The organism is Streptomyces pseudovenezuelae, from assembly GCF_029892565.1.
GTDB lineage: Bacteria > Actinomycetota > Actinomycetes > Streptomycetales > Streptomycetaceae > Streptomyces > Streptomyces pseudovenezuelae_A.
The window spans coordinates 738,568-795,255 of the sequence record NZ_JARXVH010000003.1 but is presented as its reverse complement, the minus strand read 5'-3'; the positions used below and the strand labels follow the sequence as shown (position 1 = coordinate 795,255).

General features: G+C 69.6%; 50 protein-coding genes, 10 tRNA genes and 1 other RNA gene (2 of these 61 cut by a window edge). 31 read left to right on the top strand and 30 right to left on the bottom strand.

Features of this window, described 5'->3' with window-relative positions; all coding sequences use genetic code 11:
* The 3 genes from M2283_RS12695 to M2283_RS12685 form a co-directional block, all read right to left on the bottom strand.
* Positions 1-38, bottom strand: a tRNA-Met gene (locus M2283_RS12695); it reaches 36 nt to the left of the window's first position.
* Positions 39-90: 52 nt separating this feature from the next.
* The gene (locus M2283_RS12690; protein ID WP_280876282.1) at positions 91-1,212 is read right to left on the bottom strand and encodes an alginate lyase family protein; all 1,122 of its coding nucleotides are present in this window, start codon (positions 1,210-1,212) and stop codon (positions 91-93) included.
* Positions 1,213-1,424: 212 nt separating this feature from the next.
* Complete coding sequence (locus tag M2283_RS12685) at positions 1,425-2,555, bottom strand: dihydrofolate reductase family protein (protein WP_280876223.1); 1,131 nt, start codon at positions 2,553-2,555, stop codon at positions 1,425-1,427.
* Positions 2,556-2,636: 81 nt separating this feature from the next.
* On the opposite strand from M2283_RS12685, the gene M2283_RS12680 reads away from it, so the two are divergent.
* Positions 2,637-3,161: a MarR family winged helix-turn-helix transcriptional regulator gene (locus tag M2283_RS12680; protein ID WP_280876222.1), complete on the top strand. Its 525-nt coding sequence runs from the start codon at positions 2,637-2,639 to the stop codon at positions 3,159-3,161.
* A 115-nt stretch (positions 3,162-3,276) separates the two neighbouring features.
* Positions 3,277-3,918 (top strand): GTP cyclohydrolase II, encoded by a 642-nt coding sequence (locus M2283_RS12675; RefSeq protein WP_280876221.1) that lies wholly within the window; start codon positions 3,277-3,279, stop codon positions 3,916-3,918.
* Positions 3,919-3,946: 28 nt separating this feature from the next.
* Here M2283_RS12675 and M2283_RS12670 read toward each other — a convergent pair whose 3' ends face one another.
* Positions 3,947-5,101 (bottom strand): sensor histidine kinase, encoded by a 1,155-nt coding sequence (locus M2283_RS12670; protein WP_280876220.1) that lies wholly within the window; start codon positions 5,099-5,101, stop codon positions 3,947-3,949.
* 219 nt (positions 5,102-5,320) lie between these two features.
* Between M2283_RS12670 and M2283_RS12665 the strand changes: the two genes are divergently transcribed.
* Positions 5,321-6,538 (top strand): acyltransferase family protein, encoded by a 1,218-nt coding sequence (locus M2283_RS12665; protein WP_280876219.1) that lies wholly within the window; start codon positions 5,321-5,323, stop codon positions 6,536-6,538.
* Here M2283_RS12665 and M2283_RS12660 read toward each other — a convergent pair.
* The gene (locus M2283_RS12660) at positions 6,535-6,684 is read right to left on the bottom strand and encodes a hypothetical protein (RefSeq protein ID WP_280876218.1); all 150 of its coding nucleotides are present in this window, start codon (positions 6,682-6,684) and stop codon (positions 6,535-6,537) included. The two genes, M2283_RS12665 and M2283_RS12660, sit on opposite strands and share 4 nt — an antisense overlap.
* On the opposite strand from M2283_RS12660, the gene M2283_RS12655 reads away from it, so the two are divergent.
* Positions 6,668-6,940 carry a hypothetical protein gene (locus M2283_RS12655; RefSeq protein ID WP_280876217.1) on the top strand — a complete coding sequence of 91 codons (273 nt, stop codon included), beginning with the start codon at positions 6,668-6,670 and terminating at the stop codon, positions 6,938-6,940. The two genes, M2283_RS12660 and M2283_RS12655, sit on opposite strands and share 17 nt — an antisense overlap.
* A 128-nt stretch (positions 6,941-7,068) precedes the next feature.
* On the opposite strand, the gene M2283_RS12650 is transcribed toward M2283_RS12655, so the two are convergent.
* From M2283_RS12650 to M2283_RS12625, 6 genes are all read right to left on the bottom strand, one after another.
* Positions 7,069-7,141 (bottom strand) — tRNA-Lys (locus M2283_RS12650).
* Between the two features lie 161 nt (positions 7,142-7,302).
* The gene (locus M2283_RS12645; RefSeq protein WP_280876216.1) at positions 7,303-8,865 is read right to left on the bottom strand and encodes an amino acid permease; all 1,563 of its coding nucleotides are present in this window, start codon (positions 8,863-8,865) and stop codon (positions 7,303-7,305) included.
* Positions 8,866-8,928: 63 nt separating this feature from the next.
* Positions 8,929-11,028 (bottom strand): FG-GAP repeat domain-containing protein, encoded by a 2,100-nt coding sequence (locus M2283_RS12640; protein WP_280876215.1) that lies wholly within the window; start codon positions 11,026-11,028, stop codon positions 8,929-8,931.
* Positions 11,029-11,192: 164 nt separating this feature from the next.
* Entirely contained in the window at positions 11,193-13,331 is a 2,139-nt protein-coding gene (locus M2283_RS12635) for a DEAD/DEAH box helicase (RefSeq protein ID WP_280876214.1), read from the bottom strand.
* Between the two features lie 236 nt (positions 13,332-13,567).
* Entirely contained in the window at positions 13,568-14,092 is a 525-nt protein-coding gene (locus tag M2283_RS12630; RefSeq protein WP_280876213.1) for a hypothetical protein, read from the bottom strand.
* 76 nt (positions 14,093-14,168) lie between these two features.
* Positions 14,169-14,519: a metallopeptidase family protein gene (locus M2283_RS12625; protein WP_280876212.1), complete on the bottom strand. Its 351-nt coding sequence runs from the start codon at positions 14,517-14,519 to the stop codon at positions 14,169-14,171.
* 85 nt (positions 14,520-14,604) lie between these two features.
* Here M2283_RS12625 and M2283_RS12620 point away from each other — a divergent pair, with 85 nt between their 5' ends.
* The 8 genes from M2283_RS12620 (at position 14,605) to M2283_RS12585 (ending at position 22,011) form a co-directional block, all read left to right on the top strand.
* Complete coding sequence (locus M2283_RS12620; protein ID WP_280876211.1) at positions 14,605-16,209, top strand: metallophosphoesterase family protein; 1,605 nt, start codon at positions 14,605-14,607, stop codon at positions 16,207-16,209.
* Positions 16,210-16,290: 81 nt separating this feature from the next.
* Positions 16,291-16,363: transfer RNA gene (locus M2283_RS12615), tRNA-Glu, on the top strand.
* Positions 16,364-16,765: 402 nt separating this feature from the next.
* Positions 16,766-16,840: transfer RNA gene (locus M2283_RS12610), tRNA-Asp, on the top strand.
* Between the two features lie 27 nt (positions 16,841-16,867).
* Positions 16,868-16,941: transfer RNA gene (locus M2283_RS12605), tRNA-Phe, on the top strand.
* A 146-nt stretch (positions 16,942-17,087) separates the two neighbouring features.
* Positions 17,088-17,441 (top strand): hypothetical protein, encoded by a 354-nt coding sequence (locus tag M2283_RS12600; protein ID WP_280876210.1) that lies wholly within the window; start codon positions 17,088-17,090, stop codon positions 17,439-17,441.
* A gap of 75 nt (positions 17,442-17,516) precedes the next feature.
* Positions 17,517-21,461: an ATP-dependent RNA helicase HrpA gene (gene hrpA, locus M2283_RS12595; RefSeq protein WP_280876209.1), complete on the top strand. Its 3,945-nt coding sequence runs from the start codon at positions 17,517-17,519 to the stop codon at positions 21,459-21,461.
* Positions 21,462-21,555: 94 nt separating this feature from the next.
* Positions 21,556-21,630, top strand: a tRNA-Asp gene (locus M2283_RS12590).
* Positions 21,631-21,810: 180 nt separating this feature from the next.
* The gene (locus M2283_RS12585; RefSeq protein ID WP_280876208.1) at positions 21,811-22,011 is read left to right on the top strand and encodes a DUF6274 family protein; all 201 of its coding nucleotides are present in this window, start codon (positions 21,811-21,813) and stop codon (positions 22,009-22,011) included.
* Positions 22,012-22,467: 456 nt separating this feature from the next.
* Here the strand turns inward: M2283_RS12585 and bldC are convergent, their stop codons facing one another.
* Positions 22,468-22,674 (bottom strand): developmental transcriptional regulator BldC, encoded by a 207-nt coding sequence (bldC, locus tag M2283_RS12580; protein ID WP_003949541.1) that lies wholly within the window; start codon positions 22,672-22,674, stop codon positions 22,468-22,470.
* A gap of 533 nt (positions 22,675-23,207) precedes the next feature.
* Entirely contained in the window at positions 23,208-24,050 is an 843-nt protein-coding gene (locus tag M2283_RS12575; RefSeq protein ID WP_280876207.1) for a hypothetical protein, read from the bottom strand.
* 220 nt (positions 24,051-24,270) lie between these two features.
* Here M2283_RS12575 and M2283_RS12570 point away from each other — a divergent pair, with 220 nt between their 5' ends.
* Entirely contained in the window at positions 24,271-25,374 is a 1,104-nt protein-coding gene (locus tag M2283_RS12570) for a Leu/Phe/Val dehydrogenase (protein WP_280876206.1), read from the top strand.
* 281 nt (positions 25,375-25,655) lie between these two features.
* Positions 25,656-25,907: a DUF3073 domain-containing protein gene (locus M2283_RS12565; RefSeq protein ID WP_280876205.1), complete on the top strand. Its 252-nt coding sequence runs from the start codon at positions 25,656-25,658 to the stop codon at positions 25,905-25,907.
* 72 nt (positions 25,908-25,979) lie between these two features.
* Here the strand turns inward: M2283_RS12565 and purM are convergent, their stop codons facing one another.
* The 5 genes from purM to M2283_RS12540 form a co-directional block, all read right to left on the bottom strand.
* Positions 25,980-27,062: a phosphoribosylformylglycinamidine cyclo-ligase gene (gene purM / locus M2283_RS12560; RefSeq protein WP_280876204.1), complete on the bottom strand. Its 1,083-nt coding sequence runs from the start codon at positions 27,060-27,062 to the stop codon at positions 25,980-25,982.
* Between the two features lie 44 nt (positions 27,063-27,106).
* Positions 27,107-28,633, bottom strand: a complete 1,527-nt coding sequence (gene purF, locus M2283_RS12555; protein WP_280876203.1) for an amidophosphoribosyltransferase — start codon at positions 28,631-28,633, stop codon at positions 27,107-27,109.
* Between the two features lie 61 nt (positions 28,634-28,694).
* A complete protein-coding gene (locus M2283_RS12550; protein ID WP_280876202.1) occupies positions 28,695-29,141 on the bottom strand; it encodes an META domain-containing protein in 447 nt (148 codons plus the stop codon).
* A 56-nt stretch (positions 29,142-29,197) separates the two neighbouring features.
* The gene (locus M2283_RS12545) at positions 29,198-29,995 is read right to left on the bottom strand and encodes a maleylpyruvate isomerase family mycothiol-dependent enzyme (protein ID WP_280876201.1); all 798 of its coding nucleotides are present in this window, start codon (positions 29,993-29,995) and stop codon (positions 29,198-29,200) included.
* Positions 29,996-30,028: 33 nt separating this feature from the next.
* Complete coding sequence (locus M2283_RS12540) at positions 30,029-30,670, bottom strand: TetR/AcrR family transcriptional regulator (RefSeq protein ID WP_280876200.1); 642 nt, start codon at positions 30,668-30,670, stop codon at positions 30,029-30,031.
* A gap of 78 nt (positions 30,671-30,748) precedes the next feature.
* Between M2283_RS12540 and M2283_RS12535 the strand changes: the two genes are divergently transcribed.
* On the top strand, positions 30,749-32,242 hold the full coding sequence (locus M2283_RS12535; RefSeq protein ID WP_280876199.1) for an MFS transporter: 1,494 nt from the start codon (positions 30,749-30,751) through the stop codon (positions 32,240-32,242).
* On the opposite strand, the gene M2283_RS12530 is transcribed toward M2283_RS12535, so the two are convergent.
* Positions 32,227-32,430, bottom strand: coding sequence for a DUF397 domain-containing protein (locus M2283_RS12530; RefSeq protein ID WP_280876198.1), 204 nt, complete (start codon positions 32,428-32,430; stop codon positions 32,227-32,229). The genes M2283_RS12535 and M2283_RS12530 overlap by 16 nt on opposite strands.
* A complete protein-coding gene (locus M2283_RS12525) occupies positions 32,427-33,347 on the bottom strand; it encodes a helix-turn-helix domain-containing protein (protein WP_280876197.1) in 921 nt (306 codons plus the stop codon). The genes M2283_RS12530 and M2283_RS12525 overlap by 4 nt, the downstream gene beginning before the upstream one ends.
* 188 nt (positions 33,348-33,535) lie before the next feature.
* Between M2283_RS12525 and M2283_RS12520 the strand changes: the two genes are divergently transcribed.
* On the top strand, positions 33,536-33,805 hold the full coding sequence (locus M2283_RS12520) for a hypothetical protein (protein WP_280876196.1): 270 nt from the start codon (positions 33,536-33,538) through the stop codon (positions 33,803-33,805).
* Complete coding sequence (locus tag M2283_RS12515; protein WP_280876195.1) at positions 33,802-34,065, top strand: hypothetical protein; 264 nt, start codon at positions 33,802-33,804, stop codon at positions 34,063-34,065. The genes M2283_RS12520 and M2283_RS12515 overlap by 4 nt, the downstream gene beginning before the upstream one ends.
* On the opposite strand, the gene M2283_RS12510 is transcribed toward M2283_RS12515, so the two are convergent.
* The gene (locus tag M2283_RS12510; protein ID WP_280876194.1) at positions 34,046-34,621 is read right to left on the bottom strand and encodes an O-methyltransferase; all 576 of its coding nucleotides are present in this window, start codon (positions 34,619-34,621) and stop codon (positions 34,046-34,048) included. The genes M2283_RS12515 and M2283_RS12510 overlap by 20 nt on opposite strands.
* 204 nt (positions 34,622-34,825) lie before the next feature.
* Between M2283_RS12510 and M2283_RS12505 the strand changes: the two genes are divergently transcribed.
* Positions 34,826-35,959, top strand: coding sequence for an FAD-dependent oxidoreductase (locus M2283_RS12505; RefSeq protein WP_280876193.1), 1,134 nt, complete (start codon positions 34,826-34,828; stop codon positions 35,957-35,959).
* An 85-nt stretch (positions 35,960-36,044) separates the two neighbouring features.
* Here M2283_RS12505 and purL read toward each other — a convergent pair whose 3' ends face one another.
* From purL to purS, 3 genes are read right to left on the bottom strand one after another with little or no spacing between them, the layout of a single operon-like run.
* Positions 36,045-38,303, bottom strand: a complete 2,259-nt coding sequence (gene purL, locus M2283_RS12500; RefSeq protein ID WP_280876192.1) for a phosphoribosylformylglycinamidine synthase subunit PurL — start codon at positions 38,301-38,303, stop codon at positions 36,045-36,047.
* Positions 38,300-38,980 (bottom strand): phosphoribosylformylglycinamidine synthase subunit PurQ, encoded by a 681-nt coding sequence (gene purQ / locus M2283_RS12495; protein WP_280876191.1) that lies wholly within the window; start codon positions 38,978-38,980, stop codon positions 38,300-38,302. The genes purL and purQ overlap by 4 nt, the downstream gene beginning before the upstream one ends.
* A complete protein-coding gene (gene purS, locus M2283_RS12490) occupies positions 38,977-39,240 on the bottom strand; it encodes a phosphoribosylformylglycinamidine synthase subunit PurS (RefSeq protein WP_123999135.1) in 264 nt (87 codons plus the stop codon). The genes purQ and purS overlap by 4 nt, the downstream gene beginning before the upstream one ends.
* 291 nt (positions 39,241-39,531) lie before the next feature.
* Between purS and M2283_RS12485 the strand changes: the two genes are divergently transcribed.
* From M2283_RS12485 to M2283_RS12450, 8 genes are all read left to right on the top strand, one after another.
* Complete coding sequence (locus M2283_RS12485) at positions 39,532-39,849, top strand: histone-like nucleoid-structuring protein Lsr2 (RefSeq protein WP_123999134.1); 318 nt, start codon at positions 39,532-39,534, stop codon at positions 39,847-39,849.
* Positions 39,850-39,976: 127 nt separating this feature from the next.
* Positions 39,977-40,048, top strand: a tRNA-Gly gene (locus M2283_RS12480).
* A gap of 80 nt (positions 40,049-40,128) precedes the next feature.
* A tRNA-Gly gene (locus tag M2283_RS12475) sits at positions 40,129-40,201 on the top strand.
* 134 nt (positions 40,202-40,335) lie between these two features.
* The gene (locus M2283_RS12470) at positions 40,336-41,283 is read left to right on the top strand and encodes an ABC transporter ATP-binding protein (RefSeq protein WP_280876190.1); all 948 of its coding nucleotides are present in this window, start codon (positions 40,336-40,338) and stop codon (positions 41,281-41,283) included.
* On the top strand, positions 41,280-42,059 hold the full coding sequence (locus M2283_RS12465) for an ABC transporter permease (RefSeq protein WP_280876189.1): 780 nt from the start codon (positions 41,280-41,282) through the stop codon (positions 42,057-42,059). The genes M2283_RS12470 and M2283_RS12465 overlap by 4 nt, the downstream gene beginning before the upstream one ends.
* Before the next feature lie 64 nt (positions 42,060-42,123).
* Positions 42,124-43,338 carry a sensor histidine kinase gene (locus M2283_RS12460; protein WP_280876281.1) on the top strand — a complete coding sequence of 405 codons (1,215 nt, stop codon included), beginning with the start codon at positions 42,124-42,126 and terminating at the stop codon, positions 43,336-43,338.
* On the top strand, positions 43,335-43,979 hold the full coding sequence (locus tag M2283_RS12455; protein ID WP_280876188.1) for a response regulator transcription factor: 645 nt from the start codon (positions 43,335-43,337) through the stop codon (positions 43,977-43,979). Before M2283_RS12460 ends, M2283_RS12455 begins: the two co-directional genes overlap by 4 nt.
* Positions 43,980-44,002: 23 nt before the next feature.
* A tRNA-Gly gene (locus M2283_RS12450) sits at positions 44,003-44,075 on the top strand.
* Between the two features lie 80 nt (positions 44,076-44,155).
* Here the strand turns inward: M2283_RS12450 and M2283_RS12445 are convergent.
* The 6 genes from M2283_RS12445 to ffs all read right to left on the bottom strand — a co-directional run bounded on the left by M2283_RS12445 (position 44,156) and on the right by ffs (position 53,388).
* Positions 44,156-45,055 carry a phosphoribosylaminoimidazolesuccinocarboxamide synthase gene (locus M2283_RS12445; protein ID WP_280876187.1) on the bottom strand — a complete coding sequence of 300 codons (900 nt, stop codon included), beginning with the start codon at positions 45,053-45,055 and terminating at the stop codon, positions 44,156-44,158.
* A 120-nt stretch (positions 45,056-45,175) separates the two neighbouring features.
* The gene (locus tag M2283_RS12440) at positions 45,176-46,714 is read right to left on the bottom strand and encodes a N,N-dimethylformamidase beta subunit family domain-containing protein (protein ID WP_280876186.1); all 1,539 of its coding nucleotides are present in this window, start codon (positions 46,712-46,714) and stop codon (positions 45,176-45,178) included.
* Between the two features lie 240 nt (positions 46,715-46,954).
* Entirely contained in the window at positions 46,955-48,760 is a 1,806-nt protein-coding gene (locus M2283_RS12435; protein WP_280876280.1) for a hypothetical protein, read from the bottom strand.
* A gap of 578 nt (positions 48,761-49,338) precedes the next feature.
* The gene (gene purD / locus M2283_RS12430; RefSeq protein WP_280876185.1) at positions 49,339-50,595 is read right to left on the bottom strand and encodes a phosphoribosylamine--glycine ligase; all 1,257 of its coding nucleotides are present in this window, start codon (positions 50,593-50,595) and stop codon (positions 49,339-49,341) included.
* Between the two features lie 182 nt (positions 50,596-50,777).
* Positions 50,778-53,210: a DNA polymerase III subunit gamma and tau gene (locus tag M2283_RS12425; protein WP_280876184.1), complete on the bottom strand. Its 2,433-nt coding sequence runs from the start codon at positions 53,208-53,210 to the stop codon at positions 50,778-50,780.
* A gap of 79 nt (positions 53,211-53,289) precedes the next feature.
* Positions 53,290-53,388: signal recognition particle sRNA small type (gene ffs / locus M2283_RS12420), an RNA gene on the bottom strand.
* Positions 53,389-53,460: 72 nt separating this feature from the next.
* Here ffs and M2283_RS12415 point away from each other — a divergent pair.
* The 5 genes from M2283_RS12415 to M2283_RS12395 form a co-directional block, all read left to right on the top strand.
* A tRNA-Ser gene (locus M2283_RS12415) sits at positions 53,461-53,548 on the top strand.
* 260 nt (positions 53,549-53,808) lie between these two features.
* Positions 53,809-55,647 (top strand): DUF262 domain-containing protein, encoded by a 1,839-nt coding sequence (locus M2283_RS12410; protein ID WP_280876183.1) that lies wholly within the window; start codon positions 53,809-53,811, stop codon positions 55,645-55,647.
* Positions 55,648-55,817: 170 nt separating this feature from the next.
* Positions 55,818-55,961 carry a hypothetical protein gene (locus M2283_RS12405; RefSeq protein WP_280876182.1) on the top strand — a complete coding sequence of 48 codons (144 nt, stop codon included), beginning with the start codon at positions 55,818-55,820 and terminating at the stop codon, positions 55,959-55,961.
* 389 nt (positions 55,962-56,350) lie between these two features.
* Complete coding sequence (locus M2283_RS12400) at positions 56,351-56,566, top strand: type II toxin-antitoxin system VapB family antitoxin (RefSeq protein WP_280876181.1); 216 nt, start codon at positions 56,351-56,353, stop codon at positions 56,564-56,566.
* On the top strand, positions 56,563-56,688 hold the start of the coding sequence (locus M2283_RS12395) for a PIN domain nuclease (RefSeq protein WP_280876180.1). Its footprint extends 297 nt past the window's final position; the window shows 126 of its 423 coding nt (coding positions 1-126); the start codon lies at positions 56,563-56,565; its stop codon lies beyond the right edge, outside the window. Before M2283_RS12400 ends, M2283_RS12395 begins: the two co-directional genes overlap by 4 nt.

The following is a 56,688-nucleotide window of genomic DNA, read 5'->3' as shown; positions in this document are numbered from 1 at the left end:
TATGAGCCCAGCGAGCTACCGAGCTGCTCCACCCCGCGCCGTTGTGTTCACTACTGTACGCCATTCGCGGGGCAGGAGTTACCAGGCTGGTCAGGCCGCCGGGTTTCCGGCGTGGGTCAGGGTCTCCCAGGAGACGAAGAGATCGTCGGTCCCGGCCGGGCGGGTCTCCTCGGCCAGCTTGTGGGCGGCCGGGACGGAGACGTGGAGCCGGTCCTCCAGGTGGTTGAGGGCGACCTCCAGGTCGGGGCCCATGTTCCGGTCGACCTTGCCGCCGCACAGCCAGGCGGGCGGGTTCTCGCCCAGCTGGTAGCGGGCGTGGAAGGCGAGGGCCGCCTTCAGCCGGTCCTTGACCTCGCCGTACAGGTCGACGCCCTGGTGCCAGGCCGTCTCGGCGATGTGCGCGGTGGCGGCGAGCGAGTAGCCGACGTGCTTGAAGTTGCGGCAGGTCTCCTGCGCGACGCCGTCCTTGTACGTCCCCTGCTTGAACCAGTACGTCGTCAGCTTCTGCGGCGTGTTCATGGTCGAGCCGGCCGGAGTGAGCGGCACCTTGCCGTCCTTCTCCAGGTAGAAGTAGGCGGGCACGCGGTCGCGGAACCGGGCGAGGGCGGCGTCGAAGGCCTTGTGGTCGTTGGTGAAGACGGCGATGCCGATCGCCGCGTCGGTCATCGCGAGGTCCCAGTTGCCGTTGTAGTCGGGAAGCTTCTCGGTGACGAGCGGCTGATACGCCGTACGCAGCATCTTCTCGAACCGCGCGACCCGGTCCGCCGGCCACCCCGCGCCCGGCGCGTACCGCACGATCTCCGCCGCCCGCGCCCACGTCGACCCGGCCCACGCGGTCTGCAGCCCCGCGTCCTCCTCGGAGTGCCGCTTGATCCTCGCCGACCAGGCGTCCATGATCTCCCGCGCCTTCAGCGCGTGCTGTTGCTTGCCGGTCACGCTGTACAGCAGCGCCTGCGTGTACGCGGCGATCGCGTCCTGCCGCTCCTCGACACACCCGTGCGCGACCTTGCCGCCCCAGGGACAGTCGACGTTCTCGTACGGCTCCGGCCGGTACTTGTACGACCCGTACTTGCTGTCCCGCATGTCCAGGAACGCCTCCAGCCACGGCTGCTTCCCGGCGGTCACGTTCTTTCGTACGGTGTCCAGCTGCGCCTTGCTGACGAGTACGCCGGGGTGCGTGAACGTGGCGTCCGGGGGCAGGGCGCGGGCCATGGTGCGCGTACCGGTGTCGGCGGTGCCGCACGAGGCGACGGTGACGGCGAGCAGGGGCGCGATCACCAGCGCCGCGACTCTTCTTCGAACTGACCTCACTGCCACCAGTACCTCCGCGTATGTCCGTCCGGGTCACTCGCAGAGTGACCCTTCGGGGAGGTGGGCGCAGGATCTGTTGGGCCGATCGGACCGAAAGGGCGCCGGCGCAGAGGTCAGCCGAGGAGGTGGCCGTTGGGTGCCTTCGCCCGCTCCTCGTACTCCGGGAGCACGACCACCTCGACACCCTCCGCCGCCAGCAACCCGTTCCCGTCCGCCCCCTCCACGAACGTGTCCGGCTCCCTCCAAGCCGTCACCACACGCCGTACGCCCGCGTCGAGGATGAGCCGGGCGCAGGGCTTGGGGCGGGAGGCGCGGTGGGCGCAGGGTTCGAGGCTGCTGTAGATCGTGGCGGAGGCGAGGCGGGGGTCGGCGGGGGCGAGCTTGGCCAGGGCCGCTTCCTCCGCGTGGACCACCGGGTCGTCGGCCTCGCGGGAGTGGCCGCGGGACAGTTCCGTGCCGTCGGCGGCGACCACGACCGCGCCGACGCTGAAGGCGGTGCGGGAGGGCGGGCAGTGGGTGGCCAGTTCGCAGGCGAGGCGGAGCCAGTGGTGGTCGGCGGCTGCGGGGAGGGGGCCGGTGCCGGGGGCGGTGGGCTCGTAGCGCATGAGGACCACGTCCTCGATCTGCCGGGTTTCGAGGAGGCGGAGGCGGCCGGGCGGATAGGGGCCCGGGCCGAAGAGGCGGGGCGCGGTCGGGGTGCCCACGAACAAGGGGGACAGGACCAGGTGGATTTCGTCCGCGAGGCCCTGCTGGAGGAGCTGGGTGTGGATCGTGCCGCCGCCCTCGACCATGAGGCGGTCGATGCCCCGTACCTCGTGGAGGTGGGTCAGGAGTCGGCGCCAGTCCAGGTCGGGGCCCAGTGGGACGACGTCGGTGGCGAGGCCGAGGGTGTGGGCGTGGTCGGCGCCCTTGTCGGTCGTGTAGAGGAGCTTCTCGGCGCCCGTGTGCCAGAAGTTGGCGGCCGGGTCGAGTTCGCCGGTGCCGCTGACCGTGACCTTGAGGGGGTACTCCGGACGGCCCGAGGCCACGCGGGCGGCGCGGCGCCCGGGCGAGTTCACCAGCAGGCGGGGGTTGTCGGCGCGGATCGTGCCGGCGCCGACCAGGATCGCGTCGACGGACGCCCGTACCTCGTCGACCCGGTCGAAGTCGGCCGGGGACGAGAGCAGGAGGCGCTCGGGGCCGGTGTCGTCGAGGTAGCCGTCGAGGGAGACGGCGGCGGACAGCAGGACGAACGGGTGGGGCATCGACGCGCTCTCTCTACGAGGCGGGGCTCGGTACACGAGGCGGGGCTTGGTTCAAGTTTGAAACAAACCTACACTGGTCCCATGACGACTCGCTGGCTCACTCCCGAGGAGCAGCGCGCATGGCGCGCGTACATCGCCGCGACGCACCTCCTGGAGGACGCGATCGACCGGCAGCTCCAGCAGGACGCCGGCATGCCTCACCTGTACTACTCCATCCTGGCCAACCTCTCCGACGTACCGGACCACCGGCTGCGGATGACCGACCTCGCCGAGAAGTCGAAGATCACCCGGAGCCGGCTGACGTACGCGGTGACCCGGCTGGAGAAGGACGGTCTGGTACGGCGCGAGGGGTGCCCGTCCGACAAGCGGGGCAGCACCGCGGTGCTCACCGACGCCGGTATGGCGACCCTGGAGCGGACCGCTCCCGGGCACGTCGAGACGGTCCGGGCCGCCGTCTTCGACCATCTCACCCCGGAACAGGTGGGTCAGCTGGAGGAGATCAGCACGGGCATCATGCGGGCGCTGGAGGGTGACGGGACCGAGGCAGCCACGCGGGAGGACGTCCCATGGCGCCGCCGCTCGTCCTCGTCCTCGCCCTGTACGTGACCCGTCCCACAAATCTGTTGCTTCAAATTTCAAGCATGAGGTAGGGTCCGTGACCATGGATCTGCTTCAGTTTTGAAACAGATCGGCATTCGTCCACCGGACCGGGAGAACCCGCATGACTGACTTCCCTGCCGCAACGCCGCGCTCCCGCGTCCGGGTCCCGCTGCGCTTCCACGACGGCTACAGCGTCGACGCCGAACTGGTCACCTTCCACGGCCTGACCGACGGCCAGGAACACGTAGCGGTCGTCCTGGGTCAACCGGCCCCCGGAGCAACGCCGTTGGTGCGCCTGCACTCCGAGTGCCTGACCGGTGACGTCTTCGGCTCGGCCCGCTGCGACTGCGGCCCGCAGCTGCGCGAGGCGGTGGAGCGCATAGCCGACCGCGGCGGGGTCCTGCTCTACCTGCGCCAGGAGGGCCGGGGCATCGGCCTCTACAACAAGCTCGACGCGTACGCCCTTCAGGACCAGGGCCTGGACACGTACGAGGCGAACGCCGCCCTCGGTCTGCCCGAGGACGCCCGCGACTACACGGCGGCGGCCCAGATGCTCCAGTCCCTGGGGATCAGCGAGCTGGACCTGCTGTCCAACAACCCTGACAAGGCCGACCAGTTGCGTTCTCTCGGCATCTCCGTCCGCGACCGCGTCCCCACCGGCGTCTTCACCACCCCGCACAACGTCCGCTACCTGCGCGCGAAGGTCCTGCAGACCCACCACACGCTGCCGCTGGGCCAGTTGACGGAGCTCAGCGCGGGCTGAGCCCGCCCTTCCGCCCTTCCTCCCAACGTCACCACACGCAGGGCAGCCGGACCTCGATCACGGTGGGTCCGCCGACCGGGCTGGACAACTCCACGGTCCCGTCGAGCGCGGCGACCCGCCGGCGCATGCCGAGCAGCCCCGAGCCGCTCGTCTCGTCGGCGCCGCCGCTCCCCTCGTCGGCCACGCGCACCCGCAACCCGCGCTTCATCCGGGCGAGTTGGACCGAGGCCCGGGGCGAGCCGCTGTACTTGGCGGCGTTGGTGAGCGCCTCGGCGACGACGAAGTAGGCGGCGGCCTCGACGGCGGCCGGCGCCCGCACCCCGTCGTCCTCCAGCCGCTCCACCTCCACGGTCACCCGCAGCCCGCTGCCCGCGGCCAGCGCACGCACCGCGCCGACCAGGCCGCGGTCGGTCAGGATCGGCGGGTGGATGCCGCGGACGACGTTCCGCAGGTCGGTCAGCGCCTGCTCGGCCTGCGCCTGCGCCTCGTCCAGCAGCTTGCGCGCGGTGTCGGGGTCACGGTCGTAGGCGCGTTTGGCGAGGCCGATGCGCATGGACAGGGCGACCAGGTTGGCCTGGGCGCCGTCGTGCAGATCGCGTTCGATACGGCGCAGTTCGGCGCCGTGCGCGGCGATGGCGTCGGCGCGAGTGGCGGCCAACTCCTCCACCCGGGCGGCGAGTTGGGCCTTCGGCGACGGCTTGAGCAGGGCGGTCGACCAGTCGGCCTCCAGATCCGCGATCCGAACGATCAACGGCAACACGACCGGTGTCCGCCGCAGCAGCCCGCACCACACCCCGTCGACGACCAGCCCGACCGGCCACAGCGGCAGCGCGAGGAAGAACAGGGCACCGTAGAAGTAGTCGGCGACCATCCAGCGCATGTCCGTGAGAGTCCCCGGGTCGCGGACAGCCGCCCGAATCCGCTCCCGCACGGTCCCGGTGATCGGCTGATACGCCTCAGGGATCCGCTGCCCGGTCCACGCGGCCGTCATCCCCCGCTTGGCCCCGGCGATCCGCCGGATGAGCAGCACCGTCTCCGGCAGCAACCACGCCCCGACCACCGCGAGCGTGCCGACGGCCGTGATGAGCAGCACCGTGATGAATATCCACAGGCCGAACGCCATGAACGCAGCGAGGAAGAGATGCCCTGTGGCCCGGGCGGCCTGCCGCATCGATTTCCCCATGGGGCAACGCTAAGCGACGGGGGTGGGGGGCGCGGTGTAGCGGGCTACACCATTTGGGCTGGTGGAAACCCCTGGCGGGAACCCTCCTGACCACGGCGCCCCTGACCCTCGTGGCGGCAAGCTCTCGTGCGACCCCCGAAACCGCCGTACGCGCCCATTGAACTCCTCGCCCAATTGCGACGTATCAGTCACTGTGGGTGGCGCCGAGCCGAGGGTTCGGTGCCGAACGAAGGGGGCCCAGCGATCTCACCGGAACCGAGCCGATCCGTCAGCACGCTCGACTCACCCGTAGTCCCGGCACGGGAGCGGGAGGACACGGCAGAAGTACGGGTCCCCCGCCACGTACCGGGCCTGGACGGTCTGCGCGGCCTGGCCGCCCTCTACGTGGTCCTGTTCCACTGCTGGCTGCTGGCCTTCCCCGGCTTCCCGCGCAACTCGGGTCCGTCCTGGCTGGGTTGGCTCATGTACGGCCGCCTCGCCGTCGTCTTCTTCCTCGTCCTGTCCGGCTTCTCCCTGGCGATCTCCGCCGCCCGCAACGGCTGGCACCCAGGCGGCACCGCCCGTTTCCTGAGCCGCCGCGCCTGGCGCATCCTGCCGCCGTACTGGGCGGCCCTCGTACTGAGTCTGGCGGTCGCCTACTTCATCGTCCCCGCCTCGCACTTCGGCCCGCCGACCCTCAAGACGGTCGTGGTCTACGGCCTGTTGGCCCAGGACGTGGCCGCGGCACCGACCCCGAACGGGGCGTTCTGGTCGATCGCGGTGGAGGCGGAGCTCTACCTGGTCTTCCCCGTGCTCCTGTTCATCCGGCGGCGCCTGGGCGCGGTCGTCCTGGTGACGGGCGTGACCCTGCTGGCGATCGCCCGCGGCCTGCTGGCGGCGAACGCGAACCCGGTCGAGGGCATGAACTGGCTGACCCCGAACCTCGCCCCGGTCTTCGTGGCCGGCCTGGTCGGTGCCGGAATCGTCGTCGCGCGGGAGCGGATCCGGCGGCTGCCGTGGCACTGGCTCGCCGCCCTGGCCGCCGTACCGCTGCTGGGCGTTGTAGCCGTCAAGGGCTCGACCTGGACGGTGAGCCACTACTTCTGGGTGGACCTGGCCGCGGCCCCCGCCATGACGCTGCTGCTCGTCGCGGTCGCCACGGGCCGCCCTGTCTCCCTCATGCGCCTGCTGTCCACCCGCGCGATCCGCAGCCTCGGCGACATCTCGTACAGCCTCTACCTCATCCACCTGCCGATCGTCATGATCGCCGTCCGCGAGATCGCTCCGCGGGTCGTCTCACCCGGCCTGCCGACCTTCGCCCTCACGGTCCTGCTGAGCGTGCCGGCGTCGCTGGCGACGGGATGGCTGTTCGCGCGCTTCTTCGAACTGCCGTTCAAGCGGAATCGGTCGTGGACGGCGATGCGGATCACCAGGCCGGCCGAGCAGCGCGACAACTAGCTCGTCGCCGAGGCCTTGGTGGGCTTGCCGGGCTTGCTGGGCTTGCTGGGCTTGGCGCAGAGGGCGTGGTCGAGGAGAGCGCCGGTCGCGCGGTTGAGGGCGACGAGGTCCGGCGGGGCGGTCGTGGTGGTGAGGGAGACGGTCACCGCGCGGCTCACCGGCGAAGGCGGAGCCCTTCACGCGGCCCTTGCGCCGGCCGACCGTGTCCAGGCCCGTTCCCGCGACGCCGTCCACGTCACGAAGCGGATCGTCCAGGACACCCGCGGTCTCGACGACCACACCGCCTGCACCGTCCAGGACCCCCTCGGTACACCCGTCTTCGCCACCACCGCCACCACCGCCGCCGCGGCCGAAGGCGCCCACGCGTTCACCGAGAAACGCCCACCGGCCTGGCACCGGTGAGAACGTCAGGCACCACCGGTCCTGGCCGCCCCCTTCGCGGTGCGGAAAACGAAGCGGCGCCCGACCCGACCGAAGTCGAATCAGGCGCCGCACAGCAGGTCAGAGGTTATGTCCCCGCCCACCACCGGTAGGCCCTGTGGGACTCGAACCCACAACCAATGGATTAAAAGTCCACTGCTCTGCCAATTGAGCTAAGGGCCCAGGCGATGTTGCCTCCCCGAGCATAGCCGGACCCGGCCGCGTCTCCGATCGGGTATCGGAGACACGGCCGCGTCGGCGCGGAAGATCGGCGACAGATCGCCAGAAGACCGACAGAGAACGGACACAGGACCGGCCGAAGCCCGCCCCGTCCCGGCTCCCCCCTACGAATCCGCCTTCCCCACAGACCCCCCGCCCCGAGCCGCCACCCGCGCCGCCGTCCGCTCATGGTCCGGATTCAAGAACCAGTGCCGGGCCGAGACCTGCCACCACCCCCACGCGAACCCGAGCACCACCAGCACAGCGACCGGCGCGTAGTTGAAGGTCTCCCAGGTGACCGGCGACACCTGCGGAAGCATGAAGAGGATCGTGATGACGGCGACCCACACCACCGACACCACCCCGATGACCCGCGACCAACGTCCCAGATGCCACGGCCCCCGCTGGAAGTCCTCGCCTTTGCGCAGCCGCAACAGGGTAGGGACGACATACGCGATGTAGAGGCCGATGACGGCGATGGAGGTCACCGCCGCGTACGCCGTGACGTTGATCAGGTACGGCAGGCCCAGGACCAGCGCGCCGCCCGCCGCCAGCCACACCGCCGCCACCGGCGTCCGCGTCCGCGGGCTCACCGTGTGCCAGACCCGCGAGAACGGCAGCGCGCCGTCGCGTGAAAAGGCGTAGATCATACGGCTGTTGGCCGTCACCGAGGCCATCCCGCAGAACAACTGCGCCCCGATGACCACCAGCAGGAGCAGCTTGCCCGCCGTCGCGCCCAGCGCGTCCAGCAGGATCTGGGCCGGCGGCGCACCCGTCGCGGAGCCGAGCTCCTTGTCGTAGTTCTGGATCGCGTAGGTGAAGCCCAGCAGGAGGACGAAGCCCGCTATCCACGACGTCCAGATCGAGCGGACGATGCCCTTCGGGCCCGCCGTGGACGCGTCGTGCGTCTCCTCCGTCATGTGGGCCGACGCGTCGTAGCCGGTGAAGGTGTACTGCGCCATCAGCAGGCCGAGCAGGACCACGTACACCCCGCTGCCCCAGCCCGTGTTGTTCACGAACTGCGTGAAGACGAAGGACGTGGACTGGTGGTGGTCCGGTACGAAGGCCAGCGCGCCGACGATGAGGCCGACACCCAGCACGTGCCACCACACGCTGACACTGTTGAGGATGGCGACGATGCGGACGCCGAAGGTGTTGAGGAGGCCGTGGAGGATCAGGATGCCCGCGAAGAGCAGGACCGTCCGGCCCGGCGTGACCTCGAAGTCGAACTGGAGGTTCAGGTACGCGCCCAGGAAGGACGCGGCGCCGAAGTCGATGCCGGCGGTCACCGCGACCTGACCCAGCACGTTGAACCAGCCCGTGAACCACGCCCAGGCGGCCGCGGTGCGGGGTGGCGCGAGCCGGTGCGCCCAGAAGTACAGGCCCGCCGACGTCGGATACGCCGAACAGATCTCGGCCATCGACAGGCCGACGAAGAGGGTCATCAGGCCCACGGCCACCCAGCCCCAGGTGATCACCGCCGGGCCGCCCGTGTTCATGCCGAACAGGTACAGCGTCAGACAGCCCGACAGGACCGAGATGATCGTGAAGGACACCGCGTAGTTGGAGAACGCCGACATCCGGCGGGCGAGAACCTGCGTGTAGCCGAGCTGGGCAAGCCGTTCCTCGTCCGAAAGACCTGAGTCCGTTTGGCCCGAGTGCCCACTCGCTATGGCGTCTTCTGTCATGCCCCCAGCAATTCCCACACCGGGGGCGTGACACACGTCACAACTTGGCTAGAAAGTGGCCCTCTAGAAAAGACCCTTGTAGCCCTTCCACCCCGTCGCGATCTTCACCCGCGCCGCGAACGACCCCTTCCCGGTGCCGGTCTGGCGGTACAGATTGCCCGCCGTGTCCCGCACGACCAGGTCGTTCTTGCCGTCCCCGGTGATGTCGCCGACGCCGACGACCGCGTTGTACGTCGCCCCCCAGCCGGAGAAGACCTTCACCCGCTCCTTCACCTGACCCGCCCCGGTGCCGTCGTACCGCCAGAGCGTGCCCGACTTGTCCAGCGCCAGGACGTCCCCGAAACCGTCGCCGTTCAGGTCACCGGCGCCCACGATCTTCTTGTACGTCGACCAGGTCCGGATCTTCACGCCCGCCTTCAGCTTCCCCGCACCGTTGTTGGCGAAGAGATAGACGTCGCCGGTCGAGGTCTTGCGGGCCAGCAGATCGGTTCGGCCGTCGCCGGTCAGGTCGCCAGGGGCGGTGAGGACGTTGTACGCGTTCCAGCCGGTGCCCAGCGAGGTGTGGCCGCTCGACGGTGCGTACGACCCCCCGCACTTGCCCGCGTAGCGGCGCAGTTCGCCGTTCGGCATCCGGACCAGCATCTCGGCGCACCGGTCGCCGCCCATGTCGCCGAACGGCACGGCCACCGTCCCGGCCGGCCAGCCGGACGCGGAGTCCTTGAAGTCGAAGGTGCCCTTGCCCTTGGTGTACTGCAGGGTCAGGCCGCCCGCGGAGTTGAGGGTGACCAGTTCGCCGTAGCTGTAGCCGGCCTGGTCGTGGAAGCCCTGCAGGCCGCCGTTGAGCCCGAAGGCGCCCGAGGTCGTGTACGAGCCGCTGCCCTCGGTGGCCTTGGCGGTCAGGGTCCAGGTGTAGGCGCCGTTGTACGCGTACGTCCCCGCGTCCGTCTTCCCGGTCCACTCGGCGTCGACCGCCGCGCCCGTACCGGTCTGGGTGTGCACGGCCCGGCCCAGGTGGTCCTTCACCGTGAGGGTCCAGGCGGCGGGCTTGCTGAGCTGCCAAGTGCTGTTCCAGAAAAGGTCCTTGGCGTGTACGTAGTCGCCGGCCACCTCGGACTCGATCGCCGCCAGCGGCTGCGACGGCACCCCGCTCTGCACGACGTGCACATCGTGGTCGGCGTCCACGTACGCGATGTCCCCGCCGAACTTGTCAACGGACCAGGTCTGCCGCCGCTGGTCGGCGGTGTTCCCGGCGGCCAGGTCGGCGATCTCCCGCACTGCCGCGGCCGTACCGGTGTGGAAGTCGGTGAGCAGCAGCTTCCCGGCGGTGCGGTCGTGCCGGACCAGATAGCCGTCGCCGACGAGCGCGGGCCCGGACGGCACGGTGATCTTCTTCTTCGCCGTACGGTCGTAGACCCCCGCCGCGCCGGTGGCACCGCAGTTCCAGTAGACCCAACGGCCCACCACCTGCAGCTCCTTGACCGTGCAGGGCGCGCCCGTGGCGAGCGTCTCGACGGTCTTCTTCTGCTCCAGGTCGTACGCGGTGACCGTGCCGGCCCCGGAACCCGGCGTGTACAGGCGCGTTCCCCACACGGAGGCGGCGGTGATCGCGCGCGTCCTGCGCACGTCCTGGCTCTGGTACGGCTGGGTCGAGTCGACGTACTGCTTGCCGGTCGAGGCGGCGTCGTAGACGAAGTAGCGGCCGGTGCCGTCCACGAACCGGCCGCCGGTCACGCCGGGTTCCTCGGCCGAGTGGTAGGTCGTCGGGCTCAGATGGACCTGCGCGTACTCCTTGCCGCCCTCGACGAAGAAGTAGCCGACATCGCCGTTCCCGGTCCCCCGCAGCGGCACGCAGGAGCCGGCGTCGCAGGGCACCCGCTGCACGTGCACGTCGGCGGCGAACGCGTCCACATAGCCACGGGACTCGTACGCGCCCACCGTCGAACCGTCCGCGGAGACCGGCCGGTTGAGCACGAACTGGTAGCCGCTCGGGGCCACCTCGACCGTGGTGAGCACGCCCCCCGCGAGGTCGATGCCCCATACGCCGTCGGTCCGGACGAGTGCGGGCGTGGTGTCCGCGGCCGCCGGGCCCGCGGTGGTCAGCGAACCGGCGCCCAGAGCGGTCAGAGCCGCAAGTGTGAGCGCGATCCGGGCAGGCCGGGTCAAGTGTCCCCCCAGGACAGTCATAGAACGTCAAAGAAAGTCAGAAGAGCAAAAGGATAGGGCCCGTACGACCGAAGTCGTACGGGCCCTTCCTCAAATCAACCGGTCTCAGTTCAACCGGTCTCAGTTCAACCGGCCTCAATTCAACCGGCGTCGGCTACTCGCCGTCAGCCGTTGCGCTTCCAGCGCGGCTTGTCGTCGCGGCGGCCGAAGGAACCGGTGCCGGTACCCGTGCCGGTGGTGCCGCGGTGGCCCGGGCGGTCGTGGCCGCCGGCGCGGAAGCCGGGGCGGTCGCCCTGGCGGTCACGGTTGAACGGGCGGTCGCTGCCCCGGTGACCGGTCGCGGGGCGGTCGTCACGGCGGAAGCCGCCACGGTCGTTGTCCCGACGGTCGTTGTCCCGGCGGAAGCCGCCCGAACCCGAGGGACGCTCGTCACGGCGCTCGAAGGAACGGCCACCACGGTCGCCTTCACGGCGGTCGCTGTTGAAGCCGCCGGAGGGACGGTCGTCACGGCGCTCGAAGGAACGGCCACCACGGTCGTTGCCACCACGGTCGTCGCGACGGAAGCCACCGGACGGGCGGTCGTCACGACGCTCGAAGGAACGGCCACCACGGTCGTTGCCACCACGGTCGTCACGGCGGAAGCCACCCGAGGGGCGGTCGTCACGACGCTCGAAGGAACGGCCACCACGGTCGTTGCCACCACGGTCGTCGCGACGGAAGCCACCCGACGGGCGGTCGTCACGACGGTCACGGCGCTCGTAGTTGCCGCGCTCGTCACGCTGCTGACGCGGACGCTCGTACGAAGAGGACTCCTCGCGCGCCGGCGTCTCGACGACGGCCTGCGCCGCCGCTGCCTCGACCACCGCCGCCGCCTTGGCCACCGCGGCCTCCGGGTCGTCGCCCCGCTCACGGGCGGCGCGGGCGATCAGTCGGTCGGACTCCTCGCGCAGCTCGGACGCGCGGCGCGTGGCCCGCTCCAGCTCCTTGGTGAGCTGGGCGACCTCGCGCTCGGCCTGCTGCGCGGCGTCGCCCGCCGACTGGGCCTGGACCTCGGTCATCGAACGGGCGCCGGTGATCTCGGCGACCTCGGGCTCGAAGGCCGTACCGGAGTTGATGATGTGACGGCCGGCGTCGACGCCCGCGTCCTCCATCTGCCGGAAGATCTGCCGCCGCTGGTGCGGCAGGGAGAGGGACACGACGGTGCCGGTGCGGCCCGCGCGAGCGGTACGCCCCGCACGGTGCAGGTAGTCCTTGTGGTCGCCGGCCGGGTCCACGTTCAGGACCAGGTCGATGCCGTCGACGTGGATACCGCGGGCGGCGACGTCGGTCGCGACGAGCGCGTTGACGTAGCCGTCCTTGAAGTCCGCCAGCGTCCGCGTACGGGCGCCCTGCGTCATGCCGCCGTGCAGCGCGTCGGCCTTCACGCCGGACTCGCGCAGCTGCTCGGCGATGCGGTCGGCGCCCAGCTGGGTGCGGACGAAGATGATCGTGCGGCCCTTGCGGGAGGCGATCGCGGCGGTGACCGGCGCCTTGTCCTTGGGCTTCACGATGAGGATGTGGTGGGACATCGTCGTGACGTTGCCCTGCGCGCTGTCGACCTCGTGCGTGACCTCGTCGGTCAGGTAGCGCTTGACCAGCGTGGAGATCTCGTTCTCCATCGTGGCCGAGAACAGCATGCGCTGGCCGCCGGCCGGGACCTGGTCGAGCAGCTCGGTGACCTCGGGCAGGAAGCCCAGGTCGGACATCTGGTCGGCCTCGTCGATGACGGCGATCTGGATGTTCTCCAGCGAGCAGGCGCCGCGGTTGATGATGTCGCGCAGGCGGCCCGGGGTGGCGACGAGGACGTCGACGCCGCGCTCCAGGGCGTAGATCTGGTTGCCCATCGACGTACCGCCGCAGACGACCTTCATCTTGAGGCCGAGCACGTCGCCGTAGGGCTGCAGCGCGTCCGCGACCTGCATCGCGAGCTCACGGGTCGGGGTGAGGATGACGGCGCGCGGCTTGTGCTTCTCGGTGCGGCCGCCGGCCAGCTGAGCCAGCGCCGGCAGACCGAAGGAGAGGGTCTTGCCGGAGCCGGTGCGGCCACGGCCGAGGATGTCCTTGCCGGCCAGGGCGTCCGGGATGGTCGCCGCCTGGATCGGGAAGGGGACCGTCACGCCGTTCTGCGCGAGCTTGCGCACGACGCCCTCGGGGAGACCGAGCGACGCGAAGGTCACCTCGGGCGCCTCCACGGCGGCGTCCACGGTCGTCTCGTCGCCCTCGTTCTCGGGCATGACGACGTGATCAGTACTGGAAATGGACATGCGAATGCGAAACCTTCCGGAGTATCCGTCGGCACGCGCCCGTCAACTCCGTGATTCGCTATCGACCGCCTCAATGCGGTCCGCCACGGCAAGGGAGAGTACGCGCCACACGGCGCGCTCTGCAGTGGCGCCGGGCAATGGGATCAAACGATCTACCACCATACGCACCCTGCACCCCCGACGGCAAACGAAGTCAGCCTGACTTGACGTAGCTCACATCCGCCGGGGCCGCAGGTCTACGCCGGTGTACCCGCCGTGGGGGCCGGCTCCCGGTCCGCCAGCTGCGGACCCGCCTCCGGGTGCGCCGACGACGAGGGCTCGGCGGACGGCGGCGGGGGCTCGGGGGAGGCGGGCGGCTCCGGTGAGGCGGGCGGGGGCGGGGGCTGCTCGGACTGCGTGGGGGTGGGCTGCGCCTTCGTCGGCGCCGGAGCGCCCGGCTTCTGCGTCTTCCCCGGGCCGCCGTTCGCGGGAGCCGACGCGCTCGCGTCCGCCGACGGCGACGCGGACGGACTCGCCGACTCCCCCGGCTTCCCGTGGCCCTTCTTGCCCCCGTGCTTGGCGTCTCCGGCCGGTCCGAGCCCGGAACCGCCGCCCGACAGCTCGGTACCCCCGTCCGGCGCCTCAGCGCCGTGCCGCCCCGCGGAGTGCGACGGCTTCGCGCTCCCGCCCTCACCGTCGTCCCCCACGCTCATACAGCCGGCCACAGCGGCGACGGCCACGACCGTGACCGCGAGACGAACGGGTACGTACAAGGCGCGCACGGGCAGCCACCTCCGAGCGGGGAAAGGGAGTCAACCTCCCCAACTCCCGCCGCCCACAAGAGGACACGCACCGCGCTCACCCGTAGCCCAGAGCGTGCAATCGCGCGTCGTCGATCCCGAAGTGATGGGCGATCTCGTGCACCACCGTCACCTCGGTCTCCGCCACGACCTCCTCCCGCGTCTCGCACATCCTGAGCGTCGGCCCGCGGTAGATCGTGATCCGGTCCGGCAGGACACCGGCGTACCACTCACCCCGATCCGTCAGCGGAGTCCCCTCGTAGAGCCCGAGCAGCTCGGGATCCTCCTTCGGCGGCTCGTCCTCGACGAACACCGCCACGTTGTCCATCAGCCGCGTCAGCTCCGGCGGGATCCGGTCCAGCGACTCGGCGACCAGTTCCTCGAACTCCTCGCGCGTCATCTCCAGCACACGCCCATTGTCAGCCACCGGACGCCCGTACGAGAGACATGGACCCACCCGCATATCCGACCGCGCACTTGGGCATACGGGACCAATGGTCCGCGTCCCCGCCGCCGTACTGTCCGCCCTGCACCGGCTACGAAGGGTTCCGCGCACCCTCGCCCGCAGTCACCGGGCCCGCCGTCCGCAGCCCACCACCGCACTCGTCCCCCAGACCCACCCCTGGGTCCGCGCCCTCGGCCTCGTCGCCGTCGTCCTCCTCGGCGCCTGGCTGGGACTGCTCGTCGTCGGCAACGTCCGCGTCCCCGTCGGCCCCATGAACACCACGATGACCCTGCGTCCCTCCCTCACCGGCGGCACAAAGATCAACATCTCCCCGCTCGGCGCCCTCCAGCTCAACAGCCACAACGCCCCCGTCCGCCTCGACGTCAACGTCGACCAGCTCGACCCGGTCCGCGCCCAGGCCCTCGTCGACCACCCCGAACGCCTCTCCGGCCTCCAGGACGAGGTCGCCCACGACGTCGAACACGGCACCCTCGACCTCGCCGTCCGCTCCGCCGTCGCCGTCGTCTCCGGCGCCACCGCCCTCAGCCTCGCGGTCTACCGCCGCCCCGGCCGCGCCCTCGCCGCCGGCACCACCGCCCTCGCCCTCCTGCTGGCCAGCGGCGTCTCGGCGTACGCGACCTGGAACTCCGAATCCATCCTGGAGCCCAAGTACTCCGGCCTGCTCTCCTCGGCGCCCTCCCTGGTCGGCAACGCGCGCAACATCGTCACCGAATTCGACGTCTACCAGAAGGAGTTGGCCCGCCTGGTGACGAACGTGACCAAGCTCTACGACGTCACGTCCACGCTCCCGGCCTACCAGCCCGACCCGACCTCGATCCGCGTCCTGCACGTGTCCGACATCCACCTCAACCCGGCGAGCTGGAAGATCATCGCCTCGCTCGTGGACCAGTACAAGGTCGACGTCATCGTCGACTCCGGCGACACCATGGACCACGGCACCGCCGCCGAGAACGGCTTCCTCGACCCCATCGCCGACCTCGGCGCGCCCTACGTCTGGGTCCGCGGCAACCACGACTCCCGGGCCACCCAGCGCTACCTGGAACGCATGAAGAACGTCCACGTCCTCGACAACGGCCACGCCGAGACCGTCGCCGGCCTGCGCTTCGCCGGCATCGGCGACCCGCAGTTCACGCCCGACCGCTCGAACGCGGAGGGCGCCGACGCCTCGGAGGAACTCGCGGGCGCCCGCCTCGCCGCGGCCCTGCACGACCAGAAGGCCGCCGGCACACCCGTCGACGTGGCCGTCGCCCACGAACCCTCGGCCGCCCGCGGGACGGACGGCGAGGTGCCGCTCGTCCTGTGCGGACACCTGCACCACGAGGGCGACGAGATCCTCAAGTACGGCACCCGGCTGCGTATGGAGGGCTCCACCGGCGGCAGCGGCCTGCGCGCCCTCGAACACAAGTACCCGGCCCCCATCGAGGCCTCGATCCTCTACTTCGACCGGGACACCCGCCGCCTCCAGGCCTGGGACGCGATCAAACTCGGCGGCCTGGGCGAGACGACCGCCGAGGTCTCCCGCCACCTCCCGGCCGACAACAAGCCGGGCGCCGTCCCGTCGTCCCCGGCTCCGTCCGTTCCCACCCCGCCGTCCTCGTCTTCCCCGGGGTCCTCGTCCCCCTCCACCCCGTAAACTGTTTTGGCGATCCCTCCCGGGATCCCATATGCTCCTCACGTCCCCTGACGCGTCGCGAGACGCCCAGGCGAGCCGAGAGCCCTCATCGTCTAGCGGCCTAGGACGCCGCCCTTTCAAGGCGGTAGCACGGGTTCGAATCCCGTTGGGGGTACTGGCTTTCAGCTGAACGACAAAGGTGATCGGCCCGAGGATTCCTCGGGCCGATCGCCTTTGACGTGCTCCCCGTCTCGTGCTGCCCATGAGCGAACAACTGGCACAGCGACAACGCCCCCCGCCGCCCTCTACGCAGCCGCGGCGATGGCCGGCTACAACCCCAGCACCCTGGTGGAGGAACCGCCTCACACTCGACAAGTGGAGCCACGTCACCGTGAACCAGGTGGGCCTGGACCCCTTCTCGCATGAGGCGGGGCACACCCCGTGGTCTGATACGCTTTTCCAGCGACATCGGCCGCCGGCCAGTGCGAATCGAAGGTCGCAGCGTCACTCCCCACGAGAAAACAATCGCGTTGGGAACACGCAACTCCGTGTGCGAGACTGTCACACGCAACAGCATGGTCCTGTGGAGCAGCTTGGAGTGCTCGCCACCCTGTCAAGGTGGAGGCCGCGGGTTCAAATCCCGTCAGGACCGCTGAGGTTCCTTTTCAGGGAACCTCGTGGCTGGGTAGCTCAGTTGGTACGAGCGATCGCCTGAAAAGCGATAGGTCGCCGGTTCGATCCCGGCCCCAGCCACCTTCCAAAGGCCCCGTCCAGACGGACGGGGCCTTTGTCGTGTGCGTTCCGCTTGGCAGCGTCTCCGCCCGCCGCTACCTTCTGGGCTGATCGGTGACTCAGGGCGCCGGCTGACGCGTGTGGGGCAGGGGACGATGAAGCGGGATATGGCCGGGACCGCCGGGGCTCTTGCGCTGGAGCGGGATCGGGCTCGGTTCGGGCTGATCGCCGTGGTGTTCAGCAATCTCGCGATCGTCGGGGTGGCGCTGTTCGGGGTGTGGCGGCTGGACGGGGACAAGGCGGTGATGGTCGGGGTGCTGGCATCCGCGTTCACCGCGGTGAGCAGCATGACCACGGCGTATCTGGGGATCAAGGCCGTCTCCAACACGGCCCAGTCCTTCGCGATGGGCGACGGCGAGCCGCGCAACCAGTCGGCGCCGGGCGCATCCCCGCCTGCCGATGCCGTGCTGCCCGCCCCCGTACCTCCCTCCGCCACCCCTCCCGAGCAGCGCGTTCCCTAGGGCCGGCGTCGGTCAGGGCGTCAGGCGGCAAATCGTTCGCCATGGATTTCTCCGGGATGAGATCCTGGATCCCGTATGTCTACGCACCCTGCCCCCGCCCTCGGCGCCCTCGCCCCCCGCCTGACCGAGTTGTCTCTGCGCGATGCGCATCGGCTCGGGCGCAGGCTCGAAGGCGCGCGCAAGATTCGTAAGCCGGAGGCTCGGGCCGCCGTCCTCGCCGAGATCGAGGTGGAGGTCGGCCGGGCCGAGGAGCGGATGGGGGTGCGGCGGGCGCGGGTGCCCGCGGTCTCGTATCCGGAGCAGTTGCCGGTCAGTCAGAAGAAGGACGAGATCGCGGCGGCCATCCGGGATCACCAGGTCGTGATCGTGGCCGGTGAGACGGGGTCCGGGAAGACCACGCAGATCCCGAAGATCTGTCTGGAGCTCGGGCGGGGTGTCCGGGGCATGATCGGGCACACCCAGCCCCGGCGGATCGCCGCTCGTACGGTCGCGGAGCGGGTCGCGGAGGAGTTGGACACGCCGCTGGGTGAGGCGGTGGGCTGGAAGGTGCGGTTCACCGACCAGGTGAGTCCGGACGCGACCTTCCTGAAGCTGATGACGGACGGCATCCTGCTCGCGGAGATCCAGACCGACCGTGAGCTGCGCGCCTACGACACGATCATCATCGACGAGGCGCATGAGCGGTCGCTGAATATCGATTTCCTGCTCGGTTATCTGGCGCAGTTGCTGCCTCAGCGGCCTGATCTGAAGGTCGTGATCACGTCCGCGACCATCGACCCCGAGCGGTTCTCCCGGCATTTCGGGGACGCGCCGATCGTCGAGGTGAGCGGGCGGACGTATCCGGTGGAGGTGCGGTACCGGCCGCTGCTGGAGGAGGACGCCGAGGACTCCGACCGGGATCAGATCACGGCGATCACGGATGCCGTCGAGGAGTTGATGGGCGAGGGGAAGGGGGACATCCTCGTCTTCCTCTCCGGGGAGCGGGAGATCCGGGACACCGCGGATGCCCTTGAAAAGAAGAAGTACCGGTTCACCGAAGTGCTGCCGCTGTACGCGCGGCTCTCGCACGCCGAGCAGCATCGCGTGTTCCAGCAGCACAGCGGGCGCAGGATCGTTCTGGCTACGAACGTCGCGGAGACCTCGCTGACGGTCCCCGGCATCAAGTACGTGATCGACCCGGGCTTCGCCCGGATCAGCCGGTACAGCCATCGCACGAAGGTGCAGCGGCTGCCGATCGAGGCGATCTCGCAGGCAAGTGCCAATCAGCGCAAGGGTCGTTGTGGGCGTACGTCCGACGGCATCTGCATCCGGCTCTTCACCGAGGAGGACTTCCTCGCGCGGCCGGAGTTCACGGACGCGGAGATCCTTCGTACGAATCTGGCCTCCGTCATCCTGCAGATGACCGCGGCCGGGCTCGGCGAGATCGAGAAGTTCCCGTTCCTCGATCCGCCGGACCATCGCAACATCCGTGACGGCGTGCAGTTGTTGCAGGAGCTCAACGCGCTGGACCCGGCGCAGAAGGATCCGCGCAAGCGGCTGACGGAGACCGGTCGCAAGCTGGCGCAGTTGCCGGTGGACCCGCGGTTGGCCCGGATGGTGCTGGAGGCCGATCGGAACGGCTGTGCGCGGGAGGTGATGGTGATAGCCGCCGCGCTGTCCATCCAGGACCCGCGCGAGCGCCCCGCCGAGAAGCAGGCGCAGGCCGATCAGCAGCACGCCCGGTTCAAGGACGAGACCAGTGACTTCCTGGCGTATCTGAATCTGTGGCGGTATGTCCGTGAGCAGCAGCGTGAGCGGGGCTCGTCGTCGTTCCGTCGCATGTGCAAGCAGGAGTACCTGAACTTCCTGCGGATCCGTGAGTGGCAGGACATCTACACCCAACTGCGCACGGTGGCCAAGCAGATGGGGATCCATCTGAACGAGGAGGACGCGGCCGACCAGAGCGTCCACGTCTCTCTCCTGGCCGGGCTGCTGTCGCACGTCGGTATGAAGGACGTGAAGGACGGCAACAAGAACGAGTATCTGGGCGCGCGGAGCGCGAAGTTCGCGATCTTCCCGGGTTCGGCGCTGTTCAAGAAGCAGCCCAAGTTCGTCATGTCGGCGGAGCTGGTGGAGACTTCGCGGCTGTGGGCCCGGGTCAACGCGAAGATCGAGCCGGAGTGGGTCGAGCCGCTCGCCGAGCACCTGTTGAAGCGGACGTACAGCGAACCGCACTGGGAGAAGGACCAGGCGGCCGTGATGGCGTTCGAGAAGGTCACGCTGTACGGCGTACCGATCGTGGCGCAGCGGAAGGTGAACTACGGGCGGATCGATCTGGAGGTCAGCCGTGAGCTGTTCATCCGGAACGCGTTGGTGGAGGGCGACTGGCGCACGCACCACAAGTTCTTCGCCGACAACCGTCGACTCCTCAGCGAGGTCGAGGAGTTGGAGCATCGGGCGCGGCGTCGGGACATCGTGGTCGACGACGAGACGCTCTTCGACTTCTACGACGAGCGGGTGCCCCAGGATGTGGTGTCCGGGGCGCACTTCGACTCGTGGTGGAAGCGGCAGCGGCACGAGCAGCCGGAGTTCCTGGATTTCGAGCGGGAGATGCTCATCCGGGAGTCGGCTCAGTCGGTCACGAAGGACGACTATCCGGACTCGTGGCGGCAGGGGCAGTTGAAGTTCCGGGTGACGTACCAGTTCGAGCCGGGTGCTGATGCGGACGGGGTGACGGTCCATGTGCCGTTGCAGGTGCTCAACCAGGTCACGGACGAGGGCTTCGAATGGCAGATTCCGGGGCTGCGGGAGGAAGTGGTCACGGAGTTGATCCGTTCCCTGCCCAAGCCGATCCGCCGCAACTACGTACCGGCGCCGAACTTCGCGAAGCGCTTCCTGGACACGGCCGTCCCCCTCCAGGAGCCGCTGACCGTCACGATGGCGCGTGAGTTGAAGCGCATGGTCGGAGTGCCGTTCACCGCGGACGACTTCGACTGGTCGAAGGTGCCGGAGCATCTGCGGATCACGTTCCGGATCGTGGACGAGCGGCGGCGCAATCTCGCGGAGGACAAGGATCTGGAGGCGCTGCGGCTGCGGCTGAGGCCGAAGGCCCGTCAGGCGCTCTCCCAGGCCGCTGCGGCCACCGCCGAGCGCGAGGGCGGCCAGTCGCTGGAGCGCAAGGGCCTCACGGACTGGACGATCGGCACGCTGACCCGGGTGTTCGAGACGCGTCGGGCCGGTCAGCCGGTGAAGGCGTATCCGGCGCTGGTGGACGACGGCGACACGGTCTCCGTACGCCTCTTCGACACGGAGGCGGAGCAGGCGGAGGCGATGTGGAAGGGCACGCGGCGGCTGATCCTGCGCAACATCCCGGTGAATCCGGCGAAGTTCGCGTCGGAGAAGCTGACGAACGTCCAGAAGCTGGCGCTGTCGTCGAATCCGCACGGTTCGATCCAGGGGCTGTTCGACGACTGCGCGATGGCGGCGGCGGACCGGCTGATCGCTGACTTCGGGGGGCCGGCGTGGGACGAGGAGTCGTATCGGAAGCTGTTCGACAAGGTGCGGGCGGAGATCGTCGACACGACGGTGCGTGCGGTGGAGCAGGTACGGCAGGTGCTCACCGCCTGGCAGTCCTGTGAGCGCCGCCTGAAGGCCATGAACAGTCCGACGCTGCTGCCCAACCTCCGGGACGTACGGGGGCAGTTGGACGCCCTCGTGAAGCCGGGCTTCGTGACGGCGGCGGGGCTGCGGCGCCTGCCCGACCTCCTGCGCTACCTGACCGCGGCCGACCGGCGCCTGCAGCAGATGCCGACCGGCGTGCAGCGGGACACGTCCCGGATGGAGAAGGTGCACGAGATGCAGGACGAGTACGCCTGGCTGCTGGAGCAGATGCCCCAGGGCCGGCCGGTCCCGTCCTCCGTGCTGGACATCCGCTGGATGATCGAGGAGCTGCGGGTCAGCTATTTCGCCCACGCGCTGGGCACGGCGTACCCCGTCTCGGACAAGCGGATCGTGAAGGCGATCGACGCGGCGGTCCCGTAATCACCCCTGCACGGTGGGTGAGTTCGACCAGTACCCCACCGCTCCTGTACAGTCTCTTCTCGCAGCGCAACGCACCAATCGCACTGCGAAACCTGGTCCTGTGGAGCAGCTTGGAGTGCTCGCCACCCTGTCAAGGTGGAGGCCGCGGGTTCAAATCCCGTCAGGACCGCAGCAGAAAGAGCCCGGATCTTCGGATCCGGGCTCTTTCGCGTGCGGGCACCTGCTGGTCGGCACTTCCGGTTCAGATCCCTCAAGAGTCCCTCATCGCCCCTCGCCGTCTTGACGGCGTCACATTCGCTCGGTACCCAGAGACCAGGGCACGTTCCCGTGCGGCCCCTGGAGGTGGCGTATGGCGGCTTCGGTCAGGCACGAGACGCGGGCGTTGCTCCGTGCGCACCTGGCGGCCGCCACGTCCTACCGGCATCTGACGCGTCACTGCCCGATCTGCCATCGTCTGCTGCGACAGGAGTTGGACTCTGTGCCGCCGGCCGACGCGGTGGCCGACGAGGTCGTCGAGGTCGTCGAGGAGGAGAGTCCTGCCGGAGCGTGACGCTCCATTAGCGCACTCTCATGCGGGGTGACAAGGACTCTGGCATGTGACGGGAGTCACTGCATGAGTTTCTGAAACCGAGGAATTTACCCCTCTCCTACAACTGGTCAATTTTATATGTGCAATTGCACCAGTGGCCGGGCTCCCCGTCAGCCTCCTGTCAGGCTCCCCGGGGGCTCGCGCACAGGAGATCCGACAGCCCTCCCCAGACTCCGACAAGGCCGCTCACAGCCCCACCGGTCCCACCCGCCACATCCACCGCACGCGCACAAAAAAGATCGCGCTGGACCCGGCGGAGTCCAGCGCGATCGACGACGCACCCTTGTCACGTAGTGGGAAAGCCCGGAGGGGCTTGGGCGTGGGCTCTGTTGGGGCAGAACCCGCGTCGTTTGGAGCTAGTGATCGGACGTATCGACAAGTTGGGGGACCTGCCGGTTTGCCCGGTTATCCAGTTGTTCAGGCCTCGCTGCGCTGCTGCGGGATGCCCGCGAGCAGAGCACGGACCTCCGCCTCTCGGTAGCGGCGGTGCCCGCCGAGCGTGCGGATCGACGTGAGCTTGCCGGCCTTCGCCCACCGCGTGACCGTCTTGGGGTCAACACGGAACATCGTGGCGACCTCAGCCGGGGTCAGCAGCGGCTCGGCATCAGGGGTGCGAGCGGTCATGAGCGGCCTCCTCGGGAGAACCGAACCATCTCGGTTCTTTCCTCTAAATTCTGCACCTTGACCCGCGTTGCCCGAAATGGCGGACGCGAGTCGAGTCGGTTATAGGACGAACGGCTTGTCCTCGGCACTACAACTACACCATCTGTCCAACCGCGTAGGCCAAACCGATGGAATTGCCCCTCCAGGTGTCCATCAGCGACGGAAGCCGATGGACCATGCCATAGCGGACAGTCACGCCACTGTGACGATCAGTCACAGGGCGATCAGGAGTCATCAGACCCCCCAAAGCGTGCAATGCGAGCGAAGTCCTCCCCGGACTCCTTGTCCTATTTTGGCATGAGGAGGGGCAAGGGACGCAAGGGCCGCGTACGTGCGGTCCGTCACGCTTGCCCCTTGTTGACGCATTGTTGACACATAAGCCCGGATCGGGACCTACGTCCCATGTCGACGCGACATCAGGAAGCAAGGGCGACTCGCACGAGTGCACGAGCCGGTGTCAGGACGAAACCCCAAAACGGGCGATTCGTCAAACGTCAGTTCGCCGAGCGCCGATCCCTGACCGACCGCCAGCGCTCCACGAGGCGCGCGTACGCCGCCCCCGCGGCCGCTCCGTCGCCGTGCCGCAGGGCCTCGATGCCCTCGGCCACGTCCGCCGCCGAGTGGTCGCCCTCCAGATCGCCGGCCGGCAGGGTGTGCACGAGGCCGCCGTAGTCCAACTCGACCAGCGAGCGCGGATGGAACTCCTCCAGCCAGCGCCCGACGTCGAGCAGACCGTCCATCAGCGGCCCCTCGTCGAGGGTGTCCCGCAGTGTCCGCAGGGCCCGCGCCACGCGCCGCCGGGCCTGCACCATCGGCGTCCGGTAGCGCAGCGCGGGCGGGATCTCGCCGGAGCCCTTGTCGAAGCGCCGCTCCTCATCGGAGACGAGCACGAACCAGTGCAGCGGCACCTGCCAGGTCGCGGTGCGGATCCACGGGCGGGCGTCCGGGTTGCGGAGCAGCCAGCGCTCGTAGTCCTGGGTCGCCTGACGTCGTACGACCTCGGGCAGTACCGCTTCCAGGACCGGGGCCGGCAGTTCCTCGGCCAGCTCCTGGAGGGCCTGCCAGCCGCGCAGGCGGGTGCGCCAGGGGCAGACACAGACCACGCCGTCGGCGTCGAGCACGAAGGCGTCGCTGCTCTCGTGCACCGGCACCGGGATGGGCGGGGTGGGCAGCAGGTCGGCCAGGGAGCGGCGCAGCTCGTCCTGGTAGGAGGGACGGTCGGGCCGGCGGGCGTACCGCGCCCAGTGGCCGCGCTCCGGTTCCGGGAAGGCGGCCAGCGGTTCGTAGACGCGCAGGTACGTCGCGTACGGGACGATCACCGAGGACACCTTGGGCACGCCTGCTCCATCCCCCGCCCACCAACGGGAAAACCTGCGGAACCCGCTCACAAACGGGCGGGAAATCTATCCAAATCGTCGCACGGACCCATCTTGTGAGTACGTGATCCTGAGCACTGCGCGGTGGCCGGGCGCCCCAAGGCCCTAATCTCATGTCACAGCCCCCGCCACCCATGGGAGCTCGTCTCCAACCGCCGCTACTTACCCGGGAGTCACTACAGTGACCGACGTAACCGGCGCACCTGCTGACGCACTGCACACCCTGTTCCACACGGATCAGGGCGGTCATGAGCAGGTCGTGCTCTGCCAGGACCGCGCCAGCGGCCTCAAGGCCGTGATCGCCATCCACAGCACCGCTCTGGGCCCCGCGCTCGGCGGTACGCGCTTCTACCCGTACGCGAGCGAGCAGGAGGCCGTCGCCGACGCGCTGAACCTCGCCCGCGGGATGTCGTACAAGAACGCCATGGCCGGTCTCGACCACGGCGGCGGCAAGGCCGTGATCATCGGCGACCCGGACCGCGACAAGACCGAGGAACTCCTGCTCGCCTACGGGCGCATGGTGGCCTCGCTCGGCGGCCGGTACGTCACCGCGTGCGATGTCGGTACGTACGTCGCCGACATGGACGTCGTGGCCCGTGAGTGCCGCTGGACGACCGGGCGTTCGCCCGAGAACGGCGGCGCGGGCGACTCCTCCGTGCTGACCGCGTTCGGCGTCTACCAGGGCATGCGGGCCAGCGCCCGGCACCTGTGGGGCGACCCGTCGCTGCACGGCCGCAGGGTCGGCATCGCGGGCGTCGGCAAGGTCGGCCACCACCTGGTGGCGCACCTGCTGACGGAGGGCGCCGAGGTCGTCGTCACGGACGTCCGCGAGGAGGCCGTACGCCGGATCCTCGACGCGCACCCGGCCGGCGTGAGCGCGGTCGCCGACACCGAGGCGCTGATCCGGGTGGAGGGGCTCGACATCTACGCGCCCTGCGCGCTCGGCGGGGCCCTGAACGACGACTCCGTGCCGGTGCTGACCGCCTCGATCGTGTGCGGCGCGGCCAACAACCAGCTGGAGCACCCGGGCGTCGAGAAGGACCTCGCCGACCGCGGGATCCTCTACGCGCCGGACTACGTGGTGAACGCCGGCGGGGTCATCCAGGTCGCCGACGAGCTGCACGGGTTCGACTTCGAGCGGTGCAGGGCGAAGGCGGCGAAGATCTACGACACGACGCTGGCCATATTCGCACGTGCGAAGGAAGACGGTATTCCGCCGGCCGCCGCGGCCGACCGGATCGCCGAGCAGCGGATGCACGAAGCGGCTCTGAAAAGGGCCCGCTGAGGTTTGGCCGGTACCCGTCGGCGGGCAGTTAGAGAGAACTCTCACGTCCGTCGGCGGGTCGCCCGCGAAGAAGTGGTTAAAATCGCGGTTGACCAGCGGGGACGGGGCGCCTCGCAGGGGGTGGACCCGGGCCCGTCGTGCGGGCGACGTACCGTATGGGCGTGGGCTCAGGTACCGTGGAAGCCCTACGGACCGGTCTCTCCACGGAGAGCCCGTTCCAGATCATGAACGCGTGTCAAGACTCTGGGGCCGTCGAGCCCCGTCACCGAGGGGGTCGAGCCATGGGGCGCGGCCGGGCCAAGGCCAAGCAGACGAAGGTCGCCCGCCAGCTGAAGTACAACAGCGGCGGGACTGACCTGTCGCGTCTGGCCAACGAGCTGGGCGCTTCGACTTCGAACCAGCCGCCGAATGGCGAGCCGTTCGAGGACGAGGACGACGAAGACGACCCGTACTCGCAGTACGCGGATCTATATAACGACGACGAGGACGAGGACGACGAGTCCGGTCCTACGTCTCAACGCCGCGGCGCTTGACTGTCCAGCGTCGCTCGACCCGGTCCATGCGGTTACCCCCGCCGGACCGGGTTTTGCGCTGCTTGGTGAGCTTCAGCTCGCGTAGTCGCCGATGAGCGCCGCGCCCGTCGCGTGGTCGCCGCGGTCGGTGATCTCGCCGGCCACCCATGCCTCGACACCCCGGTCCGCCAGGGTCGCGAGGGCCACGTCCGTGGACTCCTCGGGGACGATGGCGATCATGCCGACGCCCATGTTGAGGGTCTTCTCCAGCTCCAGGCGCTCGACCTGACCGGTCCTGCCGACCAGGTCGAAGATCGGGTCCGGGGTCCAGGTGGCGCGGTCCACGATCGCGTGCAGGGCGTCGGGGACGACCCGGGCGAGGTTCGCGGCGAGGCCGCCGCCGGTCACGTGCGAGAAGGCGTGCACGTCGGCGGTGCTCGTCAGCGCCAGGCAGTCCAGCGAGTAGATCTTGGTCGGCTCCAGGAGCTCCTCGCCGAGGGTGCGGCCGAGCTCGTCGATCCGCGCGTCCAGGGACAGGCCCGCCTGGTTCAGCAGCACGTGCCGGACCAGCGAGTACCCGTTCGAGTGAAGACCGGAGGACGCCATGGCGATCACCGCGTCACCCGTACGGATGCGATCGGGGCCCAGCAGCCGGTCGGCCTCCACCACGCCCGTACCGGCGCCGGCGACGTCGAAGTCGTCCTCGCCGAGCAGACCCGGGTGTTCGGCCGTCTCGCCGCCCACCAGGGCGCAGCCGGCCAGCACGCAGCCCTCCGCGATGCCCTTGACGATGGCGGCGACCCGCTCGGGGTGGACCTTGCCGACGCAGATGTAGTCGGTCATGAACAGCGGCTCGGCGCCGCACACCACGATGTCGTCCATGACCATCGCGACCAGGTCGTGGCCGATGGTGTCGTAGACGCCCAGCTGCCGGGCGATGTCGACCTTGGTGCCGACGCCGTCGGTGGCGGAGGCGAGCAGGGGGCGCTCGTACTTCTTCAGGGCGGAGGCGTCGAAGAGTCCGGCGAAACCGCCGAGGCCGCCGAGGACCTCGGGGCGCTGGGTCTTCTTCACCCACTCCTTCATGAGTTCTACGGCGCGGTCGCCCGCGTCGATGTCGACACCTGCTGTTTTGTAAGAAGCAGCTGGGTAGCTGGCACCAGTTGTCTCAGGCATGACGGTGAGAACCTTCGTGTCGTACTGCAGGTCTGACGGGCGGTCTACGGGCGACGGATCGCGTCGGCCGCGGCCGTGGCGGCCGGCCCTGCGGCCAGCTCGGTCTCCAGGAGCTGCTTGCCCAGCAGCTCGGGGTCCGGGAGCTCCATCGGGTACTCGCCGTCGAAGCACGCGCGGCACAGGTTCGGCTTGGCGATGGTGGTCGCCTCGATCATGCCGTCGATGGAGATGTACGACAGGGAGTCGGCGCCCAGGGAAACGCCGATCTCGTCGATGGTCATGCCGTTGGCGATCAGCTCCGCGCGCGTGGCGAAGTCGATGCCGAAGAAGCAGGGCCACTTCACGGGCGGCGAGGAGATCCGGATGTGGACCTCGGCCGCGCCGGCCTCGCGGAGCATGCGCACCAGGGCGCGCTGGGTGTTGCCGCGCACGATGGAGTCGTCGACGACGACCAGGCGCTTGCCCTTGATGACTTCCTTCAGCGGATTCAGCTTCAGGCGGATGCCGAGCTGCCGGATGGTCTGCGAGGGCTGGATGAACGTACGGCCCACGTACGCGTTCTTCACGAGACCGGCACCGAAGGGGATGCCGGAGGCCTCCGCGTAGCCGATGGCGGCCGGGGTGCCGGACTCCGGTGTCGCTATGACCAGGTCGGCCTCGACGGGGGCTTCCTTCGCGAGGCGGCGGCCCATCTCGACCCGGGAGAGGTAGACGTTGCGGCCAGCGATGTCGGTGTCCGGGCGGGCCAGATACACGTACTCGAAGATGCAGCCCTTGGGCTTCGCTTCCGCGAATCGCGAGGTACGCAGGCCGTTCTCGTCGATGGCGACGAACTCGCCCGGCTCGATCTCGCGGACGTAGGCGGCGCCGCAGATGTCGAGGGCGGCGGACTCGGAGGCGACGACCCAGCCGCGCTCGAGGCGGCCCAGGACCAGCGGGCGGATGCCCTGCGGGTCGCGCGCCGCGTAGAGGGTGTGCTCGTCCATGAAGACGAGGGAGAAGGCACCGCGCACCTTTGGGAGGACCGTGTGAGCGGCCTCCTCGATGGTCAGCGGTGTGCCGTCCTCGTCGGACTGGGCGGCGAGCAGCGCCGTGAGCAGGTCGGTGTCGTTCGTCGCCGCGACGCGCGGGGTACGGCCCTCTTGCTTGGGCAGGTCGGCGACCATCTCCGCGAGCTGCGCGGTGTTGACCAGGTTGCCGTTGTGACCGAGCGCGATGGAGCCGTGCGCGGTGGCACGGAACGTCGGCTGGGCGTTCTCCCACACGGAGGCGCCGGTGGTCGAGTAGCGGGCGTGACCGACCGCGATGTGACCCTGGAGCGAACCGAGCGAGGTCTCGTCGAAGACCTGGGAAACGAGCCCCATGTCCTTGAAGACGAGGATCTGCGAGCCGTTGCTGACCGCGATTCCCGCGGATTCCTGGCCTCGATGCTGTAGGGCGTAGAGCCCGAAGTAAGTGAGCTTGGCGACCTCTTCACCGGGAGCCCAGACTCCGAAGACGCCGCAAGCGTCCTGGGGTCCTTTCTCGCCGGGGAGCAGATCATGACTGAGTCGACCGTCACCACGTGGCACGGCACCGAGTGTAGGCGAGATCGACCACTGGTCCGAATTGGGGTTACTCGCCGGTAGTGGATCACTCGTCGGCGACGGCGCGGACGCTCGTGCCGTTTTCGCTGGTCAGCGTGAGGGTGTCGTGATCGACTCGATAGCCGACCCGGCCGTCGAAGAGGCCCAGCAGCGAGCGTTCGGTGCCCATGAGTGAGGCGTCGCACATCATTCGGGTGGTGGACGGACGGCCGAGCGTGATGTGTCCGGCGCGTACGGTGGCCGTCGCGTTGACGGCGTTGCAGCCGAGCCGGCCGCCGACCTTGCCGCTCTTGGCGTCGAAGGCGAGGTACGGCTTGCCCTGCACCTTCTTGGTCGCGCCGTCCGCGGTGATGTCCTGGACCCGCCAGTCCACACCGGTGACGGGCCGCTCGGCATCGACCGAGCCGCTGCCACCGGTCGCCTTCTCACTGCCGCACGCCACGACGAGCGGGAGGATGGCCAGGACGGCGAGGGTGAATCGCTGTTTGTCCATGGGGATGGGACGGGAGGGACGGGGGACAGGTTCCCTCCGGCATGCCCAGGGTCACTTCACCCCATGACCGGCAGCAGCCCGCCCAGATCCGACCGCTCCCCACTCGCGCTGACCTTCGCCTCCTCTACGGCGTCCTTCCACCGCGTCCGCCCGGTCGCGAGCCGGAGCCAGGTCAGGGGGTCGGTCTCGACGACGTTGGGCGGGGTGCCTCGGGTGTGCCGGGGCCCTTCGACGCACTGCACGACGGCATACGGCGGGATCCGCACCTCCGTCGACGCGCCGGGAGCCTTCACGGCCAGGGCGTCGGCCAGCAGCCGGGTGCAGGCGGCGAGGGCCTGGCGGTCGTACGGGATGTCGAGGCCGGGGACGGCGGCGTTGAGGTCGTCGGTGTGGACGACGAGTTCGACGGTGCGGGTGACCAGGTAGTCGGCCAGGGGCAGCGCGCCGGCGTTGGTTTCGAGCAGCCGGGTGCCGGGGTGGGTGTCGAGGTGCCCGGTGAGGGTCTGCTCGACGTCGGCGAGGTAGGCGTCGAGGTCGGGGTGCTGTGCGGCGAGCTTCCGCGTGAAGTCGGCGATGGCCGAGGAGCTGGCCGCGGTGGCGAAGGGCCAGTCGAGGATCACGACGTCCTGCGCGGGCGGGGCCGGCCGGTCCAGGGAGCGGTGGACGGCGGTGACCGCCATGCCGATGTGCGCGACCAGCTCCCGTACGGTCCACTCGCCCAGGCGTGTGGGCAGGGCGAGTTGCTCGTCGGACAGGGTGCGGACGGCGTCCCGCACGTTTCCGAGCTGGGCGAACACCGCGGCGCGGGTCTTGACGGGGTCGTACGTACGCGCGCGCTTCTTGGCCGTGGGCATGACGGTGAGCCTAATCCTTGTCCCGGGGCAGTCTCACGGCGTTCTGGACGGGTAGTCGCCGAGCCCGCTCTCCACCAACGCGAAGGCGCGTTCGGCACGTTCGGGGGCCTCGGCGGCGACCGTGGCGACCGGTTCGCCGGCGTCGATACGGCGGTAGTGCTCCTCGATCAGGGCGTTGCGGGCGGCGCTGATCATGGCGGCGGCGACCGTGGCGAGCATCAGGTCGCCGGTCTCCTCGGCGAGGTGGGCGGCCAGGTCCCGCGTGCCTCGCTGCGCTGCCAGGAAGGCCCGCTCCATCAACACCGGTGTGCCCATGACGAGTTCGCGCAGTTGGCGGGTGAACGGTTCGCTGTGCAGCCCGACCGCCGGATCGCGGGTCTCGACCATCTCCAGGAACTGCCGCCGTACGGCGTCCACGGCGGACTCACCGGGCTCGCGCTCGCGCACCGCGCGGGCGGCATCGCCGAAGTGCTCCTCCGCGAACCAGAAGACCAAGTCCTCCTTGGTACCGAAGTAGTTGAAGACGGTCATCTTGGAGACGTCGGACGCGTCGGCGATCTCCTGCACGGACACGTTGTCGAAGCCGCGCTCGGAGAAGAGGGCGATCGCGGTCCGGACGATCCGCCTCGCGGTCTCCAGTTTCTTGCGCTCGCGCAGTCCCATCACCTCGGTCACGGGTTCACTGTACCAAGACGAAATTTAATCCCGGATGAAACATTGACTGGGTACACTAACCCCTTGCATGGTGGTCCCATGACCGAGACCCAGCGGAAAATCGGCTTCGTCGTCTGCCTCGTCACGATCGTGCTGGCCCTGCTCGACCTGCAGATCGTGTCGGCGGCCACGGTCCCGATCGTCCGGGACCTGGACCCCGCCCACGGCATCGACAAGATCCCGTGGCTGGTCAGCGCGTACGCGCTGGCGTCGGCGGCGATGCTGCCGCTGTACGGCAAGCTCTGCGACGTACACGGCCCCAAGCGGGTCTTCACCGCGGCGATCGCGACATTTCTGCTCGGCTCGGCGCTGTGCGGTGCCGCGCGGTCGATGGACCAGCTCATCGCGGCGCGTGCGCTCCAGGGGCTGGGCGGGGGCGGGCTGATGAGCATCACGATGGTGGTGATCGCCCATCTCAAGGGACCGGGTGAGAAGGACTCCGGCAAGGGTGCCAACGCCGGTGGACTGGTCGCGGGCGGTGCGATGGCGATCGGCCCGTGGATCGGCGGTCTGCTCGCCGATCATGCGAACTGGCGGTGGATCTTCTACGTCAACCTGCCGGTGGGGGTGGCGGTGTTGGTGACGACTGCTTTCGCCCTGAAGCTGCCCGAGCACCATGTCCGGCGCCCGTTGGACTACTTGGGCGCGGGGTTGGCGGCCGGGTTCTCCAGCGCGCTGCTGTTGCTGACGGACTGGGGCGGCAAGCGGTACGGGTGGGCTTCGCCGGAGATCGTGGGCCTGGCTCTCGTGACCGCCGTGACGCTCGCCCTGTTCCTGTGGCGCCAACTTCGGGCGCCCGAGCCGGTGTTGCCGCTGTCCCTGTTCAAGGTTCGCGAACTGCGGCTGGGCTTCGCGGTGCAGGCGATTCTCGGTGGCGCGATGATGTGCGCGATCTACTACGTCCTGATCTATCTGCAGGTCGCGCGTGGCATCGCCAGTTCGTCGGCGGGGCTCTTCCTGGTGCCGCTGGCGGTGGGGCTGGCGGTGGCGGGTCTGCTCACCGGGCCACTGGGGGCACGCGGGTGGTCGGCTCGAACGTTCACGCTCAGCGGTACGGCGACGACGGCACTCGCGTTCGCCCTGCTGGCCACGACGATCGGTCCGGACACGTCCCTGTGGCTCATCCGGGCGGAACTCCTGTTGGCCGGGGCCGGGTTCGGCCAACTCGTCGGGCAACTGATCCTGTTGGTGCAGAACTCCGCGCCGCGCCACCAGTTGGGGGTGGCCACGACTTCGATCCGCTTCTTCCAGACGCTGGGCAACGCGCTGGGCACGGCCGTGTTCGGTACGGTGCTGGCCCGTTTCTACGCCGGGCACGGGCCCGGTGGGGACATCACGGGCCTGGCCCACCTGACGGGGGCGGCTCGCATGGCCGGCGTACGGGCCTTTGTGGATGCGACGCAGGTGGTGTTCTGGGGTGGGGCCGCATTGATGGCGCTGGCCACGGTGTTGGCTTGGCGGTTGCCCAGGTCCGGAGAGGTGGAGGGTGGTTCGGTGCCGGGTGGCGACCGCGCCGCCTATGCACGCACGTGAGTCACGAACGCGGTGAACACGTCTGGGGGGAGCGTGAGAGTGGGGCCGTCCGGGATTTTGGAGTCACGGAGGGCTATGCCGGCGTGGGTGGGGATGAGGTTGGCCACCTCGACGCAGTTGCCGCCCGAGTCGTTGCTGTAGGACGACTTGAACCAGGCGGATTCCGGTACCAGTTGGGGCGTAGTCATGGTCGTTCCATCTCTCGTGCCAGTTGCTTCAAGAAGTCGGTGGTATCCCTGGGGCCGGGGGCCCCAGCCCGCATGGCGTCGAACCGGCGGGAGTAGCGCCAGAGTTCGGTGTCCTTGTCCGTCAGGCTGACGGTGTCCTGGCCGTCCTTGCTGACGATGGTGGGCAACGGGGACTCGAACTCCATGAGCACGAAACTCTCGGGTGACCGGTAGACCGGTTGGGACCAGGGAAGGATCTGCACCGTCACGTGGTCCAGCGATGTGAGCTCCGCCAGGTATTCGTACTGTTCCCGCATCACGTCCGGACCGCCGTAGACCCGTCGTACCGCAGCCTCTTCGAGGATCGCGTGGACCTCCACCGGCCGAACTGAGCGCGTGATGACCTCCTTGCGCCTCATCCGGATCTCGATGTTGCGCTCCACGAACTCCGTCGTGCGCTCATCGATCGGCTTGGCGATCTCGAACTGCGCTCGCGCATACGCGTCCGTCTGGAACAGCCCGTACATCACGCACGGCTCGTAGACGCGGAGGATCTTGGCGTCCCCTTCGAGGCCGACGCTCATACCGAAACCGGACGGCATGAAGCTCCGGTACGGCGACCACCAACCCCGGTCCAGCGAGTTCTTGTGGATTTCCAGCAGGAACTCCACATCGTCCGGGTCATCGACTCCGTACCGCTCCAGCAACACCTTGAGGTCCTGGGTCTTGGGCAGACCCGTCAGCCCGTTCTCCACCCGGTACAGCTTCGACTCGGTGAAGCCCAGTCCCTGTACCGCCTGCGCCAAGGTAAGGCCCCTGCCGTCGCCGTCGTCGCTGACCGCGTTCTGGCGAAGCCGCCGCAGCTCCTGCCCCAACTGCATGCGCCGGATCGTCGGCCCCGTCTTCGTTGCCACCGTGCCCGCCCCTCCCGCGGTCATGCCCGCGAACAGTATGCCGATGCCCGGCACTTGACGCCCCGTGCCCAGCTCCTCACTGCCCGTGCCCCGAGTCTGACACTTGCTGCCCACCGCACGCAGGCGCATGCCCACCTTCCGGCATTTGCCAGTTCTCGTGGAATTTCCACGTTCGATTGCCTCGCCCTTGGAATGTGCGTGACCGTGATCTCGTGACTACTCCACGCGACAACCCCCGCGCTCACCCCCGCACCGACGCCCCCTTCCTCGTAGGCGACCGAGTCAAAGGCACCAGCTACGTCCCACCGGGATCCCGTAAGGAAGGCCCCGAACCCTTCGAGGGCGTCGTCGTCCAGGTCGGCTCCGGATACGCCGGCGTGGATGCAGAGCGCGCCCTTCTCTGGGTGCGGCTCGACGATCACACCGAGCGGCAAGCGCTGGTCGCCGAGACCGAGTTGGATCAGGAGGACGTCCGCAAGTGAACCTCTTCCTCAGCTCCGTAGCCGCCCTGCTCGCGCTGGTCGCCCTCTTCTCAATGCTCAAGCCGCCCGTCGAACCGCCACCCCAGGCGCCCTCAGCCGAACGACCAGCCGACCCCGAACTCCCCGTCGCGGCAAGGCCGTTCACGCCCACCGGTCTCGGCGGCCCCTGGCCCCCCGTCACCTTCTGCTGCGGACGCTGTGACCTCCCACCCCTCCCCTACGCCACCGGCCCCCTGCGCGTCACCCCCGCACCGCCATGAGCAGGCCGCTTGACCACGCCAGGCGCACGGACCGGAAATCTGGACGTCCCTCCAGTTCGGCCAACAGGCGTTTCACGGCGGCCACGTGGGTCTCCGGCCAGTCCGGCTGTGGGAGCAGGTCGTCGATCAGGTAGGTCCCTCCAGGGGCCACGAGTTCCAGGGCCCGTTCCAGGTGGGTGAATTTGCCGGGCCAGGTGTCCGCGAAGACCAGGTCGAAGGGCTCACCGTCGTACTCCTCCAGCCACTGCCCGGCGTCCGCCGTCACGAAGATCGCCCTCCGGTCGGACCCCAACTCCTCGCGGGCGATCGCCTGGACGGCGGCGTCGAGTTCGACGGTGATCAGCCGCGCGGCTCCGTCCATCCCGCTCAGGAGCCAGGCGGTGCCTTCGCCGACGCCGGTGCCGAGTTCGAGAACGCGGCCGGCCGGCCGAGCCGCCGCGAGTACGGCCAGCAGACTGCCGGTCCGCTCGTCGCAGGACCTGGTGAAGCCCGCCTCGCCGGCCGCAACACGCAGTGACGGAAGCGCGGTTGGGGAGGTGATCGGGGTGTCGTCCATCCACGGATGGTGCAAGCGCCGCGTTTCCCGCGCAACAGCGATGTCGGTCGTCTGTCGGCCGTGTCGGTCCCGCGTCGGCGAACTGTCGGCCGGCACTGGAACCGTTCCGGAGTACCCGCCGGGTGCCATTCCGGCAGGCCCCCGGCATGCACCACGCGCTCGACACGCGGCATGCACCACGCGCTCGACACTCAAGGAGTCATCATGACCACTCACGTCACGATCATCGGCGCCGGACTCGGCGGACTGACCCTCGCTCGCGTCCTGCATGTGAACGGCATCCCGGCCACGGTCTACGAGGCGGAGCCCTCACCCATGGCCCGTCTGCAGGGCGGGATGCTCGACATCCACGACTACAACGGCCAACTCGCCCTACAGGCAGCCGACTTGATGGACGAGTTCCGCGCCATCATCCTGGAGGGCCGGCAGGCGACCCGCGTCCTCGACCGGGACGGGACCGTCCTGATGGACGAGCCCGACGACGGCACAGGAAGCCGTCCCGAGGTGCAGCGCGGTGAGTTGCGGCAGATCCTGCTCGACTCGCTCCCGGCCGGCACCGTCCGGTGGGGACACAAGGTCAGCGGCACCCGCACCCTCGACGACGGCCGCCACGAAGTCACCTTCGCCGACGGCGGCATCGTCGTCACGAACCTGCTCGTCGGCGCGGACGGCGCCTGGTCGCGGGTGCGGCCGCTGCTGTCCGACGCCACTCCCGAGTATTTCGGCCGGTCGTTCGTCGAGACCTATCTGTACGACAGCGAGACCCGGCATCCGACCTCCGCGAAGACGGTCGGCAGCGGCTCGCTGTTCGTGCTCGCATCGGACTCCGGAGCGAGCGGGAAGTGGATCGGGGCGCACCGGGAGAGCGGCGAAACGCTGCACGCCTATATGACGCTGGCCAAGCCGCTGGACTGGTTCGACGGCATCGACTTCACCGACGCCGCCGCGGCCACCGCGCGGATCGCCGCGGAGTTCGAGGGCTGGGCCCCCGAGATCACCGCTCTGATCACCGACAGCGACACCGCTCCGATGGTGCGCCCTCTCAACTCGCTGCCGATCGGGCACCGTTGGGACCGGGTGCCGGGGGCGACCCTGGTCGGCGACGCTGCCCATCTCTCGCCGCCGGACGGCGAAGGCGCCAACCTGGCCATGCAGGACGGCGCGGAACTCGGCCAGGCCGTCGCCGCACACCCCGACGACATCGAGGCCGCGCTCACCGCGTACGAGGCAGCACTGTTCCCCCGTAGCGCCGCAGCCGCCACCGCGGCCGTGGCCACCAACGACGCCATCGGCCAGGACCTGATCGGCTTCTTCACCCCGGATGAACAGACCGCATGACAAAAGGCGTTCGTGGAACGGTCACGGTGACCGTTCCACGAACGCCTTCGTCATCCCGCCGAGTACTACCGGCACCAACCAGGCGCTAAGCCAGCAGCGCCGGGATCGTCCCCTCGTGCGCCTCGCGCAGCTCCTCCAGGGACAGCGCGAACTCGCCCTGGATGTCTACCGATTCGCCGTCCACGACACCGATACGCGTGACCGGCAGACCCCGCGCCCCGCACATGTCGTTGAAGCGCAGTTCCTCCGAGCGCGGGATCGCGACGACCGCGCGCCCCGCCGACTCCGAGAACAGGAACGTGAACGCGTCGAGGCCGTCGGGCACGATCAGACGCGCGCCCTTCTCCCCCAGCAGCGCCGACTCCACGACCGCCTGGATCAGACCGCCGTCGGACAGGTCGTGCGCGGAGTCGATCATGCCGTCGCGGGACGCGGAGATCAGGATCTCGGCCAGCAGCCGCTCCCGCTCCAGGTCGACCTTCGGAGGCAGTCCACCGAGGTGGTCGTGGACGACCTGCGACCAGGCCGAGCCCCCGAACTCCTCGCGCGTGTCACCGAGCAGGTAGAGGAGCTGGCCCTCTTCCTGGAAGGCGACCGGCGTGCGGCGCGCCACGTCGTCGATGACGCCCAACACCGCGACCACCGGGGTCGGGTGAATGGCGACCTCGCCCGTCTGGTTGTAGAGGGAGACGTTGCCGCCCGTCACCGGCGTGCCCAACTGCTGGCAGGCGTCGGCCAGTCCACGGATCGCCTCCGCGAACTGCCACATCACCGCCGGGTCCTCGGGCGAACCGAAGTTCAGGCAGTCGGAGACGGCGAGGGGCTTCGCGCCCGTCGTCGCCACGTTCCGGTACGCCTCGGACAGCGCCAACTGCGCACCCGCGTACGGGTCCAGCTTCGCGTACCGCCCGTTGCCGTCCGTCGCGATGGCGACCCCGAGCCCGGTCTCCTCGTCGATGCGGATCATGCCCGAGTCCTCGGGCTGCGCCAGCACCGTGTTGCCCTGCACGAAGTGGTCGTACTGCGAGGTGATCCACTTCTTGGACGCCTGGTTCGGGGACGACACCAGCGCCAGGACCTGGGACTTCAGTTCCTCAGAAGTCCCGGGCCGCACAAGCTTGTTGGCGTCGTCCGCCTGGAGCGCGTCCTGCCAGGACGGGCGGGCGTACGGGCGCTCGTAGACCGGGCCGTCGTGCGCGACCGTGCGCGGGTCGACGTCCACGATCTTGCCGCCGTGCCAGAAGATCTCCAGGCGGTCGCCGTCGGTCACCTCACCGATGACCGTGGCGATGACGTCCCACTTCTCGCAGATCTCCAGGAAGCGCTCGACCTTGGCCGGCTCGACGACCGCGCACATGCGCTCCTGCGACTCGCTCATGAGGATTTCCTCGGGAGACAGAGTCGAGTCGCGGAGGGGTACGTCGTCGAGCGTGACCGTCATGCCGCCGGAGCCGTTGGACGCCAACTCGCTTGTGGCGCAGGAGAGTCCGGCCGCACCCAGGTCCTGGATGCCGACGACCAGCTTCTCCTTGAAGGCCTCCAGGGTGCACTCGATGAGGAGCTTCTCCTGGAAGGGGTCGCCGACCTGGACGGCGGGGCGCTTCGACGGCTTGGCGTCGTCGAAGGTCTCCGAGGCCAGGATCGAGGCGCCGCCGATGCCGTCGCCGCCCGTGCGGGCCCCGTACAGGATGACCTTGTTGCCCGCGCCGGACGCCTTCGCGAGGTGGATGTCCTCGTGGCGCATCACGCCGATGGCACCGGCGTTGACGAGCGGGTTGCCCTGGTAGCAGGCGTCGAAGACGACCTCGCCGCCGATGTTCGGCAGACCGAGGCAGTTGCCGTAGCCGCCGATGCCGGCGACGACACCCGGCAGCACGCGCTTGGTGTCCGGGTGGTCCGCCGCACCGAAGCGCAGCGGGTCCACGACCGCCACCGGCCGCGCGCCCATCGCGATGATGTCGCGCACGATGCCGCCGACGCCCGTGGCCGCGCCCTGGTAGGGCTCCACGTACGAGGGGTGGTTGTGCGACTCGACCTTGAAGGTGACCGCGTAGCCCTGGCCGACGTCGACGACACCCGCGTTCTCGCCAATGCCCACGAGCAGGGCGTCGGACTGCGGGGCCTTCTCGCCGAACTGGCGGAGGTGGACCTTCGAGGACTTGTAGCTGCAGTGCTCGGACCACATGACCGAGTACATGGCCAGCTCGGCGCCCGTCGGGCGGCGGCCGAGGATCTCGACCACGCGCTCGTACTCGTCCTTCTTCAGGCCGAGTTCGGCCCAGGGCAGCTCGACGTCGGGGGTCTCGGCCGCGTGCTCGACCGTGTCCAGAGGCGTCCTGCTCATGCGTTGACCAGCTTCTTGAGGATCGAGGTGAAGAAGGGGAGGCCGTCGGTGCGGCCGGAGCCGATGAGCGGCTCGACGGCGTGCTCCGGGTGCGGCATGAGGCCTACGACGTTCCCGGCCGCGTTGGTGATGCCGGCGATGTCACGGAGGGAGCCGTTGGGGTTGAAGTCGACGTAGCGGAAGACGACCCGACCCTCGGCCTCCAGCTCGTCCAGCGTGCGCTCGTCGGCGACGTACCGGCCGTCCATGTTCTTCAGCGGGATGTGGATCTCCTGGCCGGACGCGTAGTCGCTGGTCCAGGCCGTGCCCGCGTTCTCCACCCGCAGCTTCTGGTCGCGGCAGATGAAGTGGAGGTGGTTGTTGCCGAGCATCGCACCCGGGAGGAGGTGGGCCTCGGTGAGGATCTGGAAGCCGTTGCAGATGCCGAGGACCGGGAGTCCCGACTTCGCCTGCTCGATGACCGTCTCCATCACCGGCGAGAACCGGGAGATGGCTCCGGCGCGCAGATAGTCGCCGTAGGAGAAACCGCCGGGAAGGACAACCGCGTCGACCTGGTGGAGGTCCTTGTCCTTGTGCCAGAGAGCGACCGGTTCGGCACCCGCGAGACGGATCGCGCGCTGGGTGTCACGGTCGTCGAGACTTCCCGGGAATGTGACGACGCCAATACGAGCGGTCACTTCGCGGCCTCCGCCACTTCTTCCACCTTGACCGTGAAGTCCTCGATCACCGTGTTGGCGAGGAAGGATTCCGCAAGATCATGGATGCGGGCGAGCACGGCCTCGTCGACCGGTCCGTCAACTTCCAGTTCGAATCGCTTTCCCTGACGTACATCGGAGATGTCTTCGAAACCCAGGCGCGGCAGGGCACGCTGGACCGCCTGGCCCTGGGGGTCGAGGATCTCCGGCTTGAGCATGACGTCGACTACGACGCGTGCCACTGGCACTCCCGGTGTTGTGGTGCTGAGCAGGTTCCTGCGGGTCTTCGACAGGTGGCTTCAGACTACCCGCACAAAATTTCTACGCGGGTAGCGTTGGAGGAAGCTACGTGATGGCCGTCACGGCCCGGCGCGCCGACGCCCGTTCACGAAAAGATCCAGGAAAGATCCCAGATCGACACCCGATACCTATTGCGCTCAGGACGCGCGGGAGGATTTAGTCAAGCTTCACATTGCATTGCTGAGCACTGTACAAATGAATTGGCAACGTGCCGCACGAAGGGACCGATATTCGTGGCGCAGAAGGTCGTGGTCACTCTCTTTGACGACATCGACGGCTCGGAAGCGGCGGAAACGATCGCCTTCGGACTGGATGGCAAGTCGTACGAGATCGACCTGAATGAATCCAATGCCAAGAAACTGCGTAAGGCGCTCGCGCCCTACGTGGACGCCGGCCGCAAGCGCTCGAAGTCGGGCAAGGCGTACCGGCAGACGGAGGTGGCTCCCGACCCGGCGGCCGTCCGCGCCTGGGCGCAGGCGAACAAAATGGACGTGCCCGCCCGCGGCCGGATCCCCAAGAAGGTCTACGAGGCGTTCAGCGCGGCACAGTGAGCCGCCGCGCCCGACGACGGGTCATCCGCCCCTCGGGAGAACCGACTTGCGCTGCACCCCTGATGGTCAGCTAGAGTTCGGAGCACGCCGAGGGGCGAGGCCGACAGGTCAGACCCACGGAGTACATGCGGGTGTAGTTCAGTAGCAGAACATCCCCCTTCCAGGGGGAAGGCGCAGTGTGCAATTCCTGTCACCCGCTCTGCATCGCCGTCCGGTCCACTCCGGTGGATCGGGTAGGCTGATGCCCGCGCCGATCGGTGGGAGCCGGTCGGAGGCAGTGCGGACGTAGCTCAGTTGGTAGAGCGCAACCTTGCCAAGGTTGAGGTCGCCAGTTCGAACCTGGTCGTCCGCTCACTTCACGAAGGCCCCGGTCATCGACCGGGGCCTTTGTCGTGCCGTGCGCACGGGAGCCGTACTGACATTTGTCATGCGCGGCGATGACAGCGTGCACTGCTCCCGGGTCCAGATCGCCGGGACGCTGGAGGCATGGACAACAACGAACACGAACACGTGATTGAGGTCACTGACCTGCGACGTGTCTACGGGGGCGGGTTCGAGGCCGTACGCGGGATCTCCTTCCATGTGGACCGGGGCGAGGTCTTCGCGCTGCTCGGGACCAACGGCGCCGGCAAGACGTCGACGGTCGAGGTGCTGGAGGGGCTCGCCCGGCCGGCGTCGGGACGGGTGCGGGTGCTCGGGCACGACCCCTACGAGGAGCGGTCCGCCGTACGGCCCTGGACCGGTGTGATGCTCCAGGAGGGCGGCTTCCCGTCCGAGCTGACCGTCGCCGAGACCGCCCGCATGTGGGCCGGGTGCGTGAGCCGGGCCCGGCCGCCGGAGGAGGCGCTGGAACTGGTCGGCCTGGAGCGGCGGGCCGACGTACGGGTGAAGCAGCTGTCCGGGGGTGAACGGCGCCGCCTCGACCTCGCGCTCGCGGTGCTCGGCAGGCCCGAGGTGCTGTTCCTGGACGAGCCGACGACCGGCCTGGACGCCGAAGGGCGCCACGACACCTGGGAGTTGGTGCGCGCGCTGCGCGACGGCGGCACCACCGTGCTGCTCACCACGCACTACCTGGAGGAGGCCGAGGACCTCGCCGACCGGCTCGCGATCATGCGCGAGGGGCGCATCGCGGCGACCGGGACACCGGCCGAGGTGACCGCCGCCCAGCCCTCCCGGATCTCCTTCCGACTGCCGGACGGCTACTTCCTGGGCGACCTGCCGCCGCTGGGCGAACTCGGGGTGACCGGTCACGAGGTGGACGGCAGGGTCGTACGGCTGCGGACGAGGGAGCTGCAGCGGGCGGCCACCGGGCTGCTGGTGTGGGCCGAGCGGGCCGGGATCGAGCTGCGAAACCTCGATGTGCGGTCGGCCTCGCTGGAGGAGGCGTTCCTGGGGATCGCGCGCGAGAAGGAAAAGGAAGAGGTGGCGGCATGAGTGCCCTCGTTCTCGCCCCCGCCGGACGGCGGCTGCGGGCGCTGGCCCGCGCGGAGCTGACCCTGCTCGGGCGCAACCGCAGCGCGGTGGTCACGGCGCTGCTGGTGCCGCTCGCGCTGCCGTTCAGCGTGCGGCCCGCGCTCGACCAGATGGACCTCAAGGCCGAGGGGCTGAGTGTCGGCATCGTGCTGGTGACGGCCGCGGTCGGCTTCTCCTTCCTGTTCGCCGTCTACTCGTCCCTGGTCAGCGCCTACGTGGCCCGCCGCGAGGAGCTCGTCCTCAAACGGCTGCGCACCGGCGAGGTCGGCGACCCCGAGATCCTCGTAGGCACCGCGCTGCCGGCCATGTGCGTCGGACTCCTGCAGTCCCTCGTCCTCACCGTCGCCTGTGCGCTGCTGCTCGACACGGGGGCGCCTCAGGCGCCGTATCTCACCGTCCTGGGGCTGCTGCTCGGGCTGGTGCTGAGCGCGGCGCTGGCCGCACTCACCGCCTCCTACACCCGGACCGTGGAGAGCGCGCAGGTCACGGCGTTGCCGCTGCTGTTCCTGTCCATGCTCGGCTCGGGCATCGCGATCCCCGCGGAGGCCCTGCCGGACCGGGTGGCGGACGTGTGCGCGTATCTGCCGCTCTCCCCCGCGATCCGGCTGGTCCGCGGCGGCTTCACCGGTGAGCTGAGCGGGTACGAGGCGCTGGTCGCGGCGGCGACCGCGCTGGCCTGGACCGTGCTCGCGGTGTTTGCTGTACGCCGGTGGTTCCGGTGGGAGCCGCGGCGGTGAGGTACGGGGGCGCGTGGAGATGGGCGGCACGGTGACGGGCCCTACGGGTGTCGGATCGACGGGTATCCGGCGGACGCGCGGCTGGTGGCGGCGCAAGAGCACGCCGGCCAAGGTCGAGACGTACACGCGGTGGTCCTTCCACACCGTCGGGGTGAGCGAGTTCGTGGCGGTCGGACTGCCGGCCGTCGGCACGCTGGGAGCCGGGCTCGGCGCGGTACTGCTGGGCCTGGTCGCGGCGCATGCCGCGCTGTGCACGGTGACGGTGTCCCGGGCGCTGGACTGGACCCGGGGACGGAATCCGCAGCCCGTGCGAATGCTGTGGACGCTGGCCGCCCTCAGTGCGGTGACCGCGGTCGCGGCCATGCTGATCGCGGACCGGGGCCCCGACGGCGACGGCTCCGAGGCCACGGGCAGCGCGATCTTCGGAATCGTGCTGATCGCCGGCGCCGGGGTGATCTCGCTCGGCGTGGCGGACCGGCGGCGCGTCTGCCTGATCGTGGGCGGTTTCACGGTCGGCGCGGGTCTCCTCTCGCTGCCGCTGGGCGTCCCCGCGCCCGGCGCCCTGGTCACCGCGCTGGGCGTGCTCGTCGGCGCCGGGTTCCTCGCCTTCACCGCGGTCTTCTCCGTCTGGCTCCTGAACGCCGTCTACGAACTCGACGCGGCCCGCGAGACCCGCGCCCGGCTCGCCGTCGCCGAGGAGCGGCTGCGGTTCGGACGGGACATGCACGACGTGATGGGACGCAACCTCGCCGTGATCGCGCTCAAGAGCGAACTCGCCGTGCAGCTCGCACGGCGCGGGCGGCCCGAGGCCGTGGACCAGATGACCGAGGTGCAGCGGATCGCGCAGGAGACGCAGCGGGAGGTACGGGCTGTCGTACGGGGCTATCGGGAGGCCGACCTGGATGTCGAACTCGCCGGTGCGCAGGGCGTGTTGAGCGCGGCCGGGATCGCCTGCGAGGTGACCGGGGAGGCGGGTGGGCTGCCGGGTGAGGTGCAGTCGGCGCTCGCGTGGGTGGTCCGGGAGGCGACGACCAATGTGCTGCGGCACGGGGACGCCCGACGGTGCGAGGTACTGCTGCGGGTGAAGGAGGGGCGCGTGGTGCTCACGGTGGAGAACGACGGCGCGAAGGCGGCCGACGGGAGCACCGGATCGGGGCTCGCCGGGCTGCGCGAGCGGCTGTCGGCGGTGGGCGGGACGCTGGTCGCGGGGCCGGTCGAGGGGGATGTGTTCCGGGTGGTGGCCGAAGTGCCCGTGAACGTGAGCGAGGTCACCGCATGACGACTCCCGCACCGAGTTCGCCTCCGACACCGGCTCCGGTACGGCTGCTGCTCGCCGACGACGAGCATCTGATCCGGGGCGCGCTCGCCGCGCTGCTCTCGCTGGAGGACGACCTCGTGATCGTCGCCGAGGCGGCGAGCGGACCCGAGGCGCTGGCGATGGCACGGGCGCACCGGCCGGACGTCGCCGTCCTGGATCTGCAGATGCCCGGCGCGGACGGTGTGAAGGTCGCCACATCCCTGCGGACCGAACTGCCCGGCTGCCAGGTCCTGATCGTCACCAGTCACGGACGGCCCGGGCATCTGAAGCGGGCGCTCGCGGCGGGTGTGCGCGGGTTCGTCCCGAAGACGGTGAGCGCGCAGCGGCTCGCGGAGATCATCCGCACGGTGCACGGCGGAAACCGTTACATCGACCCCGAGTTGGCCGCCGACGCCATCGCCTCCGGCGACTCACCGTTGACCGCGCGCGAGGCCGAGGTCCTGGAACTCGCCGCCGACGGGGCGCCCGTCGCGGAGATCGCCGAACGGGCCGCGCTGTCCCAGGGGACCGTGCGGAACTATCTGTCGTCGGCCGTCTCGAAACTCGGGGCGGAGAACCGGCACTCCGCGGTGCGGCTCGCGCGGGAGCGAGGTTGGGTATAGTTGCTCTCGCGCCACGGCGCAGTGCGGACGTAGCTCAGTTGGTAGAGCGCAACCTTGCCAAGGTTGAGGTCGCCAGTTCGAACCTGGTCGTCCGCTCGTGAAGAAGACCCCGGTCCAGTGGACCGGGGTCTTTTCGTGTACCGGGGCCTCTGCGAGCGCCTGACCTCCCGGGAGGGCTAGCTCCAGCTCAGGCCGGTAAGGCGCTCGTACGCCTCGATGTACTTCGTGCGGGTCGCGTCCACGACCTGCTGCGGCAGGGGCGGCGGGGGCTGCTCGCTCTTGCGGTCCCAGCCGGACTCCGGGCCGGTCAGCCAGTCGCGCACGAACTGCTTGTCGTACGACGGCTGCGCGCGGCCCGGCTGCCACTCCTCGGTCGGCCAGAAGCGGGAGGAGTCCGGGGTGAGGACCTCGTCGCCGACGACCAGGGTCTCCCCGTCGAAGCCGAACTCGAACTTGGTGTCCGCGAGGATGATGCCCCGCTCACGGGCGATGTCACGGGCGCGGGAGTAGATCGCGAGGGTCGCCTGGCGCAGCTGGGCGGCGGTGTCGGCGCCGACCTGGCGGGCGACCTCCTCGTACGACACGTTCTCGTCGTGCTCACCGACGGCGGCCTTGGTGGCCGGGGTGAAGATCGGGGCGGGGAGTTCGCTGCCGTCGACCAGGCCCTCGGGGAGGGCGAGGCCGCAGACCGTGCGGGACGCGTTGTACTCCAGCAGGCCGGAGCCGGTGAGGTAGCCGCGGGCCACGCACTCGACCGGGACCATCTGGAGGGACTTGCAGATGAGGGTGCGGCCCGCCCAGTCGGCGGGGGCGCCGGGCGGGAGGTCGGTGCCGAGGACGTGGTGGGGGATCAGGTCGGCGAGCTGGTCGAACCACCAGAGCGAGAGCTGGGTGAGGACGCGGCCCTTGTCGGGGATCTCGGTCGGCAGCACCCAGTCGAACGCGGACAGGCGGTCGCTGGCGACCATCACGAGGTCGCCCGCCTCGTTCTGGTACAGCTCGCGCACCTTGCCGGTGTGGAGGTGTACCAGGCCCGGAACCTGGAGCGGCTCGGGCTTTTCTACGAATCCGGACACGGTTCCTCCAGCGGATCTGTCCAACTGGCTTGATTGTCCCGTATCGGCGGGCGGCCTCAGGACAGGGGGTCGGTCGCCGGGGTTGGTGGCAGCGGTCGGTGGCAGGGTCGGTCACCGGGCTCAGTCGCGCTTGCAGATGCGGTCCAGGAGGTTGGCGGTGGCGCGCTGGACGCGGGTGTCCACATGGCCGGGGCGGTCCAGGGACGGGGTCCACGCGAACGTCCCGGACGCGAAGACGAGGGCGCCGGAGGGGGCCCGGTAGAGGGACGTCTCCTGGTGGCGGAGAGCGCCTTCGGCGTCGGCGTACGGGGAGTGGGCGAGCAGGATGCGGTTGTCGTGCTCGGGCAGCGGGGTGCGCGGGAAGTAGCGGTCGGCCTCGCCCGCGACCAGGCCGTCGATCTCGTCGCCCTCGTGCGCGCCGGTCGCCTCCCACAGCCAGTGGTCGGCGTTGCGGACGATCATGGGGTGCGGCTCGGGGACCCGGCCCGCGTACTGGATGCCGACCAACTGCTGCTCGGGGCGGTCGACTTCGCGCCACAGGACCGGCCGGCCCGGGCCCCGCCGCTTGCGGCAGGTGAGCAGACGGTTGGGTACGCCGGAGGGGGAGGGCGCCAACTCCACTTGCCAGTACATGGTGTTGGCGGAGAGGAAGACGAGGGACGTGCCGTTTTCGCGGGCCGTCTCCACCGTGCGGCGCATGTTGGCCGACCAGTACTCGTCGTGGCCCGGGAAGACCAGGCCGCGGTAACGGGTGGGGTCCACCTCGCCGGCGTGCAGGTCGCGGGCGTCGGCGTAGGCGAGGTCGTAGCCGTAGCGCTCGGCCCAGCGGATGAAGTCGTAGGCGTGGCCGACGTGGAGGGGGAGTCCGGCGCCCGCGTACGGGCGGTCGAAGGACACCGTCGTCGCGGCATCGGACTCGCCGAGCAGCCGGCCCCCTTCGTCCCACGCGTGGTAGAGGCTCGCGCCCGTGCGACCGTCCTCCGGATAGAGGTTGTACGCCTGCCAGGTCACGTCGGGCAGGAGGAGGAGCAGGTCCGCGGGGTGGTCGTCGCGCACCGTGAAGGGGATGTGCGAGCGGTAGCCGTCGCAGGTGGTGAGGACGGCGACGTACGCGCCGATGCTCCAGTAGCTCGGGATCTGCAAGCGCCAGGACAGCCACCAGTGGTGGCAGGAGACCGTACGGTCCGCGGTGAGCGGCGGGGGCTGGACGATGCCCGAGAGACGGGGGCTGGTGGTGATCTTCGCGGCGCCGTCACCGCCGTAGTGGCCGATGCGGTAGATGTCGACGCCGAACTCCTGGGGCGGGTCGACCGTGACGTGGAAGTCGACTGCCTCGCCGGGGGCGACGGCGCCGGTGGAGATGAAGCCCTTGATCTGGCGGCTGACGTCGTCCGCCGAGCGGGGGCCTCCGGCGGTTCGCCGGGAGGTGGTCGCTCGGGAAGATCCGGTGGCTCGGGGGAAGGGGATCTTTGGGGGGACGTCGGCGGTGCCCTGGTCCCCGGGCGCGTCCGGGTCGACGTACCAGGGGACGACCTGGCCGGTGTCGCCGAAGTACGTCTCCGTGCCGCGCAGCCAGGGGACGGGGCCCTGGCCGAAGGGGTCGGACACGGCGTGCGCCAGTGCGCCGGACTCCCAGCGACGGATCTGCTCCGGTCCCATGGTCGCTCCCCTCCCACGCGCGCCGGCTCCGCCGTGAGTGGCCGTTGCGGGTGGCCGTGCACGGCCGTGAAGTGGCGTATGCGGTTGCCATGTGCGCGATCGGTCCCAGCACATCACATTACGCACCCAGGCGGTCACACCTCGTTGCGAATTGGCCGAAAGTGGAACGGGGGGCTCCGCCAGGTTTGGCGGGAGGTCGGGGGTGAGGGTTGGGGGCGCAAGCCGGGGGCCGGGACGGGTTCAGACGAGCCTGACCGGCTTCTCCGGGCGTATGCCGGATGCGATCAGCCACGCGTACAACGGGGCCGGGTCGCCTTCTTCTACGAGGCTGAGGACTCGGGGCGTCAGGTCGGTGGCGCGTTCGCCGTTGACCAGGAGGGAGGGGCCGTCCAGCCAGTCGAGGCCCGGGGTCGCGCCTGCGGTGTCCATGGCGGCGCAGCAGACCATCGCGGTGACGTGGTCGGTGAGCAACTCCCGTGCTGTGCGCGGGGGTTGGAGTGGGAAGAGAGGGAACGTGGCGTCGTCCCAGAGGAGGGTGTCGGGCAGGGCGCTGGGGTTGGCGGTGGAGCGGGTGTCCTCTCGGGCGAGCTCGGAGGTCAGAGCTGCGGCGAGGGTGGCGGCACGTTCGTTGATCGGCTCGTCCGCCTCGGCGTCGCCATCGGCTTTTTCGTTCCCGTCCGCACCGCCCGCACTGGTTTCGTCGTCGGGTGCGGTTGGCCCCTGTGGGGCGGGATCGCCGTCGGTTGGTGGCAGGACGGGAGGCGGCTGAACCGACGGAGTCGACAGGTGGTCCAGGATTCGCGCGAGGGTGGGGGCGTCGGGGGACGCGGGCGTCGAGGCGGGGGAGCGGGTTACGCCCATCGTGTCCAGGACTCGGTGCAGGCGGGCCGCGTCCGTGCGCCATTTACGGTCGACGACCTCTTCCGGGTACTCCTGCCAGTCCACCGGGGACCAGTCGGGGCTCGGCTCCGCGGGGCCGCCGTGGAAGAGACGGGCGGCGAGCAGGGAGGTGGCCTCGTCGATCGCGCCGGGCTCTTCGAGCAGGTCACAGGCGGGGCGCTCGCCCAGGCGGGACGCGAAGCCCTCGGCCAGGCGGTCGCGACGGGACAACTCGGTGAGCGCGGCGACCACGCCCGCGTCCAGCCGGGACGGCCAGCGGCCCATCCGCCAGGCGGGGAGCGCGACCCGGGTCAGGAGACGGTCCCAACCCGCGTACGCCAGACCCACCTGTTCCTGCGCGACGATCCGCAGGCCGTAATCCACAGCCTGTGCACGCTCGGCGGCGGCAGCCGCGACGCCCCGCTCCATCAGGGCCGCGTGCTCCCGGCAACTGCGCAGCAGCAGCCGCGCCACCCAGCCCACGCCCGCGCACACCGCACGGGTCACCGGGCAGCGGCCGGGCGTCGAGGCGACGGCCACCGCGGCGTCCAGACCCCGCACGAAACGGCGGGCCGCGGCTATGTCCGGCTGCGCCGACGGTCCCGTACCGGCGACCACCGGGGCGAGGACCGCGCGCAACTCACCGACGCGCATCCACCACAGGAACGGGGAGCCGATGACGAGGACGGGCGCGGCGGTGCTGCGGCGGTGCGGGGCGCGGGCGCCCGCTATCTCGTCGCGGTCCTCCGCCGGGGGCGGGCCGTGGGCCGGGTGGGTACGGTCCTCCAGCCAGCTGTCGCAGTCCGGGGTGAGCGCTATCGCGGACGGCGCCGGGACGTCCAGGCGGTCGGCGAGGTCACGCACCATCCGGTACAGGTCCGGGGCCGACTCCTCGGCGATCGCGACCGTCGGGGTCACGGCCGGGCGGGCTCGGGCGACGACCAGGCCGATGGCGCCGGCGGCGAGCAGGACGACCACCGCGAACGGCGTCACGGCCCATCGGGCGGCGTGCCAGAACGGGCCCACCAAGTGGCCTGTGGAACCGCCGGCCAGCAGCACCACGGCGACAGCCGCGGGCAGCAGGGCCACGGCCAGTGCGCGGCTGCGGATGCGCAGCACAGCGAGGGCCCGGGAGCGCGCTGCCTGCGCGCCCACCTCGACTCCCATACCCGTACCGGTACCGGTCACGGTCGGTCCTCACCCCCTCCCTGGCTGTCCTGACAGCGTCGCTGTCCTGGCGTTGCTCACTCCCCCACTGTGGCACCCGCCACTGACATCGCAATGCCGGTGGGCCAAGTGCCCGAACGCTTGCGCCGCACCCTAGTTGGGGCCCCGGCCCCCGTCAGCCGGATAGGGAAGCGGTCACTCGATGGAATGGCTTTGGGGAGAGGTGGATGACGGACAGCGATGATCAGGCCTCGATTACTGACCCAAGTTCTAAGAGATGGGGGCGGCTTCCGGAGCGGTTCCGGGGGCGAATGGGTGCGGCTTGTGGAACGGCTTTCAAGGGGGCGGGCACGGCAGCGGGCCCCGCATCCGAAGACGGATCCGGGGCCCGGGGGGTTCATCCGAGGGGCGGGTGAAAGGGGTGGGTGTGGGTGAGCGGTGTAGGTGAGCGGTGGGGCCGGGTGCGGGTGGGTGGCGGGGCCCGGCGAATGACGGGGCCCGGCGAATGGTGGGACCGGCGAATGGTGGGACCGGCGAGTGGCGGGACCGGCGAGTGGCGGGACCGGCCGAGCCGCCGGTCAGGCGTCCGCGCCCGCCGCCTTCGCCGCGATGTCCGTGCGGTGCTGGGAGCCGTCCAGGTGGATGCGGGAGACGGCTCGGTAGGCGCGGTCGCGGGCCTCGGTGAGGTCCTTGCCGGTGGCCGTGACGGACAGGACGCGGCCGCCGGCGCTGACGACGGCGTCACCCTCGTGCCGGGTGCCGGCGTGCAGTACGTACGCGTGCGGGGCGTCCTCGGCGGCCACCTCGTCGAGGCCGGTGATCGGGTCGCCGGTGCGCGGGGTGCCGGGGTAGTTGTGCGAGGCGACGACCACGGTGACCGCGGCGTCGTCGCTCCAGCGCAGGGGCGGCAGGTCGGCGAGGGTGCCGTTCGCGGCGGCGAGCAGGACGCCGGCCAGCGGGGTCTTCAGGCGGGCCAGGACGACCTGCGTCTCCGGATCGCCGAAGCGGGCGTTGAACTCGATGACCCGCACGCCCCTGCTGGTGATCGCGAGACCGGCGTACAGCAGGCCGGAGAACGGCGTGCCGCGGCGGCGCATCTCGTCGACCGTCGGCTGGAGAACCGTCTGCAGGATCTCGTCCACCAGCTTCGGGTCCGCCCACGGGAGCGGGGAGTACGCGCCCATGCCGCCGGTGTTCGGGCCCTCGTCGCCGTCCAGGGCGCGCTTGAAGTCCTGGGCGGGCTGGAGGGGGAGGACCGTCCGGCCGTCGGTGATGGCGAAGAGGGAGACCTCCGGGCCGTCGAGGAACTCCTCGATGACGACCCGCTCGCAGGAGTTCGCGTGCGCCCTGGCCGCCTCGATGTCGTCGGTGACGACAACGCCCTTGCCTGCGGCGAGCCCGTCGTCCTTGACGACGTACGGGGCGCCGAACGCGTCGAGGGCCTCGTCGACCTTCGCAGGTGTCGTACAGACGTACGAGCGAGCGGTGGGGACCTCGGCCCCCGCCATGACGTCCTTCGCGAAGGCCTTGGAGCCCTCGATCCGCGCGGCCTCCCCGGAGGGCCCGAAGACCGGGATGCCCACCTCGCGCACGGCGTCGGCGACCCCGGCGACCAGCGGAGCCTCCGGGCCCACGATGACGAGGTCGGCCCCGAGCGCGGTGGCCAGCGCTGATACGGCCGTGCCGTCGAGCGCGTCGACCTCGTGCAGCTCGGCGACCTCGGCGATACCGGCGTTGCCGGGGGCGCAGTGCAGCGCGGTGACGTCGGGATCGAGGGACAAAGAACGGCACAGGGCGTGTTCGCGGGCACCGCTGCCGATGACGAGGACCTTCACGGGGGTCAGCCTAACTTGGGTTGTGCGGGGCGTTGGCGCGGGCGTCTGCCTGAGGGCTGCCGCCCCCGGACCCCCGCTTCGGCCTGAACGGCCTCGTCCTCGAACGCCGGACGGGCTGAAAGACAAAGATGCGGACCGGCGTCGAAGTGCTGACCTTGTCCGCGAGGATCCGTCCTCCTCCCCTACTCGTTCGTGAACTCCTCCATCACCGTCGCGCCCAGCTCCCGCACGATCAGTTCATGGCCGGAGAGGGCCGAGTCGACGAGGTCGGGGTCGTCGTCCTCCGGGGTGTCGTCCTCCGGGGAGACGGAGGTGGGTTCCGGGGCGGACCGTCTGGGGGGCGGGGGCGGAGTCGACGGGGCTGTCGCCGGGGAGGGCGAGGAGGGCGCCGGGGTGGACGACGGCTGCTGGGACGCGGGGCGTTGCGCGGTGGGGGTCGTACCGGCGCCGTAGCCTCCGCCGCCTGTGCCGGAAGCGCCGTTGTAACCGGAGGAGCCGCCGGGGGGAGCGGTGGGCGGCAAGGGGGCCGAGCCGCCGGACGGGTCGACGATCGCCTCGATCTTCCACTGCACGCTGAACTGCTCCGCCAACGCCTGCCGAAGCACGTCCTCGCTGCCACTACTCACGAAGTTGTCACGCGCGCCCGCGTTGACGAAGCCCAGCTGGAGGGTCGTGCCGTCGAAGCCGGCCACCTGGGCGTTCTGGCTGAGCAGGATCCAGGTGAAACGGCGGCGGTTCTTGACCGCCTCCAGGATGTTCGGCCAGAGCATGCGGGGGTCGAGGCCGCCGGTCGGGGGGGCGTAGGAGGAAGCGGCGGGAGCGGGGGCGGGGGCCGACGCGGGCTGATGCGAGGTGGGCCCGGAGGGCGGTGCCTGTGCCGGTGCGCTCGGCGCGGTCGGGGGCTGTCCGGCGCCCGCCTGGGCCGGGGTGGGCCAGCCGCCGGGGCGTCGGCCGCCGCCGGCTGTGGCGGTGGTGGGCCAGGCGCCGGGGGCGGGGGCGGGGGCGGGTGACGGAGACTGCGGTTGAGGTTGCGATTGGGGCTGGGGCTGGGGCTGCTGATCGGCGACCGGGGGGGTGGGCTCGGGAGTGGGCGTAGGTGCGGGGGCGGGGGTCGGTGCGGGAGTGGGGGCCGGTGCGGGCGTTGGCGCAGCAGGTGCCGCGCCGGTCGCCATCGAGCCACCTACGGCCGATACGCCTTGCGCTCCTTGGCCACCCTGAACCACTTGCCCGCCCTGGACTCCTTGCCCGCCCTGCGCCCCTTGTCCGCCCTGCGCCGCTGGCCCTCGTACCGCCGCGCGGGCAGCCGCAGCGCCGCCGCCCGGCGGAATGGGCGCACCCCCGGGCATGGGCGCACCGGGCGCGGACGGTCCCCCGCCCATAGGCGCACCGGCGTGCGCGTCGGGCCCCGGCACGTACCCCATCGCGGGCATGGCACCGCCACCACCCGCGGAGAAGTTCACGCCCCGCTCCAGTCGGTCGAGGCGTGCCATGACTGAACGCTCGTCGCCGTACGCAGCGGGGAGCATTACGCGCGCGCAGATCAGTTCGAGCTGGAGGCGGGGTGAGTTGGCGCCGCGCATCTCGGTGAGGCCGGCGTTGACGAGGTCGGCGGCGCGGCTGAGCTCGGCGGCGCCGAAGGTCCCGGCCTGCGCCTGCATACGCTCGATGACGTCGGCGGGGGCGTCAATGAGGCCCTTCTCGGCGGCGTCCGGTACGGCGGCGAGGATCACCAGGTCGCGCAGGCGCTCCAGGAGGTCGGCGACGAAGCGGCGCGGGTCGTTGCCACCCTCGATGACGTGGTCGACGACCTCGAAGGCGGCGGCGCCGTCACCGGTCGCGAAGGACTCGACGACGGAGTCGAGGAGCGAGCCGTCGGTGTACCCGAGGAGGGAGGTGGCCATGGCATACGTCACGCCCTCCTCCTTCGCCCCGGCGAGCAACTGGTCCATGACGGACATGGAGTCACGTACGGACCCCTGTCCCGCCCGCACGACGAGCGGCAGGACACCGTCCTCGATGGGGATGTCCTCCTTGCCGCACACCTCGCCGAGGTAGTCGCGCAGGGTCCCCGGCGGCACGAGGCGGAAGGGATAGTGATGGGTCCGCGACCGGATGGTCCCGATGACCTTCTCGGGCTCGGTGGTGGCGAAGATGAACTTGAGGTGCTCCGGCGGCTCCTCGACGACCTTCAGCAGCGCGTTGAAGCCCGCCGACGTGACCATGTGGGCCTCGTCGATGATGTAGATCTTGTACCGGCTGCCGGCCGGCCCGAAGAAGGCCTTCTCGCGCAGGTCACGGGCGTCGTCCACGCCACCGTGCGAGGCGGCGTCGATCTCGATGACGTCGATGGAACCCGGCCCGTTGCGCGCCAGGTCCTGGCACGACTGGCACTCGCCGCAGGGCGTCGGCGTGGGCCCCTTCTCGCAGTTCAGGCACCGCGCCAGAATCCGCGCGCTGGTGGTCTTCCCGCACCCGCGCGGCCCGCTGAACAGGTACGCGTGATTGACCCGGTTGTTCCGCAGCGCCTGCTGCAGCGGGTCGGTTACATGCTCCTGCCCGATGACCTCGGCGAACGACTCCGGGCGATAACGGCGGTACAGCGCGAGAGACGACACGCGTACGAGGTTATAGGCGCCCACTGACAACCAGCCCCGCCCCGGCCCACGCACCACCCGAGCCGTACCGGGCCCCGGGAACACAAGCGCCCCCCACGCACCCGCCAGAGCCAACCTACCCTTGCTGCCTTCCGGCCCTGGGGGAGTTCAGTCAGATAGCGCCGCGTGAGGGGCTGCGCACACAGTACCCGACGTCAGCGGGTGGGAACGAGTTCGCGAGCACCTCTCTCGGTCATGTAATGTTCCCGGCGGAGGATTCGCCTAGAGGCCTAGGGCGCACGCTTGGAAAGCGTGTTGGGGGCAACCCCTCACGAGTTCGAATCTCGTATCCTCCGCCATTGCCTCACCGGGCACGATGTCGAAGGGCCCCACCGTTCGCGGTGGGGCCCTTCGTCGTTGGTCGGCATGGGATAGCAGCGGCAGTGAAGGCGGCCGGCGAAGCCGCAGGCAGGTACGCCCCCGCCTGCTCCCGATGAAGATTCGCGCTGTTTTGTATTTCTGGCACCTGCTGTCATGACACCCAGTAGTTTTTCCGTGACACAGGACAAGTCGACCTCAGGCGCCCGCCTCTGGTGACCGGCAGCCTCAAGGAGCCGATGTGCCCGAGGAAGCGTTCAGCATCGACAAGCGGCCGTTGCGGGATCTGCTGCGGCAGGTCCAGGTCGGCAAGGCCCAACTGCCGGAGTTCCAGCGGGGTTGGGTGTGGCCCTACCCGAACATCGCCAGCCTCCTCGCGTCGATCTCGCTGAGCTATCCCGTCGGCACCGTCATGTTGCTCAAGGCGGGTGGAGACGTCCGGTTCAAGTACCGGCCGATCGAAGGCGCCACCCCGGTTGGCGAACCCGAGCCCGACACGCTCGTACTCGACGGGCAGCAGCGGCTGACGTCACTGTTCCAGGCCCTGAAGTTGAAGGGTCCGGTGGTGACCCAGGACCTGCGCAAGCATCAGGTGTCGGGCTGGTTCTACGTCGACATGGTCCAGGCCCTCGACGAGAACGGCGACCGCGAGGACGCCATCCGGTTCCTGCCCGAATCGCGGAAGGTCCTCAACTTCCGGGGCCAGGTCGTCGAGGACTACTCGACTCCCGAGCGCGAATACGAGGCTCAACTCTTTCCGCTCCACGCGGTGTTCGACGGCGGGGACTGGGGCTACGCGTTCATCGCCCACTGGAAGAGCGACGGTGACAAGTTCAAGCTGTGGCGGGACTTCAACGAAGCGTTCGTCCGCTCCTTCGATCGCTACCACGTGCCGGTCATCGAACTCGGGCAGGCGACCCCGCGCCAAGCCGTGTGTCAGGTGTTCGAGAAGGTCAACACCGGCGGTGTCACCCTGACCGTCTTCGAGCTGCTGACCGCCACCTACGCGGCGGACGAGTTCGATCTGCGCAGTCACTGGGAGCGAGAGTGCCGGGCTGCCTGGAACGCGCCCGAGTACCGGATCCTTCGTGAGGTCTCCAACACTGACTTCCTCCAGGCGGTCACCCTGCTGGCCACGGCCGAGCGGCGCGAGCGTGAGGCCGAACGCGGGACGGAAGAGGAGCGCCTGCCGCGCATCGGCTGCAAGCGCAAGGACATGCTCGCCCTCTCCCTGGAGGACTACGTACGCTTCGCTCCGTCCGTCATCGCCGGGTTCAAGGCAGCGGCGAAGTTCCTGCACCAGCAGTTCCTCTTCGACACGAAGTTCCTGCCGTACGGAACGCAGCTGATACCGCTTGCCGCGATCCTGGCCCTGGCCGGGGATGCCGCGCAGAGCGCCGGGGCCCAGCACAAGCTCGCCCGCTGGTACTGGTGCGGTGTGTTCGGAGAGCTCTACGGCGGCTCGACCGAGACCCGCTTCAGCCAGGACCTGCCGGACGTCGTCGACTGGATCCGCAAGGATGCGGCAGAGCCACGGACCGTTACCGCCGCGCAGTTCGCTCCCGGACGCCTGCTGACTCTTCGTACACGCAGCAGCGCTGCCTACAAGGGGATTTACGCGCTCCTGCTCAAGGCGGGGGCCCTGGACTGGCGCACCGGCGAGAAGGCCGAAGTCACCGGGTATTTCGACGAGTCCATCGACATTCACCATATCTTCCCCAAGACGTGGTGCGAAAAGGCCGGATACGCCCCCGCCGACTACAACTCCATCATCAACAAAACCCCGTTGACCGCCCGCACCAACCGAATCATCGGAGGGGCGGCTCCCTCCGACTATCTGGGCCGTCTGGTCAAGACCGCGCAGACTCCTCAGGAAAGCGTCGACGAACGCATCCGCTCTCACCTGGCCCAACCGGAACTCATGGCCGCCGACGACTTCGACGGGTTCTTCACCGCACGCAGAGCCGCGCTGCTCCGCAGCATCTCGGTCGCGATGGGCAAGCCGATCCTGGACGACGAGCTGAGCGGCGAGGACCCGGGAATCAACCTCGACACAGCGGATGACACCGACGATCTGTGATCTGCGAGGCCCTCGTACGCACCGTGATCACCTCGTGGATTTAAATGTCATGATTCAGGCATGAAGGAGAGCGAATCAGCCGAATACGGCTGCGAGTAGAGCGATGAACTCCTCTGCACGGTGACGATGGGTTCGAGTTGGGACACCTTCGGCCGGACAGGGGAGGACGAATGGGTAAACAGGTCAAATGCGGGTCGACCAATACCAAGACCGGCAAGCGGTGCCAGAAACCGGCGATGATCGGCTACTCCCGCTGCCAGTTGCATCGAGGGGACTGGACCCCGCTGCAAAAGAAGAAGACCAAGAAGCGCTGATCCTTCGGGCCGGCGCGGGGTCAAGCGACTGCGTTGGCTGCGCGCATTACTCTGTCGTGGACGTCGTCGCCGTCGTCCACGACAGCCAGTTCTCTGTGGAAAAGCCGCGCGGCCTGTAACTCGATCGACTTGAACACGTCAGCCGAAGGCAGCAAAGACATGGACTCGCCTCCTGTCATTCGTGGGCGGCAGGAAGCTCCCCGGCTCGGCGGGCGGGCATTCGCGTCCGCCTGTGGATGGGCTGGCGTGAGGGAATCGCTCGCGATCAGGAATGGAACGGGATCGTCGTGACCACCCTGCGCGAACCCTGTTGCCGCGCGTTCGCTCTGCGGCGCTAACGAGAGCGAGATATACTTTGCGTACGAGTTGATATCAGCGGAGGTGCATCGATGAGCCGGACCGTGATCGATCTGGACGACGAGCTGGTCGCCGATGTGGCTCAGGCTCTGGGGACGAGCACCAAGAAGGACACCGTCAACACCGCTCTGCGTGAAGTGCTGGAGAACAGGCGACGGGCGCTGGCCCTCACCCGGCTGCGCGCAGCGGCCGATGAAGGGGCCTTCGACCTGGAGGTCTTCGAGGACAAGAGGAACTACCGTCGGTGAGCGCAGCGCAGTTCCTGATCGACACCAGCGCCCTGGCCCGCTTCATGCGAGGGGACGCGGAGCAGTACGGCTGGGATCAAGCGGCGGCGGCCGGCCTCATCGCGACCTGCCCCATCACCGAG

Coding starts and splice junctions, on each gene's coding strand:
- M2283_RS12675 (WP_280876221.1), top strand. CDS start 3,277: ATGACTGACTTCCCTGCCGCAACGCCGCGCTCCCGCGTCCGGGTCCCG.
- M2283_RS12440 (WP_280876186.1), bottom strand. CDS start 46,714: ATGGGACCGGAGCAGATCCGTCGCTGGGAGTCCGGCGCACTGGCGCAC.
- M2283_RS12470 (WP_280876190.1), top strand. CDS start 40,336: ATGGACAACAACGAACACGAACACGTGATTGAGGTCACTGACCTGCGA.
- M2283_RS12530 (WP_280876198.1), bottom strand. CDS start 32,430: ATGACTACGCCCCAACTGGTACCGGAATCCGCCTGGTTCAAGTCGTCC.
- M2283_RS12565 (WP_280876205.1), top strand. CDS start 25,656: ATGGGGCGCGGCCGGGCCAAGGCCAAGCAGACGAAGGTCGCCCGCCAG.
- M2283_RS12685 (WP_280876223.1), bottom strand. CDS start 2,555: ATGCCCCACCCGTTCGTCCTGCTGTCCGCCGCCGTCTCCCTCGACGGC.
- bldC (WP_003949541.1), bottom strand. CDS start 22,674: ATGACCGCTCGCACCCCTGATGCCGAGCCGCTGCTGACCCCGGCTGAG.
- M2283_RS12405 (WP_280876182.1), top strand. CDS start 55,818: ATGGGTAAACAGGTCAAATGCGGGTCGACCAATACCAAGACCGGCAAG.
- purM (WP_280876204.1), bottom strand. CDS start 27,062: ATGCCTGAGACAACTGGTGCCAGCTACCCAGCTGCTTCTTACAAAACA.
- M2283_RS12525 (WP_280876197.1), bottom strand. CDS start 33,347: ATGACCGCGGGAGGGGCGGGCACGGTGGCAACGAAGACGGGGCCGACG.
- M2283_RS12400 (WP_280876181.1), top strand. CDS start 56,351: ATGAGCCGGACCGTGATCGATCTGGACGACGAGCTGGTCGCCGATGTG.
- M2283_RS12690 (WP_280876282.1), bottom strand. CDS start 1,212: ATGGCCCGCGCCCTGCCCCCGGACGCCACGTTCACGCACCCCGGCGTA.
- M2283_RS12600 (WP_280876210.1), top strand. CDS start 17,088: ATGGCCGGGACCGCCGGGGCTCTTGCGCTGGAGCGGGATCGGGCTCGG.
- M2283_RS12550 (WP_280876202.1), bottom strand. CDS start 29,141: ATGGACAAACAGCGATTCACCCTCGCCGTCCTGGCCATCCTCCCGCTC.
- M2283_RS12535 (WP_280876199.1), top strand. CDS start 30,749: ATGACCGAGACCCAGCGGAAAATCGGCTTCGTCGTCTGCCTCGTCACG.
- M2283_RS12620 (WP_280876211.1), top strand. CDS start 14,605: ATGGTCCGCGTCCCCGCCGCCGTACTGTCCGCCCTGCACCGGCTACGA.
- M2283_RS12505 (WP_280876193.1), top strand. CDS start 34,826: ATGACCACTCACGTCACGATCATCGGCGCCGGACTCGGCGGACTGACC.
- M2283_RS12585 (WP_280876208.1), top strand. CDS start 21,811: ATGGCGGCTTCGGTCAGGCACGAGACGCGGGCGTTGCTCCGTGCGCAC.
- M2283_RS12680 (WP_280876222.1), top strand. CDS start 2,637: ATGACGACTCGCTGGCTCACTCCCGAGGAGCAGCGCGCATGGCGCGCG.
- M2283_RS12635 (WP_280876214.1), bottom strand. CDS start 13,331: ATGTCCATTTCCAGTACTGATCACGTCGTCATGCCCGAGAACGAGGGC.
- purL (WP_280876192.1), bottom strand. CDS start 38,303: ATGAGCAGGACGCCTCTGGACACGGTCGAGCACGCGGCCGAGACCCCC.
- M2283_RS12645 (WP_280876216.1), bottom strand. CDS start 8,865: ATGACAGAAGACGCCATAGCGAGTGGGCACTCGGGCCAAACGGACTCA.
- M2283_RS12545 (WP_280876201.1), bottom strand. CDS start 29,995: ATGCCCACGGCCAAGAAGCGCGCGCGTACGTACGACCCCGTCAAGACC.
- M2283_RS12670 (WP_280876220.1), bottom strand. CDS start 5,101: ATGGGGAAATCGATGCGGCAGGCCGCCCGGGCCACAGGGCATCTCTTC.
- M2283_RS12510 (WP_280876194.1), bottom strand. CDS start 34,621: ATGGACGACACCCCGATCACCTCCCCAACCGCGCTTCCGTCACTGCGT.
- M2283_RS12455 (WP_280876188.1), top strand. CDS start 43,335: ATGACGACTCCCGCACCGAGTTCGCCTCCGACACCGGCTCCGGTACGG.
- M2283_RS12435 (WP_280876280.1), bottom strand. CDS start 48,760: ATGGGAGTCGAGGTGGGCGCGCAGGCAGCGCGCTCCCGGGCCCTCGCT.
- hrpA (WP_280876209.1), top strand. CDS start 17,517: ATGTCTACGCACCCTGCCCCCGCCCTCGGCGCCCTCGCCCCCCGCCTG.
- M2283_RS12465 (WP_280876189.1), top strand. CDS start 41,280: ATGAGTGCCCTCGTTCTCGCCCCCGCCGGACGGCGGCTGCGGGCGCTG.